Origin of the sequence: Pseudomonas parafulva (assembly GCF_000800255.1) — a bacterium.
Taxonomy (GTDB): Bacteria; Pseudomonadota; Gammaproteobacteria; order Pseudomonadales; family Pseudomonadaceae; genus Aquipseudomonas; species Aquipseudomonas boreofloridensis.
In genome coordinates, this window is sequence record NZ_CP009747.1 from 2340900 (window position 1) to 2398570 (window position 57671).

At 63.6% G+C, this 57671-nt stretch carries 51 protein-coding genes (2 of these 51 cut by a window edge); 16 read left to right on the top strand and 35 right to left on the bottom strand.

Annotated elements, in window-relative coordinates:
• Positions 1-1902: the 3' portion of a hybrid sensor histidine kinase/response regulator gene (locus NJ69_RS09910; RefSeq protein ID WP_039578576.1), read on the top strand. The gene continues 144 nt to the left of window position 1, outside the view; only the last 1902 of its 2046 coding nucleotides appear in the window; its start codon lies beyond the left edge, outside the window; it ends in the stop codon at positions 1900-1902.
• Positions 1903-1913: 11 nt separating this feature from the next.
• On the opposite strand, the gene NJ69_RS09915 is transcribed toward NJ69_RS09910, so the two are convergent.
• Entirely contained in the window at positions 1914-2846 is a 933-nt protein-coding gene (locus tag NJ69_RS09915; RefSeq protein ID WP_029612099.1) for a helix-turn-helix domain-containing protein, read from the bottom strand.
• 324 nt (positions 2847-3170) lie between these two features.
• Between NJ69_RS09915 and oxdA the strand changes: the two genes are divergently transcribed.
• The 6 genes from oxdA to NJ69_RS09945 are packed head-to-tail and all read left to right on the top strand — an operon-like array spanning position 3171 to position 9206.
• Positions 3171-4256: an aliphatic aldoxime dehydratase gene (gene oxdA / locus NJ69_RS09920; RefSeq protein WP_039578580.1), complete on the top strand. Its 1086-nt coding sequence runs from the start codon at positions 3171-3173 to the stop codon at positions 4254-4256.
• Complete coding sequence (locus NJ69_RS09925) at positions 4253-5131, top strand: transporter (RefSeq protein WP_029612096.1); 879 nt, start codon at positions 4253-4255, stop codon at positions 5129-5131. The genes oxdA and NJ69_RS09925 overlap by 4 nt, the downstream gene beginning before the upstream one ends.
• Positions 5132-5181: 50 nt before the next feature.
• Positions 5182-6696, top strand: a complete 1515-nt coding sequence (locus NJ69_RS09930) for an amidase (protein ID WP_039578582.1) — start codon at positions 5182-5184, stop codon at positions 6694-6696.
• 30 nt (positions 6697-6726) lie between these two features.
• Positions 6727-7326, top strand: a complete 600-nt coding sequence (gene nthA, locus NJ69_RS09935) for a nitrile hydratase subunit alpha (protein WP_039578584.1) — start codon at positions 6727-6729, stop codon at positions 7324-7326.
• 39 nt (positions 7327-7365) lie between these two features.
• Positions 7366-8013, top strand: a complete 648-nt coding sequence (gene nthB, locus NJ69_RS09940) for a nitrile hydratase subunit beta (RefSeq protein ID WP_039578585.1) — start codon at positions 7366-7368, stop codon at positions 8011-8013.
• A complete protein-coding gene (locus NJ69_RS09945; protein ID WP_080754743.1) occupies positions 8010-9206 on the top strand; it encodes a GTP-binding protein in 1197 nt (398 codons plus the stop codon). Before nthB ends, NJ69_RS09945 begins: the two co-directional genes overlap by 4 nt.
• Before the next feature lie 10 nt (positions 9207-9216).
• Here NJ69_RS09945 and NJ69_RS09950 read toward each other — a convergent pair whose 3' ends face one another.
• On the bottom strand, positions 9217-9654 hold the full coding sequence (locus NJ69_RS09950) for a hypothetical protein (RefSeq protein ID WP_052192090.1): 438 nt from the start codon (positions 9652-9654) through the stop codon (positions 9217-9219).
• Positions 9655-9739: 85 nt separating this feature from the next.
• Between NJ69_RS09950 and NJ69_RS09955 the strand changes: the two genes are divergently transcribed.
• Together NJ69_RS09955 and NJ69_RS09960 are read left to right on the top strand one after the other, a co-directional pair.
• Positions 9740-10153, top strand: coding sequence for a MerR family transcriptional regulator (locus tag NJ69_RS09955; protein ID WP_029612093.1), 414 nt, complete (start codon positions 9740-9742; stop codon positions 10151-10153).
• Positions 10154-10283: 130 nt separating this feature from the next.
• Positions 10284-12827, top strand: coding sequence for an HWE histidine kinase domain-containing protein (locus tag NJ69_RS09960; RefSeq protein WP_039578587.1), 2544 nt, complete (start codon positions 10284-10286; stop codon positions 12825-12827).
• Positions 12828-12904: 77 nt separating this feature from the next.
• On the opposite strand, the gene NJ69_RS09965 is transcribed toward NJ69_RS09960, so the two are convergent.
• From NJ69_RS09965 to NJ69_RS10025, 13 genes are all read right to left on the bottom strand, one after another.
• Positions 12905-13606, bottom strand: coding sequence for a response regulator (locus NJ69_RS09965; RefSeq protein ID WP_039578590.1), 702 nt, complete (start codon positions 13604-13606; stop codon positions 12905-12907).
• The gene (locus tag NJ69_RS09970; RefSeq protein ID WP_039578592.1) at positions 13603-16257 is read right to left on the bottom strand and encodes a sensor histidine kinase; all 2655 of its coding nucleotides are present in this window, start codon (positions 16255-16257) and stop codon (positions 13603-13605) included. Before NJ69_RS09970 ends, NJ69_RS09965 begins: the two co-directional genes overlap by 4 nt.
• A 61-nt stretch (positions 16258-16318) precedes the next feature.
• Positions 16319-16876, bottom strand: coding sequence for a potassium-transporting ATPase subunit KdpC (gene kdpC, locus NJ69_RS09975; RefSeq protein WP_039578595.1), 558 nt, complete (start codon positions 16874-16876; stop codon positions 16319-16321).
• Between the two features lie 12 nt (positions 16877-16888).
• A complete protein-coding gene (kdpB, locus tag NJ69_RS09980) occupies positions 16889-18940 on the bottom strand; it encodes a potassium-transporting ATPase subunit KdpB (RefSeq protein WP_039578597.1) in 2052 nt (683 codons plus the stop codon).
• 10 nt (positions 18941-18950) lie between these two features.
• Positions 18951-20645 (bottom strand): potassium-transporting ATPase subunit KdpA, encoded by a 1695-nt coding sequence (gene kdpA, locus NJ69_RS09985; protein ID WP_039578600.1) that lies wholly within the window; start codon positions 20643-20645, stop codon positions 18951-18953.
• Positions 20646-20654: 9 nt separating this feature from the next.
• Positions 20655-20744 (bottom strand): K(+)-transporting ATPase subunit F, encoded by a 90-nt coding sequence (kdpF, locus tag NJ69_RS09990; protein WP_037027358.1) that lies wholly within the window; start codon positions 20742-20744, stop codon positions 20655-20657.
• Between the two features lie 145 nt (positions 20745-20889).
• Complete coding sequence (locus NJ69_RS09995; RefSeq protein ID WP_039578605.1) at positions 20890-21942, bottom strand: AI-2E family transporter; 1053 nt, start codon at positions 21940-21942, stop codon at positions 20890-20892.
• A gap of 12 nt (positions 21943-21954) precedes the next feature.
• Positions 21955-22749 carry a DUF4892 domain-containing protein gene (locus NJ69_RS10000; protein WP_039578608.1) on the bottom strand — a complete coding sequence of 265 codons (795 nt, stop codon included), beginning with the start codon at positions 22747-22749 and terminating at the stop codon, positions 21955-21957.
• Between the two features lie 106 nt (positions 22750-22855).
• On the bottom strand, positions 22856-23710 hold the full coding sequence (locus NJ69_RS10005) for an alpha/beta fold hydrolase (protein ID WP_039578610.1): 855 nt from the start codon (positions 23708-23710) through the stop codon (positions 22856-22858).
• Between the two features lie 234 nt (positions 23711-23944).
• Positions 23945-24325 (bottom strand): hypothetical protein, encoded by a 381-nt coding sequence (locus NJ69_RS10010; RefSeq protein WP_029612082.1) that lies wholly within the window; start codon positions 24323-24325, stop codon positions 23945-23947.
• A gap of 97 nt (positions 24326-24422) precedes the next feature.
• Entirely contained in the window at positions 24423-24881 is a 459-nt protein-coding gene (gene sixA, locus NJ69_RS10015) for a phosphohistidine phosphatase SixA (RefSeq protein ID WP_039578613.1), read from the bottom strand.
• On the bottom strand, positions 24878-25225 hold the full coding sequence (locus NJ69_RS10020) for a DUF4389 domain-containing protein (RefSeq protein WP_029612081.1): 348 nt from the start codon (positions 25223-25225) through the stop codon (positions 24878-24880). The genes sixA and NJ69_RS10020 overlap by 4 nt, the downstream gene beginning before the upstream one ends.
• A 23-nt stretch (positions 25226-25248) precedes the next feature.
• On the bottom strand, positions 25249-26274 hold the full coding sequence (locus NJ69_RS10025; protein WP_029612080.1) for an NAD(P)H-dependent glycerol-3-phosphate dehydrogenase: 1026 nt from the start codon (positions 26272-26274) through the stop codon (positions 25249-25251).
• A gap of 181 nt (positions 26275-26455) precedes the next feature.
• Between NJ69_RS10025 and NJ69_RS10030 the strand changes: the two genes are divergently transcribed.
• The 5 genes from NJ69_RS10030 (at position 26456) to fabB (ending at position 33328) form a co-directional block, all read left to right on the top strand.
• Positions 26456-28564, top strand: coding sequence for a TonB-dependent receptor plug domain-containing protein (locus NJ69_RS10030; protein WP_039578617.1), 2109 nt, complete (start codon positions 26456-26458; stop codon positions 28562-28564).
• Positions 28564-29454 (top strand): ABC transporter substrate-binding protein, encoded by an 891-nt coding sequence (locus tag NJ69_RS10035; RefSeq protein ID WP_039578619.1) that lies wholly within the window; start codon positions 28564-28566, stop codon positions 29452-29454. The genes NJ69_RS10030 and NJ69_RS10035 overlap by 1 nt, the downstream gene beginning before the upstream one ends.
• Positions 29451-31370 (top strand): response regulator, encoded by a 1920-nt coding sequence (locus tag NJ69_RS10040; RefSeq protein WP_039578621.1) that lies wholly within the window; start codon positions 29451-29453, stop codon positions 31368-31370. The genes NJ69_RS10035 and NJ69_RS10040 overlap by 4 nt, the downstream gene beginning before the upstream one ends.
• Positions 31371-31580: 210 nt before the next feature.
• A complete protein-coding gene (gene fabA / locus NJ69_RS10045) occupies positions 31581-32096 on the top strand; it encodes a 3-hydroxyacyl-[acyl-carrier-protein] dehydratase FabA (protein ID WP_029612079.1) in 516 nt (171 codons plus the stop codon).
• 11 nt (positions 32097-32107) lie between these two features.
• On the top strand, positions 32108-33328 hold the full coding sequence (fabB, locus tag NJ69_RS10050; protein ID WP_039578624.1) for a beta-ketoacyl-ACP synthase I: 1221 nt from the start codon (positions 32108-32110) through the stop codon (positions 33326-33328).
• A 63-nt stretch (positions 33329-33391) separates the two neighbouring features.
• Here the strand turns inward: fabB and NJ69_RS10055 are convergent, their stop codons facing one another.
• The 5 genes from NJ69_RS10055 to NJ69_RS10075 all read right to left on the bottom strand — a co-directional run bounded on the left by NJ69_RS10055 (position 33392) and on the right by NJ69_RS10075 (position 38080).
• The gene (locus NJ69_RS10055) at positions 33392-34129 is read right to left on the bottom strand and encodes a hypothetical protein (RefSeq protein ID WP_039578627.1); all 738 of its coding nucleotides are present in this window, start codon (positions 34127-34129) and stop codon (positions 33392-33394) included.
• A 158-nt stretch (positions 34130-34287) separates the two neighbouring features.
• Positions 34288-35529: a cytosine deaminase gene (codA, locus tag NJ69_RS10060; protein WP_029612078.1), complete on the bottom strand. Its 1242-nt coding sequence runs from the start codon at positions 35527-35529 to the stop codon at positions 34288-34290.
• 135 nt (positions 35530-35664) lie between these two features.
• The gene (gene codB, locus NJ69_RS10065) at positions 35665-36924 is read right to left on the bottom strand and encodes a cytosine permease (protein ID WP_039578630.1); all 1260 of its coding nucleotides are present in this window, start codon (positions 36922-36924) and stop codon (positions 35665-35667) included.
• A 193-nt stretch (positions 36925-37117) separates the two neighbouring features.
• Positions 37118-37633 (bottom strand): hypothetical protein, encoded by a 516-nt coding sequence (locus NJ69_RS10070; protein ID WP_039578632.1) that lies wholly within the window; start codon positions 37631-37633, stop codon positions 37118-37120.
• Between the two features lie 132 nt (positions 37634-37765).
• Entirely contained in the window at positions 37766-38080 is a 315-nt protein-coding gene (locus NJ69_RS10075; protein ID WP_039578635.1) for a DUF3077 domain-containing protein, read from the bottom strand.
• A gap of 351 nt (positions 38081-38431) precedes the next feature.
• Between NJ69_RS10075 and NJ69_RS10080 the strand changes: the two genes are divergently transcribed.
• The gene (locus NJ69_RS10080; protein WP_039578637.1) at positions 38432-39127 is read left to right on the top strand and encodes a type 1 glutamine amidotransferase domain-containing protein; all 696 of its coding nucleotides are present in this window, start codon (positions 38432-38434) and stop codon (positions 39125-39127) included.
• 63 nt (positions 39128-39190) lie between these two features.
• Here the strand turns inward: NJ69_RS10080 and NJ69_RS10085 are convergent, their stop codons facing one another.
• The 5 genes from NJ69_RS10085 to NJ69_RS10105 all read right to left on the bottom strand — a co-directional run bounded on the left by NJ69_RS10085 (position 39191) and on the right by NJ69_RS10105 (position 43995).
• On the bottom strand, positions 39191-40195 hold the full coding sequence (locus NJ69_RS10085) for an amidohydrolase family protein (protein WP_039578640.1): 1005 nt from the start codon (positions 40193-40195) through the stop codon (positions 39191-39193).
• Positions 40196-40266: 71 nt separating this feature from the next.
• A complete protein-coding gene (locus NJ69_RS10090; RefSeq protein WP_029612074.1) occupies positions 40267-40992 on the bottom strand; it encodes a dienelactone hydrolase family protein in 726 nt (241 codons plus the stop codon).
• 63 nt (positions 40993-41055) lie between these two features.
• Positions 41056-42963 carry a molecular chaperone HtpG gene (gene htpG / locus NJ69_RS10095; protein ID WP_039578643.1) on the bottom strand — a complete coding sequence of 636 codons (1908 nt, stop codon included), beginning with the start codon at positions 42961-42963 and terminating at the stop codon, positions 41056-41058.
• Between the two features lie 85 nt (positions 42964-43048).
• Positions 43049-43507 carry a PaaI family thioesterase gene (locus NJ69_RS10100; protein ID WP_029612072.1) on the bottom strand — a complete coding sequence of 153 codons (459 nt, stop codon included), beginning with the start codon at positions 43505-43507 and terminating at the stop codon, positions 43049-43051.
• Complete coding sequence (locus NJ69_RS10105; RefSeq protein ID WP_039578646.1) at positions 43504-43995, bottom strand: PaaI family thioesterase; 492 nt, start codon at positions 43993-43995, stop codon at positions 43504-43506. Before NJ69_RS10105 ends, NJ69_RS10100 begins: the two co-directional genes overlap by 4 nt.
• A 151-nt stretch (positions 43996-44146) precedes the next feature.
• Between NJ69_RS10105 and NJ69_RS10110 the strand changes: the two genes are divergently transcribed.
• A complete protein-coding gene (locus NJ69_RS10110; RefSeq protein WP_029612070.1) occupies positions 44147-44422 on the top strand; it encodes a hypothetical protein in 276 nt (91 codons plus the stop codon).
• 284 nt (positions 44423-44706) lie between these two features.
• Here NJ69_RS10110 and brnQ read toward each other — a convergent pair whose 3' ends face one another.
• The 10 genes from brnQ to sdhC all read right to left on the bottom strand — a co-directional run.
• Positions 44707-46020, bottom strand: a complete 1314-nt coding sequence (gene brnQ / locus NJ69_RS10115) for a branched-chain amino acid transport system II carrier protein (RefSeq protein WP_029612069.1) — start codon at positions 46018-46020, stop codon at positions 44707-44709.
• Between the two features lie 367 nt (positions 46021-46387).
• Entirely contained in the window at positions 46388-47272 is an 885-nt protein-coding gene (sucD, locus tag NJ69_RS10120) for a succinate--CoA ligase subunit alpha (RefSeq protein ID WP_016393102.1), read from the bottom strand.
• Complete coding sequence (gene sucC, locus NJ69_RS10125) at positions 47272-48438, bottom strand: ADP-forming succinate--CoA ligase subunit beta (protein ID WP_029612068.1); 1167 nt, start codon at positions 48436-48438, stop codon at positions 47272-47274. Before sucC ends, sucD begins: the two co-directional genes overlap by 1 nt.
• 170 nt (positions 48439-48608) lie before the next feature.
• On the bottom strand, positions 48609-50045 hold the full coding sequence (gene lpdA, locus NJ69_RS10130) for a dihydrolipoyl dehydrogenase (protein ID WP_029612067.1): 1437 nt from the start codon (positions 50043-50045) through the stop codon (positions 48609-48611).
• 96 nt (positions 50046-50141) lie between these two features.
• On the bottom strand, positions 50142-51371 hold the full coding sequence (gene odhB, locus NJ69_RS10135) for a 2-oxoglutarate dehydrogenase complex dihydrolipoyllysine-residue succinyltransferase (protein ID WP_039578654.1): 1230 nt from the start codon (positions 51369-51371) through the stop codon (positions 50142-50144).
• A gap of 42 nt (positions 51372-51413) precedes the next feature.
• Positions 51414-54245 (bottom strand): 2-oxoglutarate dehydrogenase E1 component, encoded by a 2832-nt coding sequence (locus tag NJ69_RS10140; protein WP_039578657.1) that lies wholly within the window; start codon positions 54243-54245, stop codon positions 51414-51416.
• Positions 54246-54486: 241 nt separating this feature from the next.
• Positions 54487-55191, bottom strand: a complete 705-nt coding sequence (locus NJ69_RS10145) for a succinate dehydrogenase iron-sulfur subunit (RefSeq protein ID WP_029612065.1) — start codon at positions 55189-55191, stop codon at positions 54487-54489.
• Between the two features lie 11 nt (positions 55192-55202).
• Complete coding sequence (gene sdhA, locus NJ69_RS10150; protein ID WP_039578660.1) at positions 55203-56975, bottom strand: succinate dehydrogenase flavoprotein subunit; 1773 nt, start codon at positions 56973-56975, stop codon at positions 55203-55205.
• Positions 56976-56978: 3 nt separating this feature from the next.
• Positions 56979-57347: a succinate dehydrogenase, hydrophobic membrane anchor protein gene (gene sdhD, locus NJ69_RS10155; protein WP_039578662.1), complete on the bottom strand. Its 369-nt coding sequence runs from the start codon at positions 57345-57347 to the stop codon at positions 56979-56981.
• On the bottom strand, positions 57341-57671 hold the 3' portion of the coding sequence (gene sdhC / locus NJ69_RS10160; RefSeq protein ID WP_116888551.1) for a succinate dehydrogenase, cytochrome b556 subunit. It continues 56 nt past the right edge of the window; the window shows 331 of its 387 coding nt (coding positions 57-387); the start codon falls outside the window, past its right edge; it ends in the stop codon at positions 57341-57343. The genes sdhD and sdhC overlap by 7 nt, the downstream gene beginning before the upstream one ends.

Sequence of the window (57671 nt, forward strand, 5' to 3'; positions counted from 1 at the left end):
GAGTTCTCCCGCTCCTTCGGCCTGCCCGCCGAGCGCTGCAGGGCCGGGATTCCCATCGAAGAGGCCTTTGGCTCCATCCATCCCGACGACCTCGACCGGGTGGCCGAGGAGATCCAGCGCACCCTACAGCGTGGCGGCGCCTTTCGCTGCGAGTACCGTACCCGCCGCGACGACGGCCAGTACCGCTGGATCGAAGCCAGCGGCCATGTCGAACTGGACGCGGACGGCACGCCGATACGCTTTCCCGGCGTATTGATCGACATCGAGGGTCGCCGCGCCGCCGAGGCCGAGCGCGACCGCATGTCCGCGCTGCTGCGCACCTTCGCCGCTGCCGTGCCTGGTGTGGTGTACGCCAAGGATCTGCAAGGTCGCATGCTGGTGGCCAACCAAGGCACCACCGACCTGATTGGCAAGCCGCCGGAGTTCTACCTGGGCAAGACCGACCTGGAGTTCCTCGAAGACAAGGAGCAGGCACGCCAGGTGATGGCCACCGACCAGCGCATCATGCGCGAAGGCAAGGCGCAGCAAGTGGAAGAACGGGTCGACCTGGCAGACGGTACCGTGACCATCTGGCTGTCGCACAAGGCGCCGCTGTTCGACGACCACGGCAAGGTGATCGGGCTGATCGGCTCGTCCATCGACGTCACCGCCAAACAGGCCGCCGAGCAGGCGCTACGTGAGCTCAACCGCACCCTCGAGGCACGTATCAGCGAAGCGGTGGCGCAGAGCGAAGCGGTTCAAGCGGCGCTGAGTCAGGCGCAGAAAATGGAGGCCGTCGGCCAACTCACCGTGGGCATCGCCCACGACTTCAACAACCTGCTGGCCGGCATCACCGGCAGTCTCGACCTGATCCGCCTGCGCCTGAACCAGGGCCGTACCGCAGACCTGGAGCGCTACGTATCAGTGGCCCACACCGCTGCCCAGCGCGCAGCGGCCCTCACCCACCGCTTGCTGGCGTTTTCCCGCAAACAGACGCTGCTGCCGGTGCCCACCGACATGAACGCGCTGATCGGCGGTATCGAAGAGCTGATCCAGCGTACCGTCGGCCCCACGGTCAACGTCACCGTCGACCTCAGCCCTACCCTGAAGACCTGCCTGGTCGACCCGGTGCAGTTCGAAAACGCCCTGCTCAACCTGTGCATCAACGCCCGCGACGCCCTGCCGGGCAGCGGCAACCTCAGCATCCGCACCGCCGCACGCACCCTGCTCGGCGCGCAGGACGGCGGCGACAGTCTGCCTGCCGGCAATTATCTGTCCATCGTGGTGGAAGACGACGGCATCGGCATGGACGCTGCGACCCTGGCCAAAGCCTTCGACCCCTTCTTCACCACCAAGCCGGTCGGCCAGGGTTCGGGGTTGGGATTGTCGATGATCTATGGCTTCGCCAAGCAGTCCGGCGGACAGATCAGCCTGGAATCCGAACCCGGCCAGGGCACCCGCGCCTGCCTGCTGCTGCCGGTACACGACACCCAGCCGCTGGCCGCGGGCGAACCCTTGCCGTCGCTGGCGCTGCCCGACCGTGAAGCCAGCAGGAACATCCTGGTGGTCGACGACGAGGCCTCGGTGCGTGCCTTCGTGACCGAAACCTTATCGGCCCTGGGCCACGTGGTCATCGAAGCGGCCGACAGCAAGGCGGGTCTGCAGTTGCTGCAATCGAACATCCCCATCGACCTGCTGGTAACCGACATCGGTCTGCCCGGCGGCATGGACGGTCATTGCATGGCGCTGGAAAGCCGCAAGTACCGGCCGGGATTGCCGATCCTGTTCATGACCGGCTATGCCCACCCGGAGTTGCTGGAGAGTTCCCCGCTGCGCAGCCAGTGTCCGGTACTGAGCAAACCGTTTTCCCTGGAAGCCCTGGTGCAGCAGGTGCACGCCTTGAGCTACACGGCCTCGTCCTGAGCGCGCACGCGTCACTCACGCTTGAGCAGCGTGCAGGGTGCGACACCGAAGGCTTTGCGAAACGCATGGCTGTAATGTGAGAAATCGCTGAAGCCATAGTCCAGCGCCGCTTGCGAGATGCTCTTGGCCTCACCCCGCTCGAGCGCTCGACGGCTGCCTTCCAGGCGCTCCTTCCAGATGGCCGCGGCTGGAGTCTTCTGGTGGCGGGCAAAGGCGCGGGTCACCGTGCGTGTGGAGACGTGGTGCGCCTGGGCGATGCGCTCCAGGCTCAGTTCGGGGTCGGCCAGGTGTTGACGGATGTAGTGCATTACCCGCCCATGCAGATCCAGCTCGGCATGGGTGATGGTCAGGTCCTGCCATTCCAGGCTCAGCACCAGCAGGTCCAGCAGCGTTTCAGCATAGCGCGCGCTCAGCGCGCCCTCGCCCAAGGTGCCGTGGCTGGCGGCTTGCTGAAGCATGGCGCGCAGCGGCAACACGCCCGGCCGGTGCGCGTCCAGCACCGTGGCGGTGCGTTGCTCGATGCCGGGCACCCGCGACGCCAGCCAGTGCCGGGGAATGCGCAGCAGGTGATTTTCGGTACCACCCAGACTGAAACGGAAACGCTGGTCTGCGTCGTAAAGAAACAAATCGTCCGCCGCCAGCCGGGCCTGACGCCCGCCTTGCTCGAACTGTCCATAGCCTTGGCGGGTGAACCCCAGCCATAGATCGTCGTTTGGATCGCTGCGGACGTGATCCTGCTCGCGGGCCCAATGATGCAGCGGCGCCGACAAGGTATACAGCTCCAGCGGACCGATGCCCTTGACCCCCAGCGTGCCCTGGAAATCGCTCTGCGACGCCGGTTCGCTGTCCGCCTTCAGGCAGTGCTGGCAGACCACGTCGCGCCAGTAGTCGAAACGGCGCGGCGCCTCCACGGCAAGGGTCGAGTAGCGATTCGAATCAGGCATGGCTTGGACCTCGAACGGCGCGGTGCAGCGTGTGGAGTGGAGTGACGCGAGTACAGGGGCAGCAAGTTTCACGCCAGCGCCGCAAGGCCGCACAGTCCATCGCCCAACGCTGAAAGCCGCACCCTTCTGGTGCTTGCCGCCAGTTCCAGCCCCATGCGGGTACAGCGCCCGGACGCTGTCCTTCCCAACCAACAGGTTGTCCCGACCGACCAAGCGGCGCGCCCAGACGCTGCCTAACGTTTAGCCGACGCCGGGCGCATCCCGGCGCCGCAAGGCTGCGTGCACAGCGCCTGATGACAACCAAGAAGAATAAGGAGCCGCCCCATGGAATCCGCAATCGACAAGCATCTGAAATGTCCCAGGACGCTTTCGCGTCGGGTCCCCGACCAGTACCAGCCGCCCTTCCCGATGTGGGTGGCGCGCGCCGGCGAAGAGCTGCGCCAGGTGGTGATGGCTTACCTGGGTGTGCAGTACCAGGGCGAAGCACAAAAAGCCGCGGCGCTGGCTGCCCTGCAGCACATCGTCGCCAGCTTCGCCCTGAGCGATGGCCCGCTCAACCACGACCTGACCCACCACACCGACAACAGCGGCTACGACAATCTGATCGTGGTCGGCTACTGGAAGGACCCCGCCGCGTACTGCCGCTGGCTGCGCAGCAGCGAGGTGGATGGCTGGTGGTCGGCCGAGGCACGCCTGCACGAGGGCCTGGGCTACTTCCGCGAGGTGGTGGCGCCGCGCGCCGAGCAGTTCGAAACCCTGTACGCCTTCCGCGAAGACCTGCCAGGTGTCGGCGCGGTGATGGACAGCACCAGCGGCGAGATCGAGGAGCACGGCTACTGGGGCTCGATGCGCGACCGCTTCCCAGCGTCGCAGACCGACTGGATGGAGCCTGACGACGAACTGCGCATCCTCAGCGGCGACCCGGCCAAGGGCGGTCGGGTGATCGTCGGCGGCCACGACAACATCGCGCTGATCCGCTCCGGGCAAGACTGGGCCGAGGCCGGCCCCGAGGAGCGCTCGCTGTACCTGGACGAAATCCTTCCCACCCTGGAGGCCGGCATGGACTTCCTGCGCGACAACGGCGCGCCGCTGGGCTGCTACAGCAACCGCTTCGTGCGCAACATCGACCTGCAGGGCAACCTGCTCGACACCAGCTACAACATCGGCCACTGGCGCTCGGTGGAAAAGCTCGAACGCTGGGCCGAATCACACCCCACCCACCTGCGCATCTTCGTCACCTTCTTCCGCGTGGCCGCCGGCCTGCAGAAGCTGCGCCTGTACCACGAAGTGTCGGTCAGCGATGGTCGTCAGCAACTGTTCGAGTACATCAACTGCCATGCCCAGACCGGCATGCTGCGCGATGCCAAGCCCGCGCCCCAGGCGTGCCCGGCACAGGCGAACGCCTCATGAACGCGGCCAACTCCACCCTGCGCCTGCTCGGCCTGGGCCTGCTGCTGCCAGGGGTTGCAGCGAATGCCGTGGAAGTGGCGCCCGGCGACTATGAACAGTACCCGGTCGGCGCCACCATCGGCGCGATCTACTACCAGCATTCGAGCACCAACGCGCTATATGCCCAGGACCACAAGGTCAGTTCCGATTTCAAGCTGCGCTCGGACATCGGCATCCTGCGTCTGCTGCACGTGATCGCCCTGAGCGACACGGTGACCCTCGACCCGCAGTTCCTGCTGCCCTTCGGTCACGTTTCCGGGCATGGCGACGCCTCCCCCCTGGGCAGCGCCGACGGCATCGGCGACCTGATCCTGGCGGCACCGGTCAAGCTGCGCCTGAACGACGCCCGCGACACCTTGAGCCTGACCCCCTACCTGTTCGTGCCGACGGGCAACTACGACCGCGACGATCCGCTGAACATCGGCGAGAACCGCTGGAAGTTCGAACTGCAAGGCGCCTACGTCAAGCACTTCGACGAGCACTGGGCCTTGGACCTGGTCGGTGGCGCCACCTGGTACGGCGACAACGACGACTACGGCCCAGCCAGCCAGCGTCTGGAGCAGGACGTGTCCTACGCAGCGCAGATCATGGCCCGCTACATGCCGGATGCCGCCACCACCTTCGCCATCGGCGTGGGCCACACCTGGGGCGGCGAGACCGAAATCGAGCAGTTGAACCAGGACAACCGGCTCGGCACCACCAACCTGCGCCTGACCGCCACCCGTTTCGTCACCCCCAAGGACCAGGTGCAGGTGCAACTGGGTCGCGACCTGGCGGTGGAAAACGGGCCCAAGGAAGACCTGCGCGTGAATCTGCGCTATGCGCATATTTTCTGATCGGCGGCCGCCACGCCCACCCTCACCGACCTGACCCCAAGGACCGCACCATGGCCATCGACCGCCCCACCGCCGAACAATTGCAGGCGCTCGCCCAGCGCCTGCACATGCACTTGACACCCGAACAGGCCAGCGAATACCTGACCTTGATGCAGGGCAGTTTCGAGGCCTACGATCTGATCGACGAACTGCCCGACTACACCCCGGTAGCACCCGCCTCACCGCGCCCCAGCCATCGCCCAGCCTCGAGCGACAACCCGCTCAACGCTTGGTACTACCGCTGCGAAGTGAGCGGCGCGGTGGACGGCAAGCTGGCCGGGCGCAGCGTCGCCCTCAAAGACAACATCGCCCTGGCCGGCGTGCCAATGATGAATGGCGCCACGCCCTTGGAAGGCTTCGTGCCCGGCTTCGACGCCACGGTGGTGACGCGCCTGCTGGAGGCCGGCGCGACCGTACTGGGCAAGGCCACCTGCGAGCACTACTGCCTCTCCGGCGGCAGCCATACCTCCGACCCGGCACCGGTGCACAACCCGCACCGCCACGGCTATGCCGCCGGCGGCTCGTCGTCGGGCAGCGCCGCGCTGGTCGCCGCCGGCCAGGTGGACATGGCCGTAGGTGGCGACCAAGGCGGCTCGATCCGCATTCCTTCGGCCTTCTGTGGCACCTACGGCATGAAACCGACCCATGGTTTGGTGCCCTACACCGGGATCATGGCCATCGAAGCGACCCTCGACCACGCCGGCCCCATCACCGCCAACGTGCGCGACAACGCGCTGATGCTCGAAGTGCTGGCCGGGGCCGACGGCCTCGACCCGCGCCAGGCCGCGCCGCAGGTCGATCACTACACCCAGTACCTGGACCGCGGCGCCAAGGGTCTGCGCATCGGTGTGCTGCGCGAGGGCTTCGAGTTGGCCAACCTCGATCCACGCGTGGCCGACAAGGTCAACGCGGCCATCGAACGCCTCGCCTCGCTGGGGGCTCAGGTAGCGCCGGTGTCGGTGGCCGAACATCGGCTGGCCGGTGCCTTGTGGCATCCCATCGGCTGCGAAGGCCTGACCAGCCAACTGATGCACGGCAACGGCGCCGGCTTCAACTGGAAAGGCCTGTACGACGTGGCCCTGCTGGACAAGCAGGTCGGCTGGCGCACCCAGGCCGACCGGCTGTCGCCTTCACTGAAGCTGTGCATGTTCGTCGGCCAGTATGGTCTGGAGCGCTACCACGGACGCTACTACGCCAAGGCGCAGAACATCGCGCGCCTGGCCCGCGCCGCCTACGACCAGGCGCTGCAGCACTACGATGTGCTGGTGATGCCGACCGTACCGATCCTGGCCCAGCCACACCCACCCAAGGACTGCTCGATCAGCGAGTACGTGGCCCGCGCCCTGGAGATGATCGGCAACACCAGCGCCCAGGACATCACCGGCCACCCGGCGATGTCGATCCCCTGCGGTCTGGTCGATGGCCTGCCGGTGGGCTTGATGCTGGTCGCCCGCCACCATGCCGAGGGCCTGCTGTACCAAGCCGCCGCCGCCTTCGAAGCCAGCACCGACTGGCGCACCTTGTAACCGACCGTGCCCGCCCCTGAGGAGATCACCATGAGCACATCAGTGCCGACACCCGAAACCACCAGCCCCGGCCAGCGCGCGCGCGCCTTGCTCAAGGTCATGCGCGACCAGGACATGATTCCCGACGGCTACATCGAGCACCTCACCGACCTGATGGAGAACCAGTGGGATCCAGCCAACGGCGCACGCGTGGTGGCGCGCGCCTGGGTCGACGAGGACTTCCGCCGCCTGCTGCTCGAGGATGGCACCGCGGCCTGTGCCCAGTTCGGCTACACCGGGCCACAGGGCGAATACATCGTGGCATTGGAAGACACCCCACAATTGAAGAATGTCATCGTCTGCAGCCTGTGTTCGTGCACCGCCTGGCCGGTGCTGGGGCTGCCGCCGGAGTGGTACAAGGGCTTCGAATTCCGTGCCCGGCTGGTGCGCGAAGGCCGCACGGTGCTCAAAGAACTGGGCACCGAACTGCCGGCCCAGACCCAGGTACGCGTCTGGGACACCACCGCCGAAACCCGCTATCTGGTGCTACCGCTACGACCAGCTGGCAGCGAACACCTGGACGAACAGGCCCTGCGCAGCCTGGTCACCAAGGACGTGCTGATCGGCGTCGCCCTGCCCGTGGTGCGCTGAGCCCAGCGCTTTCTCCCTCTTCCAGACAGGTACATCTGCATGAACGGATTTCACGACCTCGGCGGCTTCCAGGGCTTCGGCCAGGTGCCCCACCGCATCGACAGCCTCAGCTACAAACCGGTGTTCAAGGACGATTGGGAGCACCTGGCCTACAGCCTGATGTTCGTCGCCTGCGACCACCTGGGGCTGTTCAGCATCGACGAAGTACGCCACGCCGTCGAACGCCTGGACGTGCGCCAACACGTCGGCACCACCTACTACGAGCGGTATGTCATCGCCACCGCCTCGCTGCTGGTGGAAGCCGGCGCGATCAGCCGCGAGGCGCTGAACCAAGCGCTCGGGGCGCCATTCAAGCTGGCCAACCCGCCGCACAGCAAAGGCCGTGCAGCCATTGCCGACCGTGTGCCGTTCGAGGTCGGCGAGCGGGTGCGGGTGCGCGACGAGCACGTCGCCGGTCACGTGCGCTTCCCCGGCTACGTGCGCGGCAAGGAGGGCGTGGTGCTGCACCGGACCCGCGAGCGCTGGCCGTTCCCGGACAGCATCGGCCATGGCGACCGTTCGGCGCTGCTGCAGCCGACCTACCATGTGCAGTTCGAGGTGCGCGACCTGTGGGGCGACGCCGCCGACGACGGGCAGGTGGTGGTCGACCTGTTCGAGAGCTACCTGGACCGGGTGCCGCAGTCGTGAACGCGGCGGCGAACCTGCCCACGCGTCTGCCGGTGACGGTGCTGTCGGGGTTTCTCGGCGCCGGCAAGACCACCGTGCTCAACCACATCCTGCGCAACCGCGCCGGCCTGCGCGTGGCGGTGATCGTCAACGACATGAGCGAGGTGAACATCGACGCCGAGGACGTCGAACGCCAGGTCAGCCTCAACCGCGGCAGCGACCAATTGGTGGAGATGAGCAACGGCTGCATTTGCTGCACATTGCGCGCTGACCTGCTGGAGCAGGTCAGCCATCTGGCGCGGGCCGGACGCTTCGATTACCTGCTGATCGAATCCACCGGTATTTCCGAACCAATGCCGGTGGCCGAGACCTTCGCTTTTCTCGACCGCGATGGCTTTAGCCTGAGCGAGCTGGCGCGCCTGGACACGCTGGTGACGGTGGTCGATGCCAGCAGCTTCGAAGGGTTGCTCGGCTCATCGGTGCCAGCCGGCGGCGAGCCAGGGCAACGGCCACTGGGCGAATTGCTGATCGAGCAGGTGGAATACGCCAACGTGATCCTGGTGAACAAGCTCGACCTGTTGCCGGAGGCGGCTTATCCAGCGCTGGAGGCGATGCTGCAGCAGCTCAACCCGCAGGCGCGGATCGTGCCCATGGTGCGCGGGGAGATTGCCTTGGACCGCGTGCTGGGCACGCGCTTGTTCGACCTGCCGAGCCTGGCGCGCTCGCCGGGCTGGATGCAGCAGATGGACACGCTGGGCACGCCTGAGCCGGAATCGGCCACCTATGGCATCGTCTCGTGGGTGTACCGCGAGCGTGCGCCGTTTCATCCGCAGCGTCTGCAGGCACTGTTGCAGCGGCCCTGGCGCAATGGTCGACTGCTGCGCTGCAAAGGCTATTTCTGGGTGGCCAGCCGCTTCTTTGAAATCGGTCTGCTGGCGCAGAACGCCGGGCACTTCCAGTGGCAGCACGACGGGCGCTGGTGGCGGTTCATCGACCAGACACAATGGCCGGTCGATGCTTATCGGCGCCAAGCCATTCTCGACAAGTGGGACGAACAGGTGGGCGACTGCCGACAGGAGATCGTGTTCATCGGTCAGGGGCTGGACTGGCAGCTCCTGCGCGAGGAACTGGACGCGTGCCTGCTCAGCGAGCAGGAAATCCTCGAGGGCCCACAGCACTGGCGGAGGCTGCCGGGAGCCGAGGCCTTCGCCTGAGGGTGCCGCCCTAGGCCAATTGTGGCCCTTCATCAACCACGGCTGGCCGCTCGATGGCCCTGATCGGCAGCAACTGCGCGCCGGCCCACAGCAACTCCAGCGCCAGGATGGCCCCGATCAGCGCAGTGGCGCCGTGCAGCAGTGCATAGACTTGCCAGGAGGCGAACAGCAGCCGGCCTACCGCGTCATAGCGGCCCAGGCGCCGCTCGGGATGACGAATGCGCAGCCAGGCCCAGACACACACGATCGAGCCCATCAAGTTGGCCATCATCATCTGCACCGGTTCGAATGCCGGCAGGTTGCCGCTCAGGCCCAATGTCGCGTGGAGTGCCGTCAGCCAGCCGTGGAGCAGCACGAAGGTCCAGGGGGTGGCGAACGCGACGGTGATGGCGAAGTCATACACGCCACTGGCGCGCACCAGACGACGGTATTGGGAAGGGGTCCACATGCGGGCTGCTCCTGAGCATCAATGAAGGCGCCAGGCTAAACCCTGGAGTATGCTCCAAGGTCAAGTGCCCCTAGAGGAAAATCCCATGCGCATCGGTGAACTCGCCCAGGTCTGCGCTGTGAGCCGCGACACGCTGCGGTTCTACGAAGCACGCGGGCTGATCCAATCCCAGCGCCGCGCCAATGGTTACCGCGACTACCCGCAGGACACGGTCGAACTGGTGCTGTTCATCCGTACCGCCCAGCGCCTGGGCTTCAGCCTTGGCGAGATCGGCAGCAACGTCGCGCAGCTATGGGGCGCAGCCGATCCCGACCAGGCGGTGCGCAGCCTGCTGCACGACAAACTGCTGTTGGTCGAGCAGCGTATCGCCGAACTCGATCAACTGCGCGGTGCCCTGCGCCAGCGCCTGACACTCGCCTGCCCGTTGCGTCCAGACCTGGACACGACCGCACCGGCATCGACCCATGAGGCATTTGAATGGGTTGAAACATCTGCTTGAAGCTGACTGTCGAATGGTCATCGCTGGCAGGCTGAACCCTACGCACAGCCCTGCTAGAATGATGGCCTTTTCACATGCAGTCGGCGCGCCCTTGCCTGTCTGCTCACCTCCCCATCGACAGGCAGGGCCGATGACGCTCGATTCCCGTGTGAACCTCAGCAATTGCGACCGTGAGCCGATCCAGATCCCCGGCAGCATCCAGCCCCACGGCTGCCTGATCGCCTGCGATGCTTCGGCCAACCTTATCCTGCGCCACTCGATCAACACGCCGCACCTGCTCGGCTGTGGTGAGGCGGTCAATGGTCAGACGCTGCACGCCCTGCTTGGCCAGGACGTGGCCCATGACATCCGCAATGCCCTGGCCCGCACCCGCGATGCCTCGCGCCCTGCCCTGTTGTTCGCCGTGCGCCTGCCGGCAGGTGGAACCTTCGACATCACCGCCCACCTGTTCAAAGGCACCGCGATCATCGAGTTCGAACCGGCCAGCACGGGCGCGGCAGAGCCTATCGATCTGGCGCGCAGCCTGATCGCCCAACTGCGCGAGATCGACCATTCGCCCAAGCTGCTCAGCGACGCAGCGCGCTATGTGCGGGCCATGCTCGGCTATGACCGGGTGATGATCTACAAGCTGGGTGCCGACGGCGCCGGTCAGGTGGTGGCCGAGGCCAAGCGCGGCGATCTGGAAAGCTTCATGGGTCAGTACTTCCCAGGTTCGGACATCCCGCAGCAGGCCCGCGCCCTGTATTTGCGCAACCCCATCCGGCTGATCGGCGACGTGCGGTTTCAGGCCGTGCCCCTCGAACCGGTGCTCGATCCCTCTGGCGAGCCACTGGACCTGTCCCATGCACACTTGCGCAGCGTCTCGCCGATCCACTGCGAGTACTTGAGCAACATGGGGGTGGGCGCCTCGATGTCGATCTCGGTGATCGTCGACGGCGCGCTCTGGGGGCTGATCGCCTGCCATCACTATGCTCCGCGCACCCTCACCTTGGGCCAGCGCGCGGCGGCGGAAATGTTCGGCGAATTCTTCTCCCTGCACATCGAGCGCCTGCGCACTCGCCAGCAACTCGAGGCCGCCGAACAGGTGCACAGTTCGCTGGACGCACTGCTGCGCGACGCCAACCAGAGCCCGGACCTGGCCAGTTTCTTCCAGGCCCGGCTGGGCGAATTCAAGTCGCTGATCGCCTGCGACGGCATCGGCATGGCCGTGCAAGGCCGCTGGTCGGCACTGGGCCAGACGCCGCCGCCTGCCGCCATCGCCGACCTGCTGCCCCTGGTGCAAAGTCTGGCCGAAGGGCGGACCTGGGCCAGTCATCAACTGTCGTTGGTTCATCCGGCCGCCCAGGACTACGCCGCGCAGGTCTCGGGCGTACTGGCCATCCCCATGTCCCAGCATCCGCGAGACTACCTGTTGCTGTTCCGTCAGGAAGTGCTGGCGACCCTGGACTGGGCGGGCGATCCGCACAAGACCTACCTCACCGGTGCCTACGGCGAGCGCCTGACACCGCGCAAGAGCTTCGCCCTGTGGAAGGAAACCGTGCACCAGCAGTCCATGCCCTGGACCGAGCAGGATCGCCAGTTCGGCGAAGCGATTCGTGCTGCCATCGTCGAGGTGGCACTGCACAACAGTGAACTGCTGGCCAACGAGCGCTCTAAAGCCGAAGTGCGTCAGCGCATGCTCAACGAAGAGCTCAATCATCGGGTAAAGAACATTCTCTCGCTGATCGGCGCACTGGTGGCGCACCCCAGCTCGGAGAGCCAGACGCTGCGCGACTACGTTGGCAAGCTCAAGGGGCGCATCCAGGCACTGTCGCTGGCCCACGACCAGGTGGTGCGCGGCGACGGCGGCGGACGGCTGTCCACGCTGCTGGAGGCTGAGCTGTCGCCGTACTGTTCCGGCGCCGAGGCCATCGTTTTGAGCGGGCCTTGCGTGGTACTCGACGCGCGGGCCTATTCGGTCATGGCGCTGGTGTTGCACGAACTGGCGACCAATGCCGCGAAGTACGGTGCGCTGTCACGGTCCGGCGGCAGGCTGCACGTGGAGTGGACGATCGATGCCGGTAACGCCTGCGAGATCGTCTGGCGCGAGAGCGATGGCCCGACCGTGCGTGCGCCCACCCGTGGCGGCTTTGGCTCGGTACTGATCGACCGCAGCATTCCGTTCGATCTGGGCGGGACCAGTCAGGTCGAGTATCTGCCCGAGGGGCTGCGTGGCGTGTTTCGCATCCCGGCCCGTCACATCAACGTCGTCGATGCGACTGACAGCGCCCCCGCGCAGACCGAGGGCCTGCTGCCGGAAGCCGGCCTGGAGCAACTGGGGCCGCTGAGCGTGCTGATCGTCGAGGACCAACTGGTGATCGCCGTTGGTCTGGAGCAGATCTTCGCCGATGCGCAGATCGACGACGTGCGCACCGCCGGATCTGAACAGGAGGCCTTGCGCCTGATCGAGGCGCGCGCGCCCGACATCGCGGTGCTGGACGTGAACCTGGGCAGCGGCAACTCCATGGCCATCGCCGATGAGCTGACCCGGCGCGCCATTCCGTTCCTGTTCGCCACCGGCTATGGCGATACGCTGAGCATCCCGGCGCATCTGCGTGAGGTGACCGTCGTGCGCAAGCCCTACGACCCCGCGTCGATCCTGTCCAACCTCAGGCGCCTGCTGGAGCCTTCCTGACCCCAGGCTCAGGCCGCCGACGACTCACCCAGTAATAGACCGGTAGCGATTCAAACATTCCGTCAGCTTTTTATTCTCTACAGCCCCTCCGGGGCCACCAGCCGATAGCCGACGCCGGCCTCGGTGATCAGGAAGCGGGGGGCGGTGGGGTCGTCGCCGAGCTTCTGGCGCAGATGACCGACCACGATGCGCAAATAATGGGTGTCCTGCACATGGGTCGGGCCCCAGATGTCCTTGAGCAGTTGCTGCTGGGTGATGACCCGCCCCGGGTGCGCCGCCAACTGGGCCAGCAGCGCGTACTCCTTGCGCGTCAGCGCGACCTCGACGCCGTCCAGGCTGACCTTGCGGTAGGCGAAATCGACCAGCAGCGCACCGAACTGCGCGCTGCTGCTTTGCGCCACCTCAGCCTGGGGGTTGTGCCGCAGCAGTGCCCGCACGCGAGCAAGAAACTCCTGAATGCCGAACGGCTTGGTCACGTAGTCGTTGGCACCGCCATCGAGGGCATCGACCTTCTGTACCTCGCTGGCGCGCACCGACAGCACCATTACCGGCACCGTGCTCCATTCGCGCAGTTCGCGCAGCACCTGTTGGCCGTCCATGTCCGGCAGGCCGAGGTCGAGCACCACCAGGTCAGGCTTGTTCAGTGCCGCCTGGGCCAACCCCTCGCTGCCGCTGGCCGCTTCCAGCACCTTGTAGCCCTGGGAGGCCAGGCTGATGCGCAGGAACTTGCGGATCTGCGGCTCGTCGTCGATGACCAGAAGGGTGGCGGGCTGGCTCATGGGGCGTCACTGTCGCTGTCGGGTTGAGGGGGCAGCGGCAAGCATAGTGTGATGCAGGTGCCCTGGCCATCGATGCCCTCGCCCACCCGGATGCTGCCGCCATGGGCGCCGATCATGCCCTGGCAGATGGCAAGCCCCAGCCCCGTGCCCTGCCCGCCCCGGTCGCCGCGCGCGGCGGTGTAGAACATGTCGAAGACCTTGCTGCGTTCGGCTGGCGGGATGCCCGGCCCCTGGTCGGCGACAGCCAGGCACAACTGCGCGTCCTCGACCCTGAGTCGCAGTTCCAGGCGCCCGCCGACCGGTGAGAAGCGCGCGGCATTCTCCAGCACGTTGACCAACGCCTGCTCGATCAGCGCGGCGTGCACGAACAGCAGCGGCAGTTCGGCGGGCACGTCGGTGCGCACCTGCAAAGGCGCCAACACCGCGTGCAGGCGTGCCAGCGCGCTGCCGACGATATCGCCGGGCGCCACCCAATCGCGGGCGAGCTTGAGGCTGCCGTGGCCCAGGCGGGTCATGTCGAGCAGGTTCTGAATATAGCGGTCCAGGCGTTCAGCCTCGTTACGCGTCCCTTCGAGCAGCTCGCGGCGGTCGTCGAGCGGGATCGCCTCGCCCAGCGCCAGCAGGCTGTCGATACTGCCGCGCATGGCGGTCAGCGGGGTGCGCAAGTCGTGGGACACCGAAGCGAGCAAGGCGCTGCGCAATTGCTCGGTCTCGCCTTGCAGGCGCGCCGCCTCCAGTTGCTCGCCCAGCCGGGCACGGGCCAAGGCCTGGGCCAGGGGCTCGGCAAGGGCCGTGAGTACACGCCGGCGCTGGGCACTCAGGGGCTCGCCGCCGCTGGCGCGCACCCCGAGCAAGGCCAGCGGCGCCTCGTCCACCGCCAGTGGCCACCACCACCAGCGGCCATTGGGCAGGGTATCGCTGCCCTGCCCGGCTGCCTGGCCGTGTTGCCAGGCCCAGTCGGCGGCCGCGCGCTCGTTGTCGCTGAAGGTCTGGGGAGCGCCGCTGGCCACCTGCAGAAGGCCGTCAGCATCGCGCTCGAGCACACACACGTCGATTCCCTGGGAGCCGCCCAGGTGCTGGCCCGCCGCGTTGAACACCGCCCGGCGATCGGTGGCCACGGTCAGCCGGCGCGACAGGTCGAGCAGTTGCCGGGTCTCGGCTTGAGTATCGCGCAGCGCTTGCAACTGACGGCGCTGGCGGGCCGCCAGGTTGCCGGTCAGGGCGGCCATGAGCAGGAAGAACACCAGGGTCAGCACGTCCTCTTCGCGCTGGATGCTCAGGGAAAAGCTCGGCGGGATGAACAGGAAGTCATAGCTCAGGAACGACAGCGCCGCGCAGGCCAGCGCCGGGCCCAGGCTGCTGCGCACCGCCACCAGCAGCACGGCGGCGAGAAACACCAGCGAGATGTTCGGCAGCGCCAGCACGCTCGACACACCCCAGGCCAGCGCCGACGCCAGTCCGGTGGCCAGCAGGGCCAGCAGGTAATGCCGCCAGTGCCAGATCCGTTTGACCGCAGCGCGCGTCGGCGGCGGCAGATCGTCGCGGTCAAGCACGTTGATTTCCAGGCCCCGGCTGTCACGCAGCAGCCGCGCCGCCACGCCGGCACCGAACACACGGCGGCGCAAGCGATCCTGGGACTGGCCGACCAGCACCAGACTGGCCCGGCGCTCCAGCGCATGCTGGACCAAAGTGCGCGCCACCTCGCCGGCACGCAGCACCACCACTTCGCCGCCCAGGCGTTCGGCCAGTTGCTGCGCCGCTTGCAGGCGCTGGCGCGCGCCCTCGTCCGGCAGCCGGCCATTGTCCACGTGCACCGCGCTCCACGGCAGGTGACGCCGCTGCGCCACGCGGCTGGCGTGACGCACCAGGCGTTCGGCCTGGGCGTCGCCATCGATCCCCACCAGCAGGCGCCCGCGCAACGCCGGCGCCTGCTCGCCCCGTTGCCGGTAGCCGTGGGCGAGGTCGGCATCGACCTGGGCGGCAGCGGTCTGCATGGCCAACTCGCGCAAGGCGGTGAGGTTGGTCTGGGAAAAGAAGGCGTCGATGGCGGCGCGCGCCTGCTCGGGCACATAGACCTTGCCTTCGCGCAGACGCTCGAGCAGTTCCCGCGGCGGCAGGTCGATGAGCACCAGTTCGAAGGCTTCCTGCAGCACCCAGTCCGGCACGGTTTCACGCACCTGCACGCCGGTGATGTCGCGCACCTTGTCGTTGAGACTTTCCAGATGCTGGACATTGACCGTGGTGTAGACGTCGATGCCGGCGGCGAGCAGTTCCTGCACGTCCTGCCAGCGCTTGGCGTGCCGGCTGCCGGGGGCATTGCTGTGCGCCAGTTCGTCGACCAGCGCCAAGGGCGGTGCAGCCTGCAACAGGGCGTCGAGGTCCATTTCTTCGAGGGTGACGCCACGGTACTCGCTGCGCAGCAAGGGCTGCTGAGGCAGGCCACCGAGCAGCGCCTCGGTCTCGCTGCGGCCATGGGTTTCGACCACCGCCGCCAATACCCTGACGCCCTGGCGCTGCTGGGCGTGAGCGGCCTGGAGCATGGCGTAGGTCTTGCCGACACCGGGCGCTGCGCCGAGGAACACCTTGAGGCGGCCGCGACCTGCCCGGGGCAGGCCTGCCAGCAGGGCATCGGCGCGGGTGGAATTGCTCATCAGGGATCCTTATACGAAGCGGTCGATTCCAACGGGCCTGCTGCGCAGGTCATCGCGGTCTTTACTTGGCGGGCACCGAGCCTTCCAGCGCCTGGTTCAAGGCCAGCACATTGACCACGGGTGGACCGACCAATGGCCGCAGAGTGGCCTCATCCACCAAGGCTTGCAAGCGCTCGACGGGCATGTTGCGCGCCGCCGCCACCCGCGGCACTTGATACGCGATCGCCTCGGGCGGCAGTTGCGGATCCAGGCCGCTGCCAGAGGTGGTCAGCAAGGCCTGGGGCACCGGCCCCAGTGCCGGTTGGTACAGGGCATCGGCCTCGGTTGTGACCCGCTCGGCCAACGCCGGGTTACTCGGCGCCAGGTTGCTGGCGCTGCTCGACACGGTGGCGAAGGCGCCCGCCGAAGGCCGCGAATGGAACCAGCCATCGCCCTCGAAGGCCTGGGCGATCAGCGCCGAGCCCCGGACCTGGCCGTGGGCGTCGCGCACCAAGCTACCGTTGGCCTGCTCGGGAAAGGCGACCTGGGCGATGCCGGTCACCGCCAGCGGATACAGCACGCCGGTGACCAAGGTCATCAGCAGGACCAGGCTCAGGGCTGGACGCAGATAGGTATTCATGGGGGGTCTCCTTCAAACCAGATGCAGGGCAGTCAGCAGCATGTCGATGAGCTTGATCCCGGCGAACGGCACCAGGATGCCGCCCACGCCGTAGATCAGCAGGTTGCGCCTCAGCAGTTGCGCCGCACTGGCGGCCTGGACACGCACCCCGCGCAGCGCCAGGGGAATGAGCACAACGATGATCAGCGCGTTGAACACGATGGCCGAAAGGATCGCGCTCTGCGGGCTGGTCAGGCCCATGAGGTTGAGCGCCCCGAGCTGCGGGTAGATCGAGGCGAACAGTGCCGGCAGGATGGCGAAATACTTGGCTACGTCGTTGGCGATTGAGAACGTGGTCAAGGCGCCACGGGTGACCAGCAGTTCCTTGCCGACCTGGACCACATCCAGCAGCTTGGTCGGGTCGCTGTCCAGGTCGACCATGTTGGCCGCTTCGCGCGCCGCCTGGGTGCCGTCGTTCATGGCCATGCCGACGTCTGCCTGGGCCAGGGCGGGGGCGTCGTTGGCGCCGTCACCGCACATGGCCACCAGACGACCGTCATGCTGCTCCTGGCGAATACGCGCCAGTTTCTTTTCCGGGGTGGCTTCGGCGAGCACGTCGTCGACGCCGGCCTCGGCAGCGATGGCCGCCGCAGTGAGTGGGTTGTCGCCGGTCACCATGACGGTGCGGATACCCAGCTTGCGCAGCTCGGCGAAACGCTCGCGGATACCGGGCTTGACCACGTCCTTGAGGTGGATCACGCCGAGCAGGCGTTTGTCCAGGCACACCAGCAGCGGCGTGCCTCCGCTCTGGGCGATGCGCTCCACCTCGCGGGCCAGCGGTGCCGGCATTTCCAGGCGCTGCAAGCCGACGAAGGCCAGCACTGCATCCACCGCGCCCTTGCGGTAATGGCGCTGCTCGAAATCGATGCCTGACAGCCGCGTCTCGGCGCTGAAGGCAATGGCGTCGTACTGCGCAGCCGGCGGCTCGACGAAGTCGTGCAACTGGCGCAGGTACTCGACGATCGATTTGCCCTCGGCCGTGTCGTCGGCCAGCGACGCCAGCAAGGCGCCCTGCCCCAACTCCTTCGCGGTGACGCCCGGCGCGGCGTGCAGGGCGCTACAGCGACGGTTGCCGAAGGTGATGGTGCCGGTCTTGTCGAGCATCAGCGTGTGGACGTCACCGGCGGCCTCCACCGCGCGCCCGGAGCGGGCGATGACGTTCAGGCGCACCAGACGGTCCATACCGGCGATGCCGATGGCCGACAACAGGCCGCCGATGGTGGTGGGTATCAGCGTGACCAGCAAGGCCGCGAGGAAGATCAACGGCAGGCTGCCGCCGCTGAAGCGGGCGAACGGCTGCAGGGTGACCACCACGATCAGGAAGATCAGGGTCAGGCCAATCAGCAGGATGTCCAGGGCGATCTCGTTGGGCGTCTTCTGCCGCTTGGCGCCTTCGATCAGCGCGATCATCCGGTCCAGGGTGGATTCTCCGGGGTTGCTGCTGATGCGGATCAGCAGCCAGTCGGAGACCACACGGGTGTTGCCGGTCACCGCCGAGCGGTCGCCACCCGACTCACGGATCACGGGCGCCGATTCGCCCGTGATGGCCGCCTCGTTCACCGCTGCAATGCCTTCGAGCACCTCGCCGTCGCCGGGAATCAGCTCGCCGGCGACCACGCGCACCACATCGTCCTTGCGCAGATCGCCCGCCGCGACGATTTCGAAGCGGCCATCGGCCAGTCGGCGCTGGGCGGACAAGCCCTGACTGCCCGCCTTGAGGCTGTCGGCACGCGCCTTGCCACGGCCCTCGGCGAGGGCCTCGGCGAAATTGGCGAACAGCACGGTGAACCACAGCCAGACAGTGATCTGCACCGCAACGCCGGTGCTCACGCCATTGTTCGGCATCAGGCACAGCACGGTAGTGAGCAGCGCGGTCAGGGCCACCACCAGCATGACCGGCGAGCGCCGCAGTTGGCGTGGGTCGAGCTTGACGAACGCCTGCACCAGGGCCGGTCGCCAGAGCGCGGCGAAACGGGTCTGGTCGGCAGCGCGGGCAGCGTTCATTTCAGGTAACGGCATATTCATGTGTGGGTCCTCAGAAGCCCAGGCTCAACTGTTCGGCGATCGGCCCCAGGGCCAGGGTCGGCAGGAAGGTCAGGCCACCGACCAGGACGATGGTCATCAACAGCAGGCCGGCGAACAGCGGTCCGTGGGTGGGGAAGCTGTTCTGGCCCTGCGGTGCGGGCGTCTTGGCCGCCAGGCTGCCGGCCAGGGCCAGGATCGGCAGGATGTAGCCGAAGCGGCCGATGAGCATGGCCAGGCCGATCATCAGGTTGTGGAACACGGTGTTGGCGCCGAAGCCGCCAAAGGCCGAGCCATTGTTGGCGGTGGCCGAGGTGTAGGCATACAGCAGTTGGCTGAAGCCGTGCGGCCCCGGATTACTGACCGCCGCGGCAGGCCCCGGCAGGCTGGCGGCGATGGCGCCGAGCACCAGCACCCCGAGCGGCATCACCAGCAGGGTCGCCACCAGCAGTTGCACTTCGCGGGCCTGTAGCTTCTTGCCCAGATACTCAGGGGTGCGGCCGATCATCAGGCCGGCCAGGAACACGGCGATCAGCACGAACAGCAGCATGCCGTAGAGACCCGCGCCGACGCCGCCGAAGATCACCTCGCCGACCATCATGTTGACCATCGCGACCATGCCGGTCAGCGGGTTGAGGCTGTCGTGCATGGCGTTGACCGAGCCGTTGGAGGCGGCGGTGGTGGTCACCGTCCACAGCACCGTGCCGGTGGTGCCGAAGCGGCTTTCCTTGCCTTCCAGCGGCGCACTCTGTTGCACCTGCGCGCTGTCCAGGGTCGGGTTGGGCTGATGCTCGGCCCATAGCCCCACGGCGCCACCGACGAGGAACAGGGTGAGCATGCACGCCAGGATCGCCCGGCTCTGGCGCAGATCCCTCACGTAATGGCCAAAGGTGAACACCAGCGCCACCGGGATCAGGATGATCGCCGCCACCTCGAACAGGTTGCTCCAGGCCGTGGGGTTCTCGAACGGGTGCGCGGAGTTGACGCCGAAGAAGCCACCGCCGTTGGTGCCCAGTTGCTTGATCGCGATCTGGCTGGCAGCCGGGCCCAACGGGATCGTCTGGTCGGCACCTTGCAGGGTCACGGCGTGGGCATAGTCGGCAAAGGTCTGCGGCACGCCCTGCCACACCAGCAGCAGCGCCAGCAGCACGCACAGCGGCAGCAGGCCGTAGAGGGTGGCACGGGTCATGTCGACCCAGAAGTTGCCCAGTTGGTGAGTGCTACGGCGCGCGATGCCACGGCACAGGGCGACCAACACTGCCAGCCCCGTGGCAGCGCTGACGAAGTTCTGCACGGTCAGGCCGATCATCTGGCTCAGGTAGCTGACCGAGGCCTCGCCACTGTAGGCCTGCCAGTTGGTATTGGTCATGAAGCTGACGGCGGTATTGAACGCCAGCGACCATTCCTGACCCGGCAGGTGCTGCGGGTTGAGCGGCAGCGAACCCTGCAGCAGCAGGACAGCGAACAACAACAGGAAACCGATCAGGTTGAACGTCAACAAGGCCAGGCTGTACTGCTTCCAGTTGTGCTCCTGGTCGGCGCGTACGCCGGCCAGCCGGTAGCCGCCGCGCTCCAGTGGCCCGAGCACCGGCGACAACCAGGTGCGCTGTCCCTCCATCACCTTGTAGTAGAAGCGTCCGAGCCAGGGTGCTGGCAACAGCACCAGGGCGAAAAACGCCAGCAGCAATGCGAAGTCGTAACTGTGCATGGCCGCTCCTCAACTGCGATCGGCGCGCAACAGCGCAACCAGCAGGTACACGGATAACGCCATTGCCAGCAGCAGCGACAGGCCGTCGAGCATGTTCATCGATGAATCTCCCCAGGATGCGGCGTTGACCGCTATGGGGGAATTGTCGAAGGCATGGGCGTAAAGGGACGAGATCGAGCCTTGGCTCAGGGCATAAAGAATGCGTAAAGATCAGGCCCTGCATGGGCAGGGCCTGTGTGGACGGTCACGGTTGCGGGGTGGGCGGCACAGCGTTGCGACTCCAGTCCAGCAACAGGCTGTAGCCCACCGCCAGCAACGTGGGGCCGATGAACAAGCCGATGAAGCCGAAGGCGATCAGCCCACCGAACACGCCGAGCAGCACGATCACCAGCGGCAAGTCGCCGCCACGGCTGATGAGGTAGGGCTTGAGCACGTTGTCCACGCCACTGATGACGAAGGTGCCCCAGATACCAAGGAACACCGCCATCCCGTACTCACCCTTCCACACCAGCCAGGCGGTGGCGGGAATCCAGGCCAGCGGCGGCCCCATGGGAATCAGGCTGAGCATGAACGTCACCAGGCCCAGCACGATCGCCCCGGGTATTCCGGCAATGAGGAAGCCGATGAGCGCCAGCAGCGCCTGCGCGGCCGCGGTGCCGATCACGCCGTTGACCACCCGCTGCACGGTGCCGGCCACCAGCAGAATGTAGTAGTCGGCGCGTTCGCCTACCAACCGCTGCAGCAGACGCAGCACGAACGCCGCCAGGCGCGGGCCGTCGCGGTAGAAGAAGAACACGAACACCAGGCTCAGGGTGAGCTCCAGCACGCCGCCGCCGATCTGCGCACTGCGCGCCAGCAACCAGTTGCCGACCTGACCGAAGTACGGCTTGGCCGACGCCAGCAACGCCGCGCCCTGCTGGTCCAGGGACTGCCACCAGGCGACCAGACGCTCACCGACGAAGGGAATGCCAGCCACCCAGTCGGGCGCATCCGGCAGGCCGTCGACCTGGATGTCACGCACGAACAACGTGGCATCGCGCACATGGTCGGCCAGGTTGAAACCCAGCCACACCAGCGGCAAGGCCACCAGCAGAATCCATATGCTCGTAAGGATGCTCGCCGCCAGGGTTTCACGGCCACCCAGCCAGCGGGTGAGCAGGCGCATCAGCGGCCAACTGGCGAAGGCCAGGATCGCGCCCCACAGCAGCGCCGAGATGAACGGCGCCATCACCCACAATGCGGCGCCCAAGAGCGCCAGCAGGAGGATCTGTACCAACAGACGGTCAGTGTTGGCCATGGGGGCTCTCGTTCAACGAATCAGTTCCAGATGCACACCCTCGGTAGGCGCGTTGCCCACCTCCAGACGCGCGTTGCGCACGCCGGCCTTGACCAGTTGCTCGCGCCAGGCCTCGGCCTGTTCGCCGCTGAGGCTGGCGCGCAGGGTACTGTCCAGATTCAGGCTTCGAGCCAGCAATGACACCCAGGCCGGGCGCGGCGCGGCCAGATCGGGGTAGTCGAGCTTGCCGGTGTCGCGCATTTCGCGCAGTACGGTGGCCGGGGTCGGCAGCACCTCGCCCAACGGGCTGTCGGCGACGAATTCCTCGACATGCAGATAGGCACGGCGGTTGCCACGGGTCACGCTGTACAGGGCGACCAGGGTATCGGCCTGCTCGGCCGAGCGGCGCAGCAGGATGAACGCCTGCTGCTCGTCGCCACCGTTGAGACGGGCGCTGCCAAATACGTCGTTGGCCCAGATGCTGGCCTCACCACAGTCGCGGCCCTGGCACCAGAACAGCGGATAACCACCCTCGCGCTGCAGGGCTTCGCGAGCGCTGGTGAAGGCCTCCCGTGCAGTGCGCTCCACAGGCAGTTCATAGGTGACCGAACTGACCTGACCGCGACTTTCCACCTTGCCCTCCACGCGCAACCGGCCGCTGATCTTGCGCACCGGTCCCATGGGGTAGACCCGTTCCTGTTCCACGGCAGGGCGCTGGTCGACCACCCTGGCGTCGGTCGGCACCGGCAGGCTGCCAGCCCAGAGCATGGGGCTGGCGAGGGTGAGGCAGACGGCGATGGCGCCGCGCAGAATCGACGGCGCGCTCATCGGCCGTCCTTGCGGCGAAGGCCGCTGTGAAGTGCCTGGATGTCTGGCATGTGCATGGTTGTCTCCCTGTTCAACCCGCCAAGCCTCGGCACTTGTCCGATGCAAGTCAAGCAAAGCCAAAGAAGCGATTGAAACAGTCTGCAACAAGGGTTGCGCCGTGTTCATCGTTCAGGTGCAGATGGTGTCCGCCGGGCAACACCACCTGCTCGAAGGGTAGCTGCTCCAGCAGCGTTGTGTGCCGAGCCAGCAAGCCTTGCTCGGCGACCACCAGGCAACTCGGACACTGGATGCGCTGGGTGAACGCCATGGCCTGGGCCTCGCTCAGGCGCACCGGCGAGGGCAGCGTCAGACGGCTGTCGCTGCGCCAGCTGTAGCCGCCAGGCACCGGCATCAGCCCCCGCTCGGCCAGCAGCTCGGCCGCTTCGCAACTGACCGCCACCATGCCTTTCATGCGCGCCTGAACGCCTTGCTCGATGGTTGGATACACAGACTTGCGCTTGCCATCCGAACGCAGTTGGGCCTGCAGCGCCATTCCTAGGCGCTCAGCGGCCTCCTGCTCGCCAGCGGTCGGCGGGATCACGCCGTCGATCAGTGCCAGATGACTGATGCGCTCCGGCAGTGCACCCGCGAGCTGGACGCTGATGACCGCCCCCAGCGAATGGCCAAGCAAGCCAAACCGCGCCCAGCCCATCTGCTCGGCGACGCGCAGGACATCGTGTACATAGTCGGCCAGGTGATAACTCGCGCCCACCGGCCGGTGCTGGGAATAGCCGTGGCCAGCCAGGTCGAGCGCGACGATGCGCAGCCCCAGCAGGCGTGGTGCGAGACGGGCGAAGCTGTTGGCGTTGTCGAGCCAGCCGTGCAGGGCGATGACGGGCAGGCCATCGACAGGACCGAAAACATGCGCGGCCAACTCGATATGGCCCAGGTTGAGGCGGATTTCCTCGACACGTGCGCTCATGCCCAGCTCCCGTGTTCAACCTGGCCGAGGATATCGAGCAACTGCTGCACTGCTGGGCCGCCTACCGTCAAAGCGGCGAGTGGTTTGCCACTGGCGCGTGAAGAAACAGCGTGGGTGCGAGCGAAGAACAGGAGCTGGGACATGGACGCCGGATCCAAAGCAGATTTCGGCCATTGTCGACAAGCTGCCAACGCATCACAACATTCGGATAGGTCATCGCCTAAGGCGATCAGGTCAGGTGCCGCCGTGCAGACGGCCCAGGGCGCGCTGCAGACAGGCCTTGATGTAGGTCAGTTGGCTGTCGAGCGCTTCACAGGCTCGCTGCAGGTCGGCTGGACTCAACTCGGCCCGCGCCAGCGCCAGGCAACTGGTCTGTACCCCACTTGATACTTGCATGCACGACGCCTGAAGCCTTTGCAGCTCCTGTGCGGCATGCCTGGAAGCCGCCGAGACTTGGCCGCTTTCGAGCTTGCCCAGCACATGGTAAAGACGCGCCTCGGCGGCTTCGCGCAGCAGGCTGTGCTCGGCAAAATCCAATGCCACCCCGGCGTCGAGCTTGCCAATCGTCGGCTGTAGATCCAGAGACCGCATCAACTCCCGTTGCAGACCACTCATAGACGAAACTCCCTGATATCAGCCATGACTGTCACAGACGCTAGCAAGCGAACCTCGCGGCTCACAACTGACAGAAATGCCAGTTGCCACAAGCAGGTCAATCCGGGTGGTCGAGTGCCTGCAAGGTCATCAGGCCTGCGAGCGGCCAGTCACCCTCCAACTGCGCCAGGGAAGCCGTACTCATCGGCGCAGGGGACTGCGTATGACCCTGTTCCAGCAGGCTCACCAAGCTACCCACCAAGGGTTGGTGACTGACCAGCAACACCTGTTCCAACCCCAACCGCTCGATTTCGCCGATGACCTGCGCCGCATCGCTTTCAGGTGTCAGCCAAGGCACGGTGCGCACTGGCTCGGTGAAACCGAGGGTGTCGTGCACCAGCGCGGCGGTCTGCTGGGCCCGTACGTAGGGGCTGGCAATGATCGCTTGCAGGGGCTGTCCCAACAGGCGCGCAGCACTGCGCAACACCTGCTCGCGACCATGGGCGGTGAGCCTGCGTTCGGCATCGGTGTTGGCCCGCGGCTCGGCTTCGCCGTGGCGCAGGATCCACAGCTTCACAGCTTCGGCTCTTCGTCACGCACCGGATGCGGCGCCGGGGGCACCGCATGCGGGGCTTCGCCCTCAGGCGCGCGCGGTGCCGGCCAGTCGGCGAAAGGCCAAGGTTTCTGTTCGGTGTGGAAGCTGCCGAAGCGACCGATTTGCGCCAGGAACTGGCTGAGACTGTCGCCGAAGTTCATCAGGCTGGCGCTGGGTGCGCCGTAGACCAGGCGATAGATCAGTTGCACCAACACCAGGCCGCCGAGCAGCAGTTCGGCCAGTTGCCAGACCACCAGAAAAACCAGCATCCACACGATCCGCAGGATGATCGACTCGCGCTGGGCGTGTTCGGGGGTATCGTTCATGTCTCGCTCCTTGCTCGTGCGGCTCAGTTGAAACCGCTGGTGGAAATGAAATCGACGTCGGTCTTGGGTTCGGCGCGCATCAGGTGCTCGATCACCTGGGCCAGGGTGCGTCCCTCGAACAGGATCGCGTGCAGCCCGGCGACCAGCGGCATGTACACCTGCACCTGCTGGGCCTTGGCCTTGAGCACCTTGAGCGTGTTGACCCCCTCGGCCACTTCGCCCAGGCGGCTGACCGCTTCCTCCAGGCTCAGCCCCTGCCCCAGGGCATAGCCGACCTGATAATTGCGGCTCTTGGGTGACGAGCAGGTGACGATAAGGTCGCCAACCCCCGCCAGACCGAGGAAGGTCATGGGATTGGCGCCCTGACTGACGGCAAAGCGCGTCATCTCGGCCAGTGCGCGGGTGATGAGCATGCTCTTGGTGTTCTCGCCCATGTCCAGGGCCACCGCCATGCCAGCGATGATTGCGTAGACGTTCTTCAGCGCGCCGCCGAGCTCGACGCCGAAGCGGTCGGCGCTGGCGTAGACGCGGAAGGTGCGCCCGTGCAGCACGGCCTGGACCTGCTCGCAGAGCGCTTCGTCCTCGCTGGCGACCACGGTGGCGGTGAGCGCATGTTCGGCGATTTCACGCGCCAGGTTAGGACCGGACAGCACACCGATCCGCGCCTGGGGCGCGATCTCTTCGATGATCTGGCTCATCAGCTTGAACGTCTGCGGCTCGATGCCCTTGGTCAGGCTGATCAGGCCCTTGCCGCTAACCGTCTCGGCATGCGGCGCCAGCACGCTACGCAAGGCACTGGACGGCAGCGCGACGAAAATCAGTTCGCTACCCTGCAGCGTGGCCAGCAGGTCGTTGACCGGCTCGACCCGCTCATGTAGGCGGATACCTTTGAGATACCGTGGATTCTCGCGGTTGACGCGCATGGCCTCGGCCTGTTCCGGATCGCGCATCCATTGACGCACCGGGTTGCCATTCTCCGCCAGCAGATTCGCCACGGCGGTGCCGAAGCTTCCACCTCCCAGCACTGCAACAGGTCGCTGTTCAGTCATATTCAATCCGTCAAAGCCAATAAGTTGAGGGCGACGGCGCATTATAAGGGCAAGCTGCACGCTTCAAGCGACACACGGCAAGAAAAGGCCGTGCCCTTCTCACACGCCGCTCGACGCTTATAGCTTGCCTCTCGACGGCTCGGTTACCATGCGCGGCTCATGTCTGACACAAGGCCGTCACGTGTTCCCTGGCACGCCCCCTGCCCGCCGCTTGCTGTTGCTCACTGCCCTGCTGGGCGGCCCGGCCGTGGCCGACGATCTGTTCATCGACACCGACCTGCCGCAGGTTCTGACCGCCACGCGGCTCAAACAATCCCCGGCGGCGGTGCCCGGCAGCATGACCGTGCTCGACAGCGCGCTGATCCACGCCAGCGGCGCACGTGACGTACCCGAGCTGCTGCGCCTGGTACCGGGGATGATGATCGGCTACGGCGCCGGCAACCAGCCGACCGTCAACTATCACGGCAGCAACGTCAACGATGCTCGGCGCATGCAGGTGCTGATCGATGGCCGCTCGGTGTACCGGGCGGGCCTGGCCACGGTGGACTGGAGCGACATTCCCCTGGCCATCGAAGACATCGAGCGCATCGAAGTGTTTCGCGGCCCCAATACCGTCAGCTACGGCGCCAACGCGCTGATGGCGGTGGTCAACATCCTCACCCGACGCCCTGCCGACAGCCATGGCACGCGCCTGAAGATCACCCGCGGCCAGGACGGCATCAATGACTTCTATGCCAGCCAAGGCCTGGGCTGGGACGGCGGCGACCTGCGCCTGTCGATGTCCGGCCTGCAGGACGATGGCTTCGACAAGAACCAGTACGGTCAGGACTACCGCGACAGCCGGCGCCTGACCCGCTTCAACCTCAGCGTCAGTCACAGCCTGGCCCCGGATCAGACGCTGGACTGGCAACTGGCGGCCAAGGAAGGCAGCAACCAACGGCCGTATACCTACAAACCGGTGTTCCCCTTCGTCACCGGGCGCGGCGACAACGCCGACCTGGACGCCAAGGACTACGCCGGCTCGCTGCGCTGGAGCATCGACTTCAATCCCGAGCACAGCCTTTATGTGCAGGGCTCGGCGCAGCAGTTCGACCGTCAGCAGGTCTGGCGTGCCTGCGACGCGACATTGGCCTTCAGCCCCGAACTGACCCGCCTGTGGCAGCTCGACCCGAATTACGCCGAACGCGTGGCACGCAACGCCAACAACCCGCCGAACAGCCGCGATCCGGTTCTGCAGGGCCTGCGCAACCAGATCAAGAGCCAATGGGACAACGGTGGCAGCCGGGAAGTGTGCGGCGACGTCGACCAGAGCACCCGCGAGACCCGTTATGACCTGGAAATTCAGGACACCCTGAGCCTGACCGACAGCCTGCGCCTGCTCAGCGGCCTCAACTACCGTTATGATCGCGCCGACTCGCAGACCTACTTCAACGGTCGGCTCGACGACCGCACCTGGCGCTTGTTTGGCCAGCTCGAATGGCGCGCTGACGAGCACTGGATCCTGCAAGGCGGCGCGATGTTCGAAAACAGCCAGCTCTCCGGCACGTCCCTGACCCCGCGCGTGGCGGTGAACTACCTGATCACTCCGCGTCAGGGGCTGCGCGCAGTGTACTCCGAGGCCGTGCGCTCGCCGGACATGTTCGAGAATAACGTCAACTGGAGCTACACGGTCCGAAACCTCACGCCCAACGTGCTCGGCCTGCGCGACGGTGAGTACTTCGTCAAGACCCGCGGTCCCGGCAACCTCGACCAGGAGCGCATGCGCTCGCGCGAACTGGGCTACAACGGTTTCTTTTCCGACCTTGACCTGAACCTGGACGTGAAGCTGTTCCACGACGAGATCACCGGCATGATCAGCGAGCCGTTGAAGAACAATCAGTACATCGCCAGCAATGCCAACAGGGCACGCTTCAGCGGCAGCGAAACTCAGTTGGACTGGCGCCTGAGCCCGCGTGACCGCCTGCGCGTGAGCTATGCCTACGTCGATGCCTGGGCGAGCAACCCCGACGACCGCCGCCTCAGCGCACACAACAGCGGTTCGGTCGGCTGGTTGCGCGACTGGGGGTCGGGTTGGTCGAGCGCGCTGTTCTACTACGGGGACGATGCCCTCAATCAATACCGCTACGAGCGTGTCGATCTGCGGGTGGCCAAGCGCATGCGGATTCATGGCAGTTCGGTCGAATTGGCTGCGCTGTGGCAGCAACGCTTGGACGACCAGCCCACGACCGTCGAGCAGAACCGCTATGACAGCCGCCATCGCCTGAGCGTCAGTGCGGAGCTGGAGTTCTGATGCTGCGCATGCTACGGATGCTGGCGCTGTGTCTGTGGCCCATGGGCACGCTGTGCGCCCATGAAATCCTGCTGGTCGGTGGCGATGACACCGCCGGGGTGAGCAGCTTCGTCAGCGCGCTGCAAGCCAGACGCCCTCTCGACCAGGTGCGTTTCCAGACTGTCACGCAGTTGCCCTCGCCCGGCCGACTCGATGTCCAGACGCGCCTGATCCTGCTGGATGAGGCCGCACTCGACTGGCGCCTGCGCGAGCCATCCGGCCCCCTCTCGCTGGCGCTGCGGATCAGCCGGGTTCAGGCGCAACTGCGCCTGGGAAAGTCGCGCCCCGAGTACCTCAGCCTGCTGTGGAGCGATCCGCCACTGGCACGGCAACTGCGCCTGACGCGCTATCTGCTGCCGCAGGCACGACGTATCGGCGTGCTGTATGGACCTGACAGCCGCTTCCTCATCGACGAGTTGCATCAGGCAGCCAATCACATGGGCCTGGAGATCGTCGCCCAGGACTGGGCCGATCTGCGCGACAGTCGCCCTCTGCAGCATGTCCTGGGCAACAGCGACGTGCTACTGGGCATCGACGATCCTCAGTTGTTCAATGCCAAGACCGTCAAGAACCTCTTGCTCAGCAGTTATGGGCGGCAGATGGCGTTGATCGGTCCCAACGCCGGCTTCGTCCGCGCCGGCGCCCTGGCCAGCACCTACAGCGACCAGGACGACTGGCTGGCGGTACTCGATCGCTTGCTCGACCAGCCGCCCACGCGCTGGCCGCGCAGCCTCTATCCCGATCACTTCCGGGTCAGCGGCAATCAGCAGGTGGCCCGCGCCCTTGGGCTGGAGCGCATAGAGCCGAACGCAGCCGAGCTGGTCCTGGCCGAAGGAGAGTCGACACCATGAGCAAGCGCCTGAGCTGGGACATTCATGCCCGCACCCAGATCATCAGCCTGGGGCCGGCGCTGCTGCTCACCTTGCTGCTGATCGGTTTCTTCACCTTCGTACGCTTGCAGGACCTGCGCCAGGAGCTGGACCACACGGGCCAACTGATTGCCAACCAACTGGCACCCGCCTGCGAATACGGGGTGATCTCGGGCAACAATGACGTGTTGGACAGCCTGATGCGCGCAACGCTGAGCATCCCGCACGTGCGTTTTCTGGAGGTGCAGGACAGCCGCAACCACATCCTGGTATACGTCGAGCAGTCCGGGGAAAGTGCCAATCGCGCCCAGCGAGTGGAAGTCTTCCAGGCCCCGATCCGCCTGCAACAGATCCGCCTGGACAACGACTTCCTGCAGCAGGGCAAGACCCCGCCGAGCATCGGCGACGACTATCTCGGTCGAGTGATCGTCGGCATGTCCGACGACGCGTTCAGCGAGCGCCAGCAGGAAATCGTGATCAAGGCCGGCATTCTTGCCCTGTTCGCGCTGGCGTTCACCTTCCTCCTGGCGCGGCGTCTGGCCAGGAGCCTGTCGATGCCGATCAGCGACATGGGCCATGCCGTGAAGGCTATCCAGCAGGGCCAGTTCAACGCGCCGTTGCCGGTGGTCGATGACAGCGAGCTCGGTCATCTGGCGCGGCACATCAACAACCTGGCCAACGCCCTGGATCAGGCCAGCCGCGAGCAACAGCAAACCATCACTGAGCTGATCCAGGCGCGCGAGGAAGCCGAGCGGGCCAACCGTGCCAAATCCGAGTTCCTGGCGATGATGAGCCATGAACTGCGCACTCCGATGAACGGGGTGCTGGGCATGTTGCAACTGCTGGAGACTACTCGGTTGACTCACGAGCAGGCCGAATACACGGCCGTGGCCAGCGAATCCACCGGCCACCTGCTGAAGGTGATCAACGACATCCTCGACTTCTCGCGCATCGAACGCGCGAGCCTGGAACTGGAACACATCGATTTCAATCTCGGCGAGCTGATCTCAAGTAGCGTGCAGTCGTTCCAGCACAGCGCCCAGCAGCGCAACCTGCAGTTACGCCTGCAACTGGCTACTGGTTTGGAACGTCTGCACGTGACAGGTGACCCGACACGTATCCGACAGATTCTGCTGAACCTGGTGGGCAACGCGCTGAAGTTCACCGAGCACGGCGAGGTGCAGGTCGACGCCCGCTGGCGCATGCTCGATCATCAGTTGCTGAGGCTGACCTGCACGGTCCGTGACACCGGCATCGGCATCGACAGCGAGCGGCTGGAGACGATGTTCGAGGCGTTCCAGCAGGCCGATAGTTCTATTTCAAGACGTTACGGCGGTACTGGCCTGGGCCTGTCGATTGCGCGCACCCTGGCCGAACGCATGGGCGGCACGCTACGTGGTGAGAGCAGCATAGGCAGCGGCTCGACCTTCACCTTGGAGATTCCGCTGGTACGCTCTAAACAGCGTGCTGAGCAGCTACTGGAAAGCGAACACAGGGCCACTGCGCTCAGTGATGGCCAACCGATCCTGTTGGTAGAGGACAACCCGGTCAACCAGAGCGTCATCGAAGCCATGCTGCGCAGCCTGGGCTTCGAGGTGGACCTGGCGACGGACGGCGAGCAGGCCGTGACGCTGGCAACCGAAAAAAACTACGCCGCCATCTTGATGGATTGTCGCTTGCCGCATATGGACGGCTACCAAGCCACCCGCTGCATTCGTCTGCATCAGGCTGACGTGCCGATCATCGCCTTGACCGCCAACGCGCTGCCGGGTGATCGCGAGCGTTGCCTGGAGGCTGGAATGAACGATTACCTGAGCAAACCGTTCAAACGCGCCGACTTGCTGCGCACGCTGCAACGCTGGCTGCCGGACCGCACAGCGGCGACTGGCGATAAATGATAAAGTGCGGCAGTCTTAAAGACTGGACAGAGCCTGCAAGGGCCCGGAAAATAAACTTTCAGTGCACACCTGTACTTCTTTTGCCAGGTGCGCTGTGACTTTCACCCCAACGCAATAGTCTACCTGTAGGCTGCCGCCCTGGTATCTGTAGGATTTCAGGCTGGCCAGGAAGATTCATCCCCTGCCACAGGGGGTTATTGAGGAGCTCGCATGACCAAACAACACGCCTTTACTCGGGAAGACCTGCTGCGCTGCAGTCGCGGTGAGCTGTTCGGCCCAGGTAATGCGCAACTGCCCGCCCCGAACATGCTGATGGTCGATCGCATCACTCATATCAGCGAAGAAGGCGGCAAGTACGGCAAAGGTGAATTGGTCGCTGAGCTGGATATCACCCCGGACCTGTGGTTCTTCGCCTGCCATTTCGAAGGCGACCCGGTGATGCCAGGTTGCCTGGGCCTCGATGCCATGTGGCAGCTGGTCGGTTTCTTCCTCGGCTGGCAAGGCCTGCCGGGCCGCGGCCGCGCCCTGGGCTCGGGCGAAGTGAAGTTCTTTGGCCAGGTACTGCCGACGGCCAAGAAAGTCACCTACAACATTCAGATCAAGCGCGTCCTCAAAGGCAAGCTGAACATGGCCATCGCCGATGGCTCGGTCAGCGTCGACGGTCGCGAGATCTACACCGCCGAAGGCCTGCGGGTCGGCGTGTTCACCTCCACTGACAATTTCTAAGGGTTATTCGCATGCGCCGCGTCGTTATCACTGGTCTGGGCATCGTTTCGTGCCTGGGCAATGACAAAGCTACCGTCACCGAAAACCTGCGCAACAGCCGTCCGGGTATCCGTTACAACCCGGAATACAAGGAAATGGGACTGCGTAGCCAGGTTTCCGGCTCCATCGACCTGAATCTGGAAGAGCTGATCGATCGCAAGGTCTATCGCTTCGTCGGCCACGCCGCTGCCTATGCCTACCTGGCGATGCAGGACGCAATCAAGGACGCCGGCCTGACTGAAGAACAAGTGTCCAGCCCGCGTACTGGCCTGGTAGCCGGCTCCGGTGGCGCTTCGACCCTCAACCAGATGGAAGCGCTGGACACCCTGCGCGAAAAAGGCGTGAAACGCGTAGGCCCCTACCGCGTTACCCGCACCATGGGCAGCACCGTTTCGGCGTGCCTGGCCACCCCGTTCAAGATCAAGGGTATCAACTACTCGATCTCTTCGGCCTGCGCCACCTCTGCACACTGCATCGGTACCGCGCTGGAACAGATCCAGTGGGGCAAGCAGGACATCGTCTTCGCCGGTGGCGGCGAAGAAGAGCATTGGAGCCAGTCGTTCCTGTTCGACGCCATGGGCGCGCTGTCGACCAAGCGCAACGAAACGCCCGAGCAGGCTTCGCGCGCCTACGATGCCGACCGTGATGGCTTCGTCATCGCCGGCGGCGGCGGCATGGTGGTGGTCGAGGAGCTGGAACATGCCCTGGCCCGTGGCGCCAAGATCTATGCCGAGATCGTCGGTTACGGTGCTACTTCCGACGGCTACGACATGGTCGCGCCAAGCGGTGAAGGCGCCATCCGCTGCATGCAGCAGGCGCTGTCGACCGTCGATACACCGATCGACTACCTCAATACCCACGGCACCTCCACCCCGGTCGGCGACGTTGCCGAAATGAAGGGCGTGCGTGAAGTGTTCGGCGCCAAGGCACCGAAGATCAGCTCGACCAAGAGCCTGTCCGGTCACTCGCTGGGCGCAGCGGGTGTGCACGAGGCGATCTACTGCCTGCTGATGATGGAAAACAACTTCATCGCCGGCTCGGCCAACATCGACGAGCTGGACCCAGAGGTTGCCGATCTGCCAGTGCTGCGCAAGACTGAAGAGAACGCCAAGATCGATACGGTCATGAGCAACAGCTTCGGTTTCGGCGGCACCAATGCCACCCTGGTGCTCAAGCGCTGGACCGGCAAGTAAGACCGTCGCTACACCTGAAACGCCCCGACCTGGTCGGGGCGTTTTGCTTTCAGGGGATGCCGATCAACCGCGCAGACGCCGCAAACGACGCCGCTGGCGTGCGCACGTGTAGGCCAGGATCAGCACCACCGCCACCAGCACCACCGCCAGGCCAACCAACACTTGGCCATAGCGCGCCATCAGCGCCTGGAAGCCACTGACCTCACGCATGACCTGGAGGGTCGCCGGCCCATCGGCATGCACGATGCTGATGCCCCCTTGGGTGATCTGCGAGAAGTCCGCATCGAAGTACACCCATACGCGACATACGCCACCGGGCTCGATTGCAGGGATCTGAATAATGTTGGTGGCATTTTCGGGAATGCTGTCATCACCGGCATCATCGCGGACCTGCACCAAGCCCTTGGCCGGCAGACGGATCAACACCTTCTGTACAGGTTTGTCGCTGGTATTGCGCAAGGTGACGAACAGCCCAGTACGGTGATCGACCAACCCTGCCTCGAAGGGTTTGGCGAACAGTTGCATGTAGGGCGCTTGAGCCTGGCTGACCAGCGCCTCGACCTGGTCGCGATTCAGTGCGCCTTTAGCCACGGCTTCGACGCCGGCGAACAGTCGCTCGTACTTGAGCTGCTCTCGAGCCTGGCCGATGCGTTCGTTGAACTGACTGGGATAGGTCAGTGCCTCGTAGGCGACATAGGCTTTCAACCCACCCTCATCCTTGAACGAAACGTACAACGCGGCGACAGCGCCCGCCGCGATCAACAGACCCGCGAGGGCCTTTCCGACTTTTTCCCAACTCACCTTGGCGGTTCCTTGTAGCGCGGCACGCGCAGTTGAAGACCGGGGCCAAGCGTGCCAAGTAACGGCTGCCGAGGCAAGCGCTCAGCACGTGCCCACGCCGCTTTAAGTGCAAGCACCACAGCCCCGGCAATGACGCTCCAGGCTGACCGCCCTGCCCTTCAGACGAATCGTTCGACTCGAGCAGGCGTTCGACGCATCAGCACCTTGCCTGCACGGATCGAGACCAGCGCATGCCCCTGGCTGCGAACCATCTCGTAGTCGTCGGCGGCAGACAGCACCAGCAGGTTCGCCGGGCGCCCGACTGCGATGCCGTAGCGCTCGCCCAGATTCAAGGTACGCGCACTGTTGTCGGTGACCAGATCGAGCGCGCGCTGCAGATCCTCGTAGCCGAGCATATGGCAGATATGCAGACCCGCTTCGAGCACGCGCAGGATGTTGCCGTTACCCAGTGGATACCAGGGGTCGACGATCGAATCCTGGCCAAAACAGACGTTCAGCCCGGCACGGTCGAGCTCGGCTACGCGGGTCACACCGCGCCGCTTGGGAAAGCTGTCGAAACGTCCCTGCAAATGAATGCTTTCGGTGGGGCAGGATACGAAGTTGATGCCCGACATCTTCAACAGACGAAACAGCTTGTAGCAGTAGGCATTGTCATAGGAGCCCATGGCCACGGTATGGCTGGCAGTGACCCGAGCCCCCATGTCGCGCACACGGGCTTCTTCGGCCAGCACTTCAAGAAAGCGCGACTGCGCATCGTCGGTCTCGTCGCAATGAACATCCACCAGGCAGCCAGTGCGCTCGGCCAGGTCCATCAGGAACTTGACCGAGGACACGCCCTGATCGCGGGTGTTCTCGAAATGCGGAATACCACCCACCACATCGGCGCCCAGCGCCACCGCCTCGGTCATCAGGGCCCGCCCGTTGGCGTACGACTCGATGCCTTCCTGAGGAAACGCCACGATCTGCAAATCGATCAGATGACGCACCTCCTCGCGCACCTCGACCATGGCCTTGAGCGCCACCAAGGTCGGATCGGTGACGTCGACATGAGTGCGCACATGCTGGATGCCGTGATCCACCAGCGCGCCTATGGTCTTCTTGGCCCGCGCCTTGATGTCTTCGTGGGTAGTAATAGCCTTGCGCTCGGCCCAACATTCGATGCCTTCGAACAACGTGCCGCTCATGTTCCAGCGCGGCTCACCGGCTGTCAGGGTGGCATCGAGGTGGATATGCGGCTCGATGAAAGGCGGTATCACCAAGTTCTGTGCCGCGTCGATATCCTCGGCACTGCTCGGTTCAATCTTCGCCGGTTGGAGCTCGATGGCGGCAATGCGCTCGCCGCTCACCCGGACTGTGAACAGCCCGGTCTTGCCGCGCAGGCGGGCGTTGATGATGTTCATGGCGTTACTCCTGGCCTTGGCTATTACGCTCGCGCCAGAGCGACGGCGCGATAAAAGCATTCATGCGTGACGATCGCGCATGGAAGGTATTGACGATGACGAACGCAGGGGAGTCTAAGCAGCCCCGGCACAGGCCTAGCGTTTGGCTTGGACCGCAGGCTGTATTCGCGCTCTGAACTCAAGCAGAACGACATAACACAGTGCCGAGGCGCCGATTCCCACCAGCGGTGCGACCCACGGCGAGCTATAGGCCAACACCGCCCCCAGAGCATAAGCGAAAAGACCTGCGCGGTTGTAGCGCGGCAGCTTGACCGAAGCCAAGGTGGGATAGTGGCCGCGATAGCGGTACCAGAAATCGGCCATGATCACGCCACCGACCGGCGGAATGATCGAGCCTAGCAAAACCAGGAAAGGAATCAGCCACTCGTACATACCGCCTATCGCCAGCACAATGCCGACACCTGCGGCGAGCAGCGTAGCGGTGCGTCGTCGCTCACTGCGTGCCAGGTGGCAACTGGCGGCTGCCACGTTATAGAGGGTCGGGCCTTGGATGGTCCAGAGATTCAGGCACAGCATCACCACCGCGGCGAATGACAGCCCTTGCAGCATCATCACCTCGACGATATCAGCTTGCTGATAAACCATCGCGCACCAAGCCCCCGCGACCACCATCAAGCCGTTGCCTACGAGAAACGCCACCACGCTGGCGGCTACCGCAGCCCGTGCGTTGCGCGACAATCGGGTCCAGTTGGTGGCCTGTGTCGCGCCACTGGCGAAGGTGCCGAACACCATGGTCACGGCGGCCGAGAAGCTCATGCTCTCATGCGGCACCACGGCCAGCAGCCCGGAAAACCCGCCCGCATCGCGTGTGGCGATGACCATCGAGATCACCAGCAGCGCGAACATCAAAGGCACCGAGACGCGTGACAACCCGTCAAGCCCCTTGAAACCGATGATCGCAGTGACACTGAAGCCCAACCCGAACAGCACCATCAAGACCGGAGTGAAGCCCTCTGCCAACCCCAGCAGCTTGACCAATACGATCGCCACCGTTGCCGTGCCCCAGGCGTACCAGCCCAGCTCTGCGAAACCGAGCAAGAAGTCGGAAAGGCGGCTGCCCGCCTCGCCGAAGCAGAAACGCCCCATCAACACGGTATTCAGGCCACTGCGCGAGGCGATGAACGCCAGGCTCGCGGCATAGGCGGCCAACAGAATGTTGCCAATCGTCGCTATCCAGAGCATGTCGGCGAAGGTAAACGCCATACCGAGCTTGCCCCCGGCGAACATGGTGCCGGTGAAGAACGTGAAGCTGAACAGGATCATGGCAATGGGAAGCAGGCCCTTGCGGGCTGCTGGAGGGGCTTCGGTCAGAGAAAATTCGCCGGATGAACTCATGATTGGAGTAGTCCAAGAGTGAGGATTCCAACAGGCAGAGCAAGATACGGGCCGGGCTGGGCTGGACAATGCGCGCGGGTGCTCAGGCGCAAGCCAGCTTCACTTGATATGAACACTCCACACAGTGCATCGCTTTAGAAAATGAAGGCGTTTATGCCCTACTGTGAAGCGTGAATGCACGTTTGAAAGGCGGTCAATGGTCGCGCTCTACGCTGGCACCACCAAAGAGACGTTCAGCCTCCTGGTTCAGATCGATACCCTTTTCTTTGGCAATGCTGATCGTCATTGCCCATCGGGTCCTGTCTCGACGAAAGACGGCGTAGCGTTTGACCGCCTGCCGATGACGACCACTGTTTATCACCAGCAACGCCAACAATGGGAGCATCAGCGCTACCCCCAGGATGGCCATCCCGTGACCCGGGGCATGAAACGCGAGCGTGAGGGCCATGCACAGCACCAGTAACACCACATTGATCCACACACCCCAACTGCGCCCGCGTACGACGAGCATGAACGCGAGCCCCATGACCACGCCGCCAAAAACGGTCGCAAAGAATGCAACCTTGAGCACGTGCTCATGACCGCGCCATGGAACTGGAGTAGTGATGATCCACGTGACCGCCAGCGTTGCCATTACCAGTATGTGGGCGAGCAATATCACCCAGCCAAAACGACGAATGAAGACCCGCGTTTCGTTCGTATTCAGCATTTCGACATCACCTTGAGCCCTTGGATACTCGTCTGTGGCGCATTGTAGCGCGGTCACTGGCGGTGAAGCTTGCGGCGAGGGGATTGCCAAGTCAGGCCGATAGAACGACGCTGTCAGGCATGAGTGATTGCTTCAGGGCTTGGGGCCCTCTGGCGCTGACTGATCACCGCGCATTTGTGCCACCTGGCCGTCGATCATGGCCTTGCTCATGCCGCTGAGGTAGAAGGTGGCGCGCATCAACACGGCGGCTTCACGGGGGTGATTGATGGCCCGACGGGTGAGCTCGGTCACGCAACCCATGATGGCGGAAATTTCCATGAGCGTGTCCTTGGCCGGCAGGCCAGGTATCGCCTGCACCCAGTCCATCCTCGGCTTTCGGCGCAAGCGGTCCATGGCGCTGATGACCTTGAGCTCAGGCCCCTTGGATGATTGATCGTCACTGCCCATATATCCTCCTGGAAATCGTCATGAAGTGCTTGCCACACTTCCTCGTCCTAGCTCAACCAGACTCACGCGAACCCGGCGTGCGTCTCTGCCCGTGGGCTGAGGCAGGATGAGGAAATGCAGCAAGCAGACGAAGCCTAGAGGGCCTCTGGACAAGGCACAACGGCTCAACACGGGGAAATAGCGTCATGGGAAAAGCCCTACGCGACACTCGGAAGGTTCACCCGAATCGAAGTCGCCCCTCAGCTGAAATGCCGCCCGAGACTATCCGATGGAACGTCCCAGCCCTTGAGACCTCCCACACTAACGCAGGCCAAAAGCGCGCTGCCCACGAAGATCTGGAGGACCACTCGCATGTACAAGATCCTGATGGTGCTGACTTCCCACGACCAACTCGGCGATACCGGTCAGAAAACCGGCTTCTGGCTCGAGGAGTTCGCCGCGCCGTATTACGTGTTCGTCGATGCCGGCGCGGAGATCACCCTGGCTTCGCCCAAGGGCGGCCAGCCGCCGCTCGACCCGAAGAGCGACCAACCCGATGCCCAGACCGAAGCCACCGAACGCTTCCGAGGTGATACCCAGGCACAGATGGCGCTGGCCGACACCGTACCGCTGGGCGAGATCGATCCTTACGATTTCGACGCCGTGTTCTACCCGGGCGGCCACGGCCCACTCTGGGACCTGGCCCAGGACAAGGACTCAATCACCTTGCTGGAAGCGTTCTATGCGGCCAACAAACCCATTGCCGCGGTCTGCCACGCGCCCGGCGTACTGAAGCGGGTGAAGGCGCCCGACGGCACGTCGGTGATCGATGGCAAGCGCGTCACCGGCTTCACCAACAGTGAAGAACACGCCGTCGGCCTGACCGACGTGGTGCCATTCCTGGTAGAAGACATGCTAAAGGCCCAGGGTGGCGAGTATTCCAAGGCGGCCGACTGGGCCAGTTACGTGATCGAAGATGACCATCTGATCACCGGTCAGAATCCTGCCTCATCGCACGCCACGGCCGAGGCACTGCTCAAACGCCTGGCCAAAGAGCCGCACGCCTGATAAGCACAGGTGTTGCGTAGGCACGCACGGACCTGCGCAACACGGTTCATACGATAAGCGTGCTCATCGACGCTTTGGTAATAGTGCCAGGAAGTTGTCCCTCGCCACTTGGCGGGCCACGGCTTCGGGCAACGCATCCAGAAACACGTCGAAGCCATGCATCTGCTCGCCTACGCTGGCGAACCGGCCCACCACATCCGAACCCAACATGAATCGATCCGGGAAGCGCTCCACCAGCGCCAGCCAGGCCTTGCGGGGTTTTCCCTGCTCATCCAGCAGATAGGGCTGACGCATGCTCCAGGACAAATCGATGTAGAGGTTGGGGTAGGCTTCGAGCATGCGCTCGAGGGTGGGCAGAATGAAGTCCATCTGGGTCTGGTGACGATGGATCTCCAGACTGGTGCCAGCGTGGGCCCAAATGAATCGGGTATGCGGATGATCGCGCAGCGGCTCTTCGATCTCCGCCAGATACAGCGGGTTACGCTCGCGTTTGGAGGTGATGTTGGAGTGCACCATCACCGGCAGATCCCGCTCAGCAGCCAGGTGATAAATTCGCGCCATCGCCTCGTTGTTGGCCCGGGGCGTATCGCCGCTGGTCAGCGCCGTCAGGTCATCGTGGCGGGTGAACACCTCGCCGATGCCTTGCCAGAAATCGGGATACAGTTCGAGCATGCGCTCGACATGGCTGACCGCGTTCTTGTCCACCGGATTGATCCCGGAAAGAAACGGATGAAAGCGTTTGCGCTGTTCGGCGGGCAGTTTCTGCACCGCCGCCGCGACGTGAATGTCGGTGGCACTGAACCAGTACGCTTCGGCATCGTCGCCGGCGTAATAGCGAGGACGCTTGGGTTCGTCCTCGTGCCATTTCTTCGCCACCGGAATACCGGAGATCATCGCGTGATCGACCCCTGCTTGATCCATGGCCCGTAGCAAGGCGGGCATGCCTTCACTTTCCTGGAAGAAGTCGACGTAATGCAGGTGGGCATCGCTGTAGCGATAATCGCGAGCCTGCACCGTTGGGCACAGGCTGGCGGAAAACAGCAGGCAGGCCAGTGCTCTGGCGATCATGGGGCAACGTCCTGATGGCAATCGAAGCAGCGTAGACCACCGCCGCGGGCCGATCGTTCAGGACTGCCACTTCACGCCTTGAACACTTCCTCGAGCAGGTTGTGCATCGAGCGGAACGCACGCTCCGAGGTGCGTCGATCGTACTGCATCTTGCCCGGCACGTTGGCGGTAGGATCGGTGAAGGAATGCACCGCACCGCCATAGCTCAGCAGTTGCCAATCGACCTTGGCCGCGTTCATTTCGGCCTCGAATGCCGGCAGTTGTTCGGCGGGTACCAGCGGGTCGGAGGCGCCGTGCAGCACGAGTACCGAGCCCTTGATACGCGAAGCGTCTTCAGGCCTAGGCGTATCGAGGGTGCCATGGAAAGACACCGTCGCCTTGAGGTCCGCGCCACTGCGTGCCAACTCCAGTGCGCAGCACCCACCGAAGCAGAAACCGAACGCGCCCGCTTTACCAGGCGCCAGGAGCGCCTTGGACTGGCCGAGCAACTGCGCCAAGGCCTCATGCATACGTTTGCGCAACTCGTCGCGGTCATTCTTCAACGGCATCATCGCCGCCCCCGCCTCTTCAGCATTCGACGGACGCACGCCCTGCCCGTACAGGTCGGCGATCAAGACCACGTAGCCTTGTTCGGCCACTTCCTTGGCGACGCGCTCAGCCACTTCGCCGATACCCATCCAGTTCGGTGCCATCACCAACGCAGGCCGTGCGGCCGCCCCTGGCTCAAAGACCAGGCGGCTCTCATAGCTGCGGCCGGACAGGTGATAGACCAGCGACTCGACGATTACCTTGCTCATCATGCATTCCTCAGGCTTGACCAAAAGAAAAGCCCGCCGAAGCGGGCTTTGCGGTGCGTCATCTCAAGCAGACAGCTCGACCAGCAGCTTGTTCAGGCGGCGCACATACGCTGCCGGATCCTTGAGGCTGTCGCCAGCGGCCAAGGCCGCCTGGTCGAACAGAATGTGCGACAGCTCCGAGAAGCGATCTTCGCTCTGTTCGTGATCGAGCTTCTCGATCAGCGGGTGAGTCGGGTTGAATTCGAAGATCGGCTTGGAGTCCGGCACCTTCTGACCGCTGGCTTCGAGGATCTGGCGCATCTGCAGACCCAAGTCCTGCTCGCCGATGGCCAGGATCGCCGGAGAATCGGTCAAGCGGTGCGATACGCGCACTTCGGCAACGCTGTCGCCCAACGCCGTTTTCAGGCGCTCGACAAGACCCTCCTTGTCCTTGGCCACTTCTTCCTGGGCTTTCTTGTCCTCTTCGGAATCCAGATTGCCCAGGTCCAGGTCGCCACGGGCGACATCGACGAAGCTCTTGCCATCGAATTCGGTGAGATAGCTCATCAGCCACTCATCGATACGGTCGGTGAGCAGCAACACTTCGATGCCTTTCTTGCGGAAGACTTCCAGGTGCGGGCTGTTCTTGACCTGCGCGTAGGACTCGCCAGTGAGGTAGTAGACTTTGTCCTGCCCTTCCTTGGCGCGGGCCAGGTAGTCGGCCAGGCTGACGCTCTGCTCGCCGCTGTCGTCGTGCGTGGAGGCGAAGCGCAACAGACCAGCGATCTTTTCCTTGTTGGCGAAATCTTCGGCCGGACCTTCCTTGAGCACCTGGCCGAAATTCTTCCAGAAGCCCTTGTACTGTTCCGGTTCGTTCTTCGCCAACTTCTCCAGCATGTCCAGCACGCGCTTGGTCAGGGCCGACTTCATCGAATCGATGATCGGATCCTTCTGCAGGATTTCACGCGAGACGTTGAGCGACAGGTCGTTGGAGTCGACCACACCCTTGATGAAGCGCAGGTACAGCGGCAGGAACGATTCGGCCTGGTCCATGATGAACACGCGCTGCACGTACAGCTTCAAGCCGCGCGGTGCTTCGCGCTGGTACAGGTCGAACGGCGCACGTGCCGGCACGTACAGCAGCGAGTTGTACTCCAGCTTGCCTTCGACCTTGTTGTGACTCCAGGCCAGCGGGTTTTCGAAATCATGGCCGATGTGCTTGTAGAACTCCTGGTACTCCTCGTCCTTGATCTCGGTACGCGGGCGGGTCCACAGCGCGCTGGCGCGGTTGACGGTTTCCCACTCTTCAGCAGGCTGCTCTTCGCCTTCGGCTACGGCCGATTGCTCTTTTGGCAACTGGATCGGCAACGCGATGTGGTCGGAATACTTCTTCACCACATTGCGCAGGCGCCAGCCGTCGGCGAACTCCTGCTCATCCTGCTTCAAGTGCAGGACGATGCGCGTGCCGCGCTGCGGCTTGTCGATGGTCGCGACTTCGAAGTCGCCCTCGCCCTTGGACGACCAATGCACGCCTTCGGCGGCAGCAGTGCCAGCACGGCGACTGTAGACATCGACTTTGTCGGCAACGATGAACGCGGAATAGAAGCCCACGCCGAACTGGCCGATCAGGTGCGAGTCCTTCTTCTGATCACCGGTGAGGTTCTTCATGAAGTCGGCCGTGCCGGACTTGGCGATGGTACCCAGGTGGGTGATGACATCCGCGCGGCTCATACCGATGCCATTGTCTTCCAGGGTGACCGTGCCGGCTTCCTTGTCGAAGCTCAGGCGAATCTTCAGATCGGCATCGCCCTCTAGCAACTCGGGCTTGGCCAGGGCTTCGAAACGCAGCTTGTCAGCAGCGTCGGAGGCGTTGGAGATCAATTCGCGCAGGAAGATCTCCTTGTTCGAATACAGCGAATGAATCATGAGGTGCAGCAGTTGCTTGACCTCGGTCTGGAAGCCCAGGGTTTCTTTTTGAGTCTCCACACTCATCGTCTTCACACTCCGATCTGTTGGTCATTGCGCCCCAGGCGTCGAGCCTGATGGGCGGATGTTCAGCAGATGGGGGCATGGCTGGCTATTTCAAGGGTGGCTGCGGCTGGATCTTGAAATGCGCCCGGGCCGTGGCGATGGGCGAGCCGCGCTCGCCCTGCCAGGCGGTGATCGACACATTGGTCACCCGCCGCCCCTGGCGCCACAGCTGGCATTGGGCGAAGGTGTCGCGGTAATGGCCGGCGCGCAGGTAATCGATGGAGAAGTCGATGATCTTCGGAATACTCAGGCTGTCACTGAAGATCAACAGGTACAGGGCGGCTGAAAGCTCCATGAAACCCGCGATCACGCCGCCATGAATGGCCGGGAGCAGCGGGTTGCCGATGTTGTCGGGGTTGGCGGGCAGACGAAACAGCAGATCATCGCCCTCGCGCTGACATTCGATGCCGATCAGCCCGGCGTAGGGAATCAGTGCCAATAACGGCGCATAGTCGCCGCGTGCATGCGCCTCTGTCAGTTGCTGGCGTATCGGCGCAGGGATCATGCCTGCCCCTCGCCCATGCGCGCGGCAAAACTCAGGCCTCCGCGCGCCTCACCACCTAGACGCATGAAGGTGCCTACGACCTGGCAGATCGGCTGCGCCGGGTCGTCCTGGTAAGCGCTACCTCGAGTGAAGATCACATCGCGGGTCACCCGGTAGCAGTGCGCATGACCGTAAAGGTCCAAACCTGGCTTGGCCGGGTGCATGTAGTCGATACGCAGATCCAGCGTCGGACAGACTTCGAATTTCGGCAGCACGCACAGCGTGGCCATGCCGCAGGTGGTGTCCAGCAACGTGGTGAGCGCCCCGCCATGCACGGCGCCGGTCTGCGGATTGCCCACCAACCTGTCCGACCAAGGCAGCACCAAGGTCATACCCTGCGCGTCGGCATGCTGCACCCGCATCTGCAACTGTTGGCAATGCCGCAGCGCCGACAGGAATCGCTGCGACATTGCCATCAGCGTACTGAGCTCTGTAGGGGTTGGATTCATGACCAGAGCGCTCCATGTTGTACTGGCCCACAGGGCCTGGAAAAAGTCGAGGCGAGTGGCGTGTTTATATATCTGCACGCTGCATTGAACTTCTCACACACCGCCGAACTCGAAGGTTTCAACTCACTTATTCCACAAGGAGAAACATCCCATGCGTAAACCTTTCGCTTTTGCTCTGATGCTGGCCGCTGCCATGGGTCTGGCTGCATGCGACAAGTCCAGCGAAGATAAAGCTCAGGACGCACAGAAACATGCCGAGCAGGCCCAGGAAAAGATGGGCGAAGCTCAGGATAAAGTGAACGACGCCGCCAAGGAAAATGCCGAAGCTGCCAAAGATCAGGCTGAAGCGCAGCAGAAGGCCGTCGAGGAAGCTCAGCCGTCCAACCCGGCGCCGACCACCGCTCCTGCTGAACCTGCCAAGCAGTAATTCAAGCGAAACAAGAAAACCCGACAATGTCGGGTTTTTTTATGGCCGCGACTTAACGGTGAAACGTTTCACTCGGGAAGTGCAAACTCTTGTTCTTGCCGAAACGACTACTGAACGTGCGCGTTTCGCGCTAGAGCAACTTCTCCCCGTACCCCCCTCGCCTGGCGACTGTCGCTTACTCGCATAAAAAAACCCTGCAGTCTGACGATTGCAGGGTTATGGATGGGCACTTCACTCAGTGGCTGTGTAACGTATAGCCGTTACCACTGGCACCCTTCGATCTGTCAGGCCAAGGCTTCGCGTGGTTTGCCAAGAAGGCGGTCGCACGCCACGGCAACAACCAACGTCGCTACCGAAGGCACCAGCCAGGCCAGTCCCTGATCACTCAGCGGCAGGTGTGCCAGGAAGTCAGGCAACATATGGGCGATGTCGCTGCCCTTGATCGCATCGACGATGCCGAAGATCAGCGAAACCAGCATCACCGGCGCGAGAATACGCGTCGGCGAATTCCACAGGTCGTTGACGAAGCTGAGCCCGACTACCACGATGCACGGCGGATAGATCGCAGTGAGCACCGGGATCGAGAACATGATCAGCTTGGTCAAGCCAAGATTGGACACCAGCAGCGAGAACCCGGCGAGGATCACCACCAGCGCGCGATAGGACAGCGGCAGCATCTGGCTGAAATACTCGGCGCAGGCACAGGTCAGGCCTACGGCGGTGACCAGGCAGGCCAGCGCGATCAGCACGGCGAGGAAACCACTGCCCAGCGAGCCGAAGGTATGCTGAACATAGGCATGCAACACAGCAGCCCCATTGCTGGCGCCGGCAGCAATCTCGTGGCTACCCGCCCCCAACCGGAACAGACTGATATACACCAGGGCCAGGCCGACCCCAGCGATCAGCCCGGCGATGATGGCATAGCGGGTGATCAACTTCGGCGACTCGACACCACGCGAGCGAATGGCGTTGACGATGACAATGCCGAATACCAGAGCGCCCAAGGTGTCCATGGTCAGATAACCATCGGAGAAGCCTTTGGAAAACGCCGCGGCGGCATAGGCAGGTTGCGCCTCGCCGATACCGCCGGCTGGCAGCATGAAGGCTGCGATACCCAGTACCGCCAGGGCGATGATCTTCAGCGGTGCGAGGAAACGTCCGACAGTATCGAGCAGCTTGCCCGGATACATCGACACCGCCAGCACTACGATGAAATACACCAGGCTGTAAATGAACAGCGCCAGTGGGCTCTCGCCGGTCAGGGGTGCAACGCCTACCTCGAAGGAAACGGTCGCCGTGCGCGGCGTGGCGAACAACGGCCCCACCGACAGGTAGCAGACAGCAGCCAGCAGGCCACCACAGAACTTGCCGATCGGACTGCTCAGCGCATCCATGCCGCCGCCGACCTTGGCCAGCGCCACCACGGTGATGACCGGGAGGCCCACGGCCGTGACCAGAAAGCCCAGCGCCGCCATCCACACATGCGGCCCGGACTGCAGGCCGACGATAGGGGGGAAGATGATATTGCCCGCACCCACGAAAAGCGCGAACGTCATAAAGCCAAGTGCCAGGATATCCTGGCCTTTTAACACTTTCATTTAAGGAAGTACCACACTGCTGAAATCGGGGTTCGAGAGGGGATTTCCACATGGATGGCGGAAATGCTGCCCGGCCTGATGAGCCAGACCCGTTTAGCGTGTCGTTCCCTTTTGGGGTACGGGCACAGAGTGACGCGTAGGGTACAGAATTTGGCCAGCAAACGCACTGTAGCGGTGCAGCTTGTCCGATGTGCGTACATGTTTGTCGTTTAAGCGACCGATGACGTAGGGATTATTCCAGAGACGCGGAAAGCTTCTGTATGAAGGATCCTGTTAACCATGAGGAAAAATCCTAGAGCTACAGGACAGAAACGACAAAGGCCACCCGAAGGTGGCCTCTGTGCGCGTGGGGGGTACAGCGAGTTGCTTACTTCTTGGCTTCCCAGCCAGTCAGCTCGGCCAGGGCCTTGCCGATGTCTGCCAGGGAACGCACGGTCTTGACACCAGCGTCCTGCAGGGCAGCGAACTTCTCGTCCGCAGTGCCTTTGCCGCCGGAGATGATGGCGCCAGCGTGGCCCATGCGCTTGCCTGCAGGCGCGGTAACGCCCGCAATGTAGGAAACGACCGGCTTGGTAACGTTAGCTTTGATGTAGGCAGCCGCTTCTTCTTCAGCCGAACCGCCGATCTCGCCGATCATGACGATCGCTTCGGTCTTCGGATCTTCCTGGAACAGCTTCAGGATGTCGATGAAGTTGGAGCCCGGGATCGGGTCGCCACCGATGCCGACGCAGGTCGACTGGCCAAAGCCGGCGTCGGTGGTCTGCTTGACCGCCTCATAGGTCAGGGTGCCGGAACGCGAAACGATACCGACCTTGCCTGGCAAGTGAATGTGGCCTGGCATGATGCCGATCTTGCACTCGCCCGGAGTGATGACGCCTGGGCAGTTAGGACCGATCAGGGTCACGCCCAGTTCGTCGCACTTGACCTTGGCGTCCAGCATGTCGAGGGTCGGGATGCCTTCGGTGATGCAGACGATCAGCTTGATACCGCCGAAGGCCGCTTCGAGGATGGAGTCCTTGCAGAACGGAGCCGGAACGTAGATGACCGAAGCGTCAGCACCGGTGGCTTCCACGGCTTCCTTGACGGTGTTGAACACCGGCAGGCCCAGGTGGGTGGTGCCGCCCTTGCCTGGAGTGACGCCGCCAACCATCTTGGTGCCGTAGGCGATGGCTTGTTCGGAGTGGAAAGTACCTTGCGAGCCGGTGAAGCCCTGGCAGATGACTTTGGTGTCTTTATTGATCAGGACGCTCATTACTTGCCCTCCGCAGCTTTGACAACTTGTTGAGCAGCGTCGGTCAGGCTGGTTGCCGCAATGATGTTCAAACCGCTTTCTGCCAGTACTTTAGCGCCCAGTTCGGCGTTGTTGCCTTCGAGGCGAACAACCACCGGCACTTTCACGCCGACTTCTTTGACTGCACCGATGATGCCTTCGGCGATCATGTCGCAGCGCACGATACCACCGAAGATGTTGACCAGAACGGCCGCGACATTGCTGTCGGACAGAATGATCTTGAACGCCTCGGTCACGCGCTCTTTGGTAGCACCACCGCCCACGTCGAGGAAGTTGGCCGGTTTGCCGCCGTGCAGGTTGACGATGTCCATGGTACCCATGGCCAGGCCAGCACCGTTGACCATGCAGCCGATGTTGCCTTCCAGCGCGACGTAGTTCAGTTCGAACTTGGCAGCGTGGGCTTCACGGGCGTCGTCTTGCGACGGATCGTGGAACGTCTTCAGCTTGGGCTGACGGTACATGGCGTTGGCATCGATGTTGATCTTGGCATCGAGGCAGTGCAGGTCGCCGTCGGCCTTGATCACCAGCGGGTTCACTTCCAGCAGGGCCAGATCGTGATCCTTGAACAGCTTGGCCAGGCCTACGAAGATCTTGGCGAACTGCTGAACTTGCTTGCCTTCCAGACCCAGCTGGAACGCCAGCTCGCGACCCTGGAACGGCTGAGCGCCGACCAGCGGGTCGATGGTAGCCTTGAGGATCTTCTCGGGGGTGTCGTGGGCAACCTTCTCGATGTCCACGCCACCTTCAGTGGAGGCCATGAACACGATGCGGCGGCTCGAGCGATCCACGACAGCGCCCAGGTACAGCTCCTTGGCGATGTCAGTGCAGGACTCGACCAGGATCTTGGAGACTGGCTGACCGTTGGCATCGGTCTGGTAGGTCACCAGATTCTTGCCCAACCACTGCGCAGCGAACGCCTTGGCGTCTTCTTTGCTGCGAACCAGCTTGACGCCACCCGCTTTACCGCGACCACCGGCGTGAACCTGGGCTTTTACCACCCACTCGGAACCACCGATCTTGTCGCAGGCTTCTGCGGCTTGTTCAGGGGTATCGACCGCGAAACCCTTGGAAACTGGCAGGCCGTACTCAGCGAACAGCTGTTTACCCTGATACTCGTGAAGATTCATGCTTTTTACCGTCTTCGTTAGGTACTGCGCTTCGGCGCTGCGCTGTTTCCAGCGCCGCGCCACCTGTGACCGTTAACCCCGGATTGTTCCGGTGGCCCGGTCCGGCGGACATTCCGCGGTGGATCTTGCGCGCAAGACCCACGACGGGCAGCCCGCCGTGGTTTTTATAATTAACGCTTTTTACGGTTGGCCACGTGAATGGCGCCGCCATTCACAGCCAGCGCGGCTTCATGCAGCGCTTCGGACAAAGTCGGGTGGCTGAACACCATCATGCCCAGGTCTTCGGCACTGGTGCCGAATTCCATGGCGATAGCGCCCTGCTGAACCAGCTCGGCAGCCGATGGGCCGATCACGTGAACGCCCAGCACACGGTCGGTCTTGGCATCGGCGATGACCTTGACGAAACCACCGGTGTCGTTCGCCGCCATCGCACGGCCGCTGGCCGCGAACGGGAAGGTGCCCACGTTAACCTCAACGCCTTCGGCTTTCAATGCCTGCTCGGTCTTGCCGACCCATGCGATTTCCGGGTGGGTGTAGATCACCGACGGGATCAGGTCGTAGTTCATCTGGGCCTTGTGACCCTTGATGCGCTCGACGACCATGATGCCCTCTTCCGAGGCCTTGTGCGCCAGCATCAGGCCACGCACCACGTCGCCGATGGCATAGACGCCTGGGACGCTGGTGGCGCAGTAGTCGTCAACGTAGATGTAGCCACGCTCGTCGATATTGACGCCGCTGTCGACGGCCAGCAGGTCAGTGGTCACAGGACGACGGCCCACGGCGACGATCAGCTTGTCGAAGGTGATCTTCTGCTCGCCTTCGGCGTTGGTGTAGGTGACTTCGACTTCTTCACCAGTGACTTTCGAACCGGTGACCCGTGCACCCAGCTTGATGTCCAGACCTTGCTTGGTCAGGGTCTTCTGGGCTTCCTTGGAAACCGCGGTGTCGGCGGCCATCAGGAAAGTGTCCAGAGCTTCCAGGACAGTCACTTCTGCGCCCAGGCGAGCCCAGACCGAACCCAGCTCCAGACCGATCACGCCGGCACCGATTACGCCCAGGCGTTTAGGCACGGCCTGGAATTCCAGCGCGCCGGTAGAGTCGACGATGACTTTCTGGTCGACTGGCGCCGGTGGGATGTCGATCGGGCGCGAGCCGGAAGCGAGAATCACGTTCTCAGCTTCGATGACTTCGCTGCTGCCATCAGCCTTGGTGACTTCGACTTTCTTGCCCGCCAGCAGCTTGCCGTGGCCCTGGATCGAGGTCACGCCATTGGCCTTGAACAAAGTGGCCACACCACCGGTCAGGTTCTTGACGATGCCGGCCTTACGGCCAATCATCGCGGCGACGTCCATCTTCACTTCACCCGTGGAGATACCGTGGACGTTGAAGCTTTCTTTAGCTTCTTTGTACTTCCAGGAGCTGTCGAGCAGCGCCTTGGAGGGAATGCAGCCGACGTTCAGGCAGGTACCGCCCAGGGCCAGCTTGCCTTCGGCGTCGGTGTATTCCTCGATGCAGGCAGTCTTCAGACCGAGCTGGGCAGCCTTGATGGCAGCCACATAGCCGCCAGGACCCGCACCAATCACCACTACGTCGAATTTCTGGGTCATAAAAGATTCCTTTTTAGCTTCAAGCTTCAAGCTGCAAGCGGCTGGAACGGCAGGCTTCGTCATGAAGCCTGGCGCTTGCCGCTTGCAACTGTGCGATTAGATGTCCAGCAGCAGGCGGGACGGATCTTCCAGCAGGTTCTTGATGGTGACGAGGAAGGTTACGGCTTCCTTGCCATCGATCAGACGGTGGTCGTAGGACAGCGCCAGGTACATCATCGGGCGAATGACCACTTGGCCGTTGATCGCCATCGGACGCTGGATGATGTTGTGCATACCCAGGATCGCAGCCTGCGGCGGGTTGACGATCGGGGTCGACATCATCGAACCGAAGGTACCACCGTTGGTGATGGTGAAGGTACCGCCAGTCATCTCTTCGATGGACAGCTTGCCGTCACGGGCTTTCTTGCCGAAGGTGGCGATGCCGTTCTCGATCTCGGCCAGCGACATCGATTCGGCGTTACGCAGCACAGGCACTACCAGACCACGGTCGCTGGAGACGGCTACGCCGACGTCCGCGTAGCCATGGTAGACGATGTCGTTGCCGTCGATCGATGCGTTGACTGCCGGGAAGCGCTTGAGCGCCTCGGTGGCGGCCTTGACGAAGAACGACATGAAGCCCAGGCGCACGCCATTGTGGGTCTTCTCGAACAGGTCCTTGTACTTCGAACGCAGGGCCATGACTTCGGTCATGTCCACTTCGTTGAAGGTGGTCAGCATGGCCATGTTCGATTGCGCTTCGACCAGACGCTCGGCGATCTTGGCGCGCAGACGAGTCATCGGCACGCGCTTCTCGGTGCGATCGCCGGCAGCGACGACGACCGGGGCAGCGGCGGCAGCGGCAGGCTTGGCGGCCGGAGCAGCAGCAGGCGCGGACTTCTTGTTGGCGATGGCCGCGACCGTGTCTTCCTTGGTCACACGACCGCCCTTGCCAGTGCCCTTCACAGAGGCCAGATCGATACCGTTCTCTTCGGCCAGCTTGCGTGCGGCAGGCGCGGCGACCGGGTCATCTTCGCCAGCGTCAGCGGCGGCAGCAGCCGGAGCGGCAGCCGGTGCCGCAGCGGCGGCGGCAGGTGCAGCGGCAGCTGCGCCACCCTCAACGATCGAACCCAGTACTTCGTCGGACAGGACGGTGTCGCCCTCACCCTTGACGATGTCGCCCAGTACGCCGTCGGCGGTGGCCAGCACTTCCAGGACGACCTTGTCGGTCTCGATGTCGACGATCAGCTCGTCACGCTTGACGGCTTCGCCCGGCTTCTTGTGCCAGGTGGCAACGGTGCCGTCGGCAACCGATTCCGGGAAGGTTGGGGCTTTGATCTCGATAGCCATTATCAGTGTTTCCTTAAATTCGGTTTCAGGTGCGCGAAGGCGTTAGACAGTGAACGCGTCTTGCAGCAGTTTTTCCTGCTGCTCGGCGCTCTTGGACGCGTAGCCACAAGCAGGCGCGGCAGAGGCGTCGCGACCGGCGTACTCGAGGACCAGCGCCTTGTCGTGGCGGCCCAGGATGCGACGCATGTGGTGCTGACTGCTGTACCAGGCGCCCTGGTTCATCGGCTCTTCCTGGCACCAGACCGCATGCTTGAGGTTGGTGTACTGCGCCAGGATTTCGACCAGATCGTCCTCAGGGAACGGATACAGCTGCTCGATACGCAAGATGGCGATGTCTTCGCGGCCTTCGGCACGGCGTTTTTCCAGCAGGTCGTAGTAGACCTTGCCGCTGCACAGCACCAGACGCTCGACCTTGGCCGGCTCGATCGCATCGATTTCCGGAATGACGGTCTGGAACGAGCCTTCGGCCAGGTCTTCCAGGGTCGACACAGCCAGCTTGTGGCGCAACAGCGACTTGGGCGTCAGCACGATCAGCGGCTTGCGCAGCGGACGGATGACCTGACGACGCAGCAGGTGGTAGATCTGCGCTGGCGTGGTCGGCACGCAGACCTGGATGTTCTGCTCAGCGCACAACTGCAGGTAACGCTCAAGGCGTGCCGAGGAGTGCTCCGGGCCCTGCCCTTCATAACCGTGCGGCAACAGCATGGTCAGACCGCACAGACGGCCCCATTTATGTTCGCCGCTGGTGATGAACTGGTCGATTACCACCTGCGCACCGTTGGCGAAGTCGCCGAACTGGGCTTCCCAGATCACCAGCGCGTTCGGCGTGGTGGTCGAGTAGCCGTATTCGAACGCCAGCACGGCCTCTTCCGAAAGGAAGGAGTCGTACAGTTCGAAACGCGGCTGGCCCGGGAACAGGTTCATCAGCGGTACGTAGGTGCCGGCGTCCTTCTGGTTGTGCAGCACCGCGTGACGGTGCGAGAAGGTCCCACGGCCAATGTCCTGGCCGGTCATGCGGATCGGGTGACCTTCGAACTGCAGAGTGGCGTAGGCCATGGTCTCTGCGTAACCCCAGTTGATCGGCAGGCCACCGGCCTGCATCTTCTGCCGGTCTTCGTAGATCTTGGCGACCTGACGCTGGACGACGAAGCCTTCCGGCAGCTCGAGCAGCTTGGCCGACAGTTCCTGCAGGGTCTTGAGGTCGAAGCGGGTGTCGTGACGCGCGGTCCAGGCATGGCCCAGATACGGACGCCAGTCGACGAACAACTCGCGGTTCGGTTCCTTGACCAGGCTCTTGACCACGTGCAGGCCGTTGTCCAGCGCGCTGCGGTACTCGTCGATCTTGGCCTGGGCGCGCTCGCTGTCGATGCGACCAGCCTGGATCAGCGCGTCGGCGTACAGCTCACGGGTCGTGCGCTGCTTGCTGATCTGCTGGTACATCAGCGGCTGGGTGCCGTTGGGCTCGTCAGCCTCGTTATGACCGCGACGGCGGTAGCAGACCAGATCGATCACCACATCACGCTTGAACTGCATGCGATAGTCGATGGCCAACTGGGTGACGAACAGCACGGCTTCCGGGTCGTCGCCATTCACATGCAGGATCGGCGCCTGGATCATCTTGGCAACGTCGGTGGCGTACTCGGTGGAGCGCGCATCCAGTGGGTTGCTGATGGTGAAGCCGACCTGGTTGTTGATCACGATGTGCACAGTGCCGCCGGTCTTGAAACCGCGGGTCTGCGACATCTGGAAGGTTTCCATGACCACGCCCTGACCGGCGAACGCCGCGTCACCGTGGATGGAAATGGGCAGAACCTTGTCACCGATGCTGTCGTTGCGACGGTCCTGGCGGGCACGAACCGAGCCCTCCACCACCGGCGAGACGATTTCCAGGTGGGACGGGTTGAATGCCATGGCCAGGTGGACTTCGCCGCCGCTGGTCATGACGTTGCTGGAGAAGCCCTGGTGATACTTCACGTCACCGGAACCCAGCTCGTTCATCTTCTTGCCTTCGAACTCGTCGAACAGCTCGCGCGGGTTCTTGCCGAAGGTATTGACCAGCACGTTCAGACGACCGCGGTGGGCCATGCCGATCACGACTTCCTTGGTGCCATAGGAGCCGGAGCGCTGGATCATTTCGTCCAGCATCGGAATCAGGCTCTCGCCGCCTTCCAGGCCGAAACGCTTGGTGCCTGGATACTTGGTGCCCAGGTATTTCTCCAGGCCTTCACCGGCGGTGACGCGTTCGAGCAGGTGAGTCTGCACGTCGACGGAGAAGTCAGGACGACCACGCACGCTTTCCAGGCGCTGCTGGAACCAGCTGCGCTGCTCGGAATCGACGATGTGGGTGAACTCGGAGCCGATGGTGCGACAATATGTCTTCTGCAAGGCATCGACGATTTCGCGTAGGCTCGCTTCCTCTTTGCCGATGTACAGGTCGCCGGCACGGAAGGTCGTATCAAGATCGGCATTGGTCAAGCCGTAGTGATTGATCGACAGGTCTACGGGCGCAGGGCGCTGCCACAACCCCAAGGGGTCGAGCTTGGCAGCCTGATGACCGCGCATACGATAGGCCTGGATCAGTCGCAGCACTTCAACCTGCTTCTTCTCGTGTTCGCTGCTCACGCTCCCGGCAGATACCGGTTGAGCGCGGCGCTGGTTCTTCGCCAGCAGTACGAAATGATCGCGGATCGTCGAGTGCGAGACGTCGGTAGCGGTGCTGCCGTCGGCGGGCAACTTCTGGAAGTAGGTGCGCCACTCTTCTGGCACAGCGTTAGGGTCGTGCAGGTAGAGTTCGTAGAGCTCTTCCACATATGCAGCGTTACCACCTGAAAGGTGGGCGCTTTCCCACATGCGCTGCATCACGCTTTCTTGCATGCTTGGTCACCCTCGTTAGGGGACGGATCGACAAGAACCACGCAAACCTGGAAAAGTCCGAACACAGCGACCAACCACGCCACCTGGATCCTGCAGATTTTCCGGGTACCAGCCCGGAAGCCCCTGCTGGTCTCATATCTTCAAAGGTAATGAGCGCGGGCTTTGTGGGCCCTTGCTCCGGTTTTACCTCGGCGCGGGCTCACCACCCGCGCGTCGGCTTACTGCTGGTGCAACATTCGAATCAGGTGCCGCTTTGCAGCAGCATGTTACGTACGTGGCCGATCGCCTTGGTCGGGTTGAGACCCTTCGGGCAGACGTTCACGCAGTTCATGATCCCGCGGCAGCGGAATACGCTGAACGGGTCATCCAGCGACGCCAGGCGTTCCTGGGTCTTGGTGTCACGGCTGTCGGCCAGGAAACGGTAGGCCTGCAGCAGCGCGGCGGGGCCCAGGAACTTGTCCGGGTTCCACCAGAACGATGGGCAGGAGGTCGAGCAGCAGGCGCACAGGATGCACTCGTACAGACCGTCCAGCTTCTCGCGCTGTTCCGGCGACTGCAGACGCTCGATGGCCGGTGCCGGCGTATCGTTCTGCAGGAACGGCTTCACCTTCTCGTACTGCTTGTAGAAGATGCTCATGTCGACGACCAGGTCACGAATGACCGGCAGCCCCGGCAGCGGACGCAGCACCAGCTTGTTGCCCTTGACCACGCCCGACAACGGGGTGATGCAGGCCAGGCCGTTCTTGCCGTTCATGTTCATGCCATCGGAACCGCACACGCCTTCACGGCAGGAGCGACGGTACGAGAAGCCCTCGTCCTTTTCCTTGATCAGCGCCAGCACGTCCAGCACCATCAGGTCCTTGCCGCCGGTATCGACGTCGAACGACTCCATCTTGGGCGCCGAGTCGGTGTCCGGGTTGTAACGATAAACTTCGACTTTCAACATAGCGGCCACCCTTAGTAAGTCCGGACTTTTGGTTCGAAGGCAGGCACTGTCTTCGGCGCAAAGTTGACACCACGCTTGGCTACGCGCTTCTCACCCGGGTAGTACAGGGTGTGGCACAGCCAGTTTTCGTCGTCACGGTCTTCGAAGTCTTCACGGGCGTGTGCGCCGCGCGACTCTTTACGGGCTTCGGCCGCGATGGCGGTAGCTTCGGCGACTTCCAGCAGGTTCTGCAGCTCCAGCGCTTCGATGCGCGCGGTGTTGAAGGCCCGGGACTTGTCGTTGATCTTGACGTTGGCGATGCGGTCACGCAGACCGGCCAACTGCTCGATACCCTTCTGCATGTATTCGCCAGTACGGAATACACCGAAGTAGTTCTGCATGCAGCTTTGCAGTTCGCGCTTGAGGCTGGCGACGTCTTCGCCGCTGGTACGCTCGTTGAGCTTGTTCAGGCGGTTCAGCGCCACGTCGACATCGGTGTCGCTCGCATCGCGGTACTCGACGCCATCGCTCAGGGCTTTTTCCAGGTGCAGGCCGGCAGCACGGCCGAACACCACCAGGTCGAGCAGCGAGTTGCCGCCCAGGCGGTTGGCACCGTGTACCGATACGCATGCCACTTCACCCACGGCGAACAGACCCGGGATGATGTGATCCTGGCCGTCGGCGTCCATGGTGATGGCCTGGCCATGAATGTTGGTGGCAACGCCGCCCATCATGTAGTGGCAAGTCGGGACCACCGGTACCGGCGCGACCACCGGGTCGACGTGGGCGAAGGTCTTGGACAGCTCGCAGATACCTGGCAGGCGGCTGTGCAGCACTTCCTCGCCCAGGTGATCGAGCTTGAGCAGGACGTGATCCTTGTTCGGACCCACGCCATTGCCGGCGATGATTTCCTTGACCATGGAACGGGCGACCACGTCGCGGCCAGCCAGGTCTTTCGCGTTCGGCGCGTAACGCTCCATGAAGCGCTCGCCGTGGGCGTTGATCAGGTAACCACCCTCACCGCGGCAGCCTTCGGTGACCAGTACACCAGCGCCGGCGATGCCGGTCGGGTGGAACTGCCACATCTCGATGTCCTGCACCGGTACGCCGGCGCGCAGCGCCATGCCGATACCGTCGCCGGTATTGATCAGGGCGTTGGTGGTGGAGGCGTAGATACGGCCAGCACCGCCGGTGGCCAGTACGGTGGCCTTGGACTTGATGTACATGGTTTCGCCGGTTTCGATGCAGATCGCAATCACACCGACGAACGCGCCGTCCTGGTTCTTGACCAGGTCAACGGCGTAGTACTCGTTGAGGAAAGTGGTGCCGGCTTTCAGGTTGCCCTGATAGAGGGTGTGCAGCAGGGCGTGACCGGTACGGTCGGACGCAGCGCAGGTACGCGCGGCCTGGCCACCCTTGCCGAAGTCCTTGGACTGGCCACCGAATGGGCGCTGGTAGATACGACCGGTTTCGGTACGCGAGAACGGCAGGCCCATGTGGTCCAGTTCGAAGACCGCAGCCGGGCCTTCCTGGCACATGTATTCGATAGCGTCCTGGTCACCGATGTAGTCGGAGCCCTTGACGGTATCGTACATATGCCAGCGCCAGTCATCGTTCGGGTCGGCCGAAGCGATGGCGCACGTGATGCCGCCCTGGGCGGATACGGTGTGCGAACGGGTCGGGAAGACCTTGGTGACTACGGCAGTCTTGTGGCCGCCTTGAGCCAGCTGCAGCGCAGCGCGCATACCAGCACCGCCGCCACCGATGATGATGGCGTCGAAGGAAATGGTTGGAATGTTAGCCATGAATCAGATACCCCAGAGAATCTGCACACCCCAGACGAAGTAAGCGAACATCGCAACGCCGCATACCGCCTGGAACAGGAAACGAATCGCCGTCGCCGATTTGCCGAAAGACATCGGTGTCAGGTAGTCAGTGGCAATAGTCCACATGCCGACCCAGGCGTGAGCGCCCAGCGCGACAAGCGCCAGCAGGCTGAAGATTCGCATCGCGTTGTTGGAGAACAGTGCGTGCCACTGGGCGTAGTCGAGCCCAGGGTGCACGGCCAGGTAGCCGATCAGGAAAATGAAATAAGCCGCGAGAACGACCGCAGAAACGCGCTGCGCCATCCAGTCATAGAGGCCCGAACGCGACAGGTTCGTGACATTGGTTACCATACCCAAACTCCCGCCAGAACGATCAGCACCACAGAGATGACGATCACGATTTTCGAGCCCAGCTTGCCGCCTTCCAGCGTCTCGCCAATACCCACGTCCATGATCAGGTGACGAACACCTGCGACGAGGTGATACAGCAGGCCGGACAGCAGGCCCCAGGTCACCAGCTTGGCCAGCGGACTGGTCAGACACGCCTTCACCTCGGCAAAGCCTTCCTCGGAACCCAGCGACTTGCCCAGTGCGTACAGCATGATGGCAAGGCCGAGGAACAGGATGACGCCGGAAATACGATGAAGAATGGACGTGTAGGCTGTGATCGGGAGT

Coding starts and splice junctions, on each gene's coding strand:
- NJ69_RS09930 (WP_039578582.1), top strand. CDS start 5,182: ATGGCCATCGACCGCCCCACCGCCGAACAATTGCAGGCGCTCGCCCAG.
- NJ69_RS10020 (WP_029612081.1), bottom strand. CDS start 25,225: ATGAACGATACCCCCGAACACGCCCAGCGCGAGTCGATCATCCTGCGG.
- NJ69_RS10010 (WP_029612082.1), bottom strand. CDS start 24,325: ATGAGTGGTCTGCAACGGGAGTTGATGCGGTCTCTGGATCTACAGCCG.
- NJ69_RS10005 (WP_039578610.1), bottom strand. CDS start 23,710: ATGAGCGCACGTGTCGAGGAAATCCGCCTCAACCTGGGCCATATCGAG.
- NJ69_RS09915 (WP_029612099.1), bottom strand. CDS start 2,846: ATGCCTGATTCGAATCGCTACTCGACCCTTGCCGTGGAGGCGCCGCGC.
- kdpF (WP_037027358.1), bottom strand. CDS start 20,744: ATGAACATGCTCGACGGCCTGTCGCTGCTGCTGGCAATGGCGTTATCC.
- NJ69_RS09970 (WP_039578592.1), bottom strand. CDS start 16,257: ATGAGCAATTCCACCCGCGCCGATGCCCTGCTGGCAGGCCTGCCCCGG.
- sucC (WP_029612068.1), bottom strand. CDS start 48,438: ATGAATCTTCACGAGTATCAGGGTAAACAGCTGTTCGCTGAGTACGGC.
- codB (WP_039578630.1), bottom strand. CDS start 36,924: ATGAGTTCATCCGGCGAATTTTCTCTGACCGAAGCCCCTCCAGCAGCC.
- odhB (WP_039578654.1), bottom strand. CDS start 51,371: ATGGCTATCGAGATCAAAGCCCCAACCTTCCCGGAATCGGTTGCCGAC.
- sucD (WP_016393102.1), bottom strand. CDS start 47,272: ATGAGCGTCCTGATCAATAAAGACACCAAAGTCATCTGCCAGGGCTTC.
- NJ69_RS10085 (WP_039578640.1), bottom strand. CDS start 40,195: ATGATCGCCAGAGCACTGGCCTGCCTGCTGTTTTCCGCCAGCCTGTGC.
- kdpB (WP_039578597.1), bottom strand. CDS start 18,940: ATGAATATGCCGTTACCTGAAATGAACGCTGCCCGCGCTGCCGACCAG.
- oxdA (WP_039578580.1), top strand. CDS start 3,171: ATGGAATCCGCAATCGACAAGCATCTGAAATGTCCCAGGACGCTTTCG.
- NJ69_RS10075 (WP_039578635.1), bottom strand. CDS start 38,080: ATGGGCAGTGACGATCAATCATCCAAGGGGCCTGAGCTCAAGGTCATC.
- htpG (WP_039578643.1), bottom strand. CDS start 42,963: ATGAGTGTGGAGACTCAAAAAGAAACCCTGGGCTTCCAGACCGAGGTC.
- NJ69_RS09965 (WP_039578590.1), bottom strand. CDS start 13,606: ATGAGCCAGCCCGCCACCCTTCTGGTCATCGACGACGAGCCGCAGATC.
- codA (WP_029612078.1), bottom strand. CDS start 35,529: ATGAACATCATCAACGCCCGCCTGCGCGGCAAGACCGGGCTGTTCACA.
- sdhD (WP_039578662.1), bottom strand. CDS start 57,347: ATGGTAACCAATGTCACGAACCTGTCGCGTTCGGGCCTCTATGACTGG.
- NJ69_RS09925 (WP_029612096.1), top strand. CDS start 4,253: ATGAACGCGGCCAACTCCACCCTGCGCCTGCTCGGCCTGGGCCTGCTG.
- NJ69_RS10000 (WP_039578608.1), bottom strand. CDS start 22,749: ATGAGCGCGCCGTCGATTCTGCGCGGCGCCATCGCCGTCTGCCTCACC.
- NJ69_RS10100 (WP_029612072.1), bottom strand. CDS start 43,507: ATGATCCCTGCGCCGATACGCCAGCAACTGACAGAGGCGCATGCACGC.
- NJ69_RS09995 (WP_039578605.1), bottom strand. CDS start 21,942: ATGGCCAACACTGACCGTCTGTTGGTACAGATCCTCCTGCTGGCGCTC.
- NJ69_RS10040 (WP_039578621.1), top strand. CDS start 29,451: ATGAGCAAGCGCCTGAGCTGGGACATTCATGCCCGCACCCAGATCATC.
- NJ69_RS10140 (WP_039578657.1), bottom strand. CDS start 54,245: ATGCAAGAAAGCGTGATGCAGCGCATGTGGGAAAGCGCCCACCTTTCA.
- brnQ (WP_029612069.1), bottom strand. CDS start 46,020: ATGAAAGTGTTAAAAGGCCAGGATATCCTGGCACTTGGCTTTATGACG.
- nthA (WP_039578584.1), top strand. CDS start 6,727: ATGAGCACATCAGTGCCGACACCCGAAACCACCAGCCCCGGCCAGCGC.
- sdhA (WP_039578660.1), bottom strand. CDS start 56,975: ATGGCTAACATTCCAACCATTTCCTTCGACGCCATCATCATCGGTGGC.
- fabA (WP_029612079.1), top strand. CDS start 31,581: ATGACCAAACAACACGCCTTTACTCGGGAAGACCTGCTGCGCTGCAGT.
- NJ69_RS09955 (WP_029612093.1), top strand. CDS start 9,740: ATGCGCATCGGTGAACTCGCCCAGGTCTGCGCTGTGAGCCGCGACACG.
- NJ69_RS09960 (WP_039578587.1), top strand. CDS start 10,284: ATGACGCTCGATTCCCGTGTGAACCTCAGCAATTGCGACCGTGAGCCG.
- lpdA (WP_029612067.1), bottom strand. CDS start 50,045: ATGACCCAGAAATTCGACGTAGTGGTGATTGGTGCGGGTCCTGGCGGC.
- NJ69_RS10080 (WP_039578637.1), top strand. CDS start 38,432: ATGTACAAGATCCTGATGGTGCTGACTTCCCACGACCAACTCGGCGAT.
- kdpC (WP_039578595.1), bottom strand. CDS start 16,876: ATGAATACCTATCTGCGTCCAGCCCTGAGCCTGGTCCTGCTGATGACC.
- NJ69_RS10145 (WP_029612065.1), bottom strand. CDS start 55,191: ATGTTGAAAGTCGAAGTTTATCGTTACAACCCGGACACCGACTCGGCG.
- NJ69_RS10025 (WP_029612080.1), bottom strand. CDS start 26,274: ATGACTGAACAGCGACCTGTTGCAGTGCTGGGAGGTGGAAGCTTCGGC.
- NJ69_RS10110 (WP_029612070.1), top strand. CDS start 44,147: ATGCGTAAACCTTTCGCTTTTGCTCTGATGCTGGCCGCTGCCATGGGT.
- NJ69_RS09950 (WP_052192090.1), bottom strand. CDS start 9,654: ATGTGGACCCCTTCCCAATACCGTCGTCTGGTGCGCGCCAGTGGCGTG.
- fabB (WP_039578624.1), top strand. CDS start 32,108: ATGCGCCGCGTCGTTATCACTGGTCTGGGCATCGTTTCGTGCCTGGGC.
- NJ69_RS10090 (WP_029612074.1), bottom strand. CDS start 40,992: ATGAGCAAGGTAATCGTCGAGTCGCTGGTCTATCACCTGTCCGGCCGC.
- NJ69_RS10035 (WP_039578619.1), top strand. CDS start 28,564: ATGCTGCGCATGCTACGGATGCTGGCGCTGTGTCTGTGGCCCATGGGC.
- nthB (WP_039578585.1), top strand. CDS start 7,366: ATGAACGGATTTCACGACCTCGGCGGCTTCCAGGGCTTCGGCCAGGTG.
- NJ69_RS10070 (WP_039578632.1), bottom strand. CDS start 37,633: ATGCTGAATACGAACGAAACGCGGGTCTTCATTCGTCGTTTTGGCTGG.
- NJ69_RS10105 (WP_039578646.1), bottom strand. CDS start 43,995: ATGAATCCAACCCCTACAGAGCTCAGTACGCTGATGGCAATGTCGCAG.
- kdpA (WP_039578600.1), bottom strand. CDS start 20,645: ATGCACAGTTACGACTTCGCATTGCTGCTGGCGTTTTTCGCCCTGGTG.